This window comes from Paenibacillus aquistagni (assembly GCF_900177815.1).
Classification (GTDB): Bacteria; Bacillota; Bacilli; order Paenibacillales; family Paenibacillaceae; genus Paenibacillus_B; species Paenibacillus_B aquistagni.
The window spans coordinates 172,507-230,177 of sequence record NZ_FXAZ01000002.1 but is presented as its reverse complement, the minus strand read 5'-3'; the positions used below and the strand labels follow the sequence as shown (position 1 = coordinate 230,177).

Below are 57,671 nucleotides of genomic sequence, written 5' to 3'. Positions count from 1 at the left end.
AGAGGTTCCGCGCATTGTCTTGATTGAATGCCAAGGTCATGATCATTCCTTCTACCGCCAAGAGATTGAGCGAGTGACCGCATCGCAAGTGGAGACGTTGTTCCTAGAAGAGCTGCCGCAGGAAGGTGAGGCAGCACTTGACGTATTGGAGCAGGCCAATGTTATTATTACGACTCTGAATCATGCTGAAGAGGTTAGGCATCGCATGTCCCATTATGAGAAAAAGCTTTACGTCATTGGAGCGACCATTGAACTATCCTCTTTGCTGGACATGGCGAAGCTGAAGCCAGACAGCGAGGTGGGCTTCGTGTGCCTGGGCAAGACAGGCGGGCAATGGATGGCAAGCGGCGTGCAAGAAGCAGGGATTACGCAGATTCATGCACATGCCGTTGGAATGAAGGATCAGGAGCAGCTTCATGAATTGCTTGAACGGGCGGATAAGGTATATGCTTCTCCCGCCGTATACGAAGATCTTCAAGCGCTGAACCCCGATAAAGTAGCCCTATATCCGATGGTCTTGGAGAAGAGCAGCGAGAGTTTATTGCGTATGATCATCGAGAACGAGGTGGACTAGCGTCCACGCATGGTCTGTCTATCTGCGGTCGAGCTTGTAAAGGAGCCAAAGATGCAAGGGATATAAAGAAAACCCATTAGCGAGCACAATAGCTGCAGGCTAATGGGTTTAGTTCATAGTTTATGGATTGACTGCATATCTTCTGTAATTGCTGATACTGCTGCTCTAGGCATTAGCGCGCCGCTCAAGGCTTCAGTGTGATGCTGCAGCGTGCATGTTACTTTTCTGCTGCCTTCCGCTCCGCATTGATCGCATGTCCAATCCACTGTTCATAGATCTTAACGACAGAGCATAGGTCTTCTTCATCATACCCAGCCGTTTGTCCCATCTGGAACATGCTCTTCGCCAGCTCGAGCATTGGCGTAGGAGACTGCAATTGATCGGTCAGCACCGACGCCAGCTTAAGGTCTTTCAGCATAAGCGCAAGGGAGAATTGATTGTCGAAGTTGCTGTCGATGATCTTCTGCCCCTTAAGCTCCGCAGCCTTGCTGCCTGCACTGCCGTTCTGCACGACCTCAAGGAAGGCAGTGGGGTTCACGCCAGCCTTGGACACAATGGAGAAGCCTTCTGCCAATGCGACATTATTGATGCCCACAATCGTATTATGCGCAAGCTTTGTAATAGAGCCGCTGCCGGATGGCCCCATATATACAATTCGCGTACCCATTGCTTCAAGAACAGGCATTGCTTGTGTAAGAGCGGCTTCTTCGCCGCCTACCATAAAGAGCAGGGTACCTGCCTCTGCAGCAGGCTTGCTTCCGGTTACAGGAGCATCAAGAAATTGTGCTTCTTTCGCTTGGCATTCGCTGTAAAGTGCAGTAGACAGCGAAGGTGAAATCGTGCTGCTGTCGATCACAATGGAACCCGAGCGGATACCCGCTAATACGCCATTGTCTCCATAGTAGATTTCTTGGATGGAAGCGTCATTGCTTACCATCGTTATGATGACGTCTGCTTGAGCAGCTGCCTCGCGCGGATGCTGGGCGACGAGCGCGCCTGCCTCGCGAAGCGGCTCGACTTTGGAAGGGGTACGGTTGTACACGATGACCTCGAAGCCTTTTTGCAACAAATTCAGCGCCATAGGGGCGCCCATTGTACCTAATCCTAATACTGCTACTTTTGTCATGATGGCTGTCACCTCAACGAAAAATGGGATATGTTTATTCGGAATTACGGCTTGAACGAAAGCTTTGGTTAACTTGACTTCTATTCATTTTAGCATAATTTAAGATGGTTTCCGGGATGATAGCGCATTCATACATGAATTGTTGAAAATTGATAAATAACTTTTATGGTATAATAAAGTTCTAGGGATTTTGTTCCCTTGTGTTTCCATGCGAAATCCAGTATTCTAAGAAATAAGATTTTCATGGGTTAAAGTGGAAAAGCAAACATACTGAGGAGGGTGTACAATGTCGAAAAAAATACAATTTGACTACAGTAAAGCATTGGCATTCGTCGGACAACATGAAATTGATTATTTGGCAGAACCGATTCGTCTCGCCCACGAACAATTGCACAATAAGACTGGCGTAGGTTCAGACTTCTTAGGTTGGATCGATCTGCCTTTTAATTATGATAAAGAAGAATTTGCTCGCATTAAGAGTGCAGCGAAGCGCATTCAAGACAATTCTGAGGTCATGATCGTCATCGGTATCGGCGGCTCTTACCTTGGAGCGCGAGCAGCGATCGAAATGCTTGGACATTCCTTCTACAACATGCTGCCGAAGGACAAGCGCAATACGCCTGAGATCTACTTCGCAGGCAACAACATCAGCTCTACATATGTGGCTCACTTGCTTCAATTGATTGAAGGCAAGGACTTCTCGATCAACGTGATCTCGAAGTCAGGCACAACAACAGAGCCTGCGATCGCATTCCGTATCTTTAAGGATGCGCTTGAGAAGAAATACGGCAAGGAAGAAGCGAAGAACCGCATCTTCGCAACAACGGACCGTGAAAAAGGCGCATTGAAGAAGCTAGCGACAGAAGAGGGCTACGAGACTTTCGTCATTCCAGATGATGTTGGCGGCCGCTACTCTGTCTTGACAGCAGTAGGCTTGCTTCCGATCGCTGTTGCTGGCATCGACATCGACGAGATGATGAAGGGCGCGCAAGATGCAGCTGCAGAATACAACAATCCGAATGTGGCTGAGAACTTGAGCTATCAATACGCAGCTGTGCGCAATGCCTTGTATCGCAAAGGCAAAGCGATCGAGATTCTCGTGAACTATGAGCCATCTCTTCATTATGTATCGGAGTGGTGGAAGCAGCTGTACGGAGAGAGCGAAGGGAAGGATTACAAGGGCATCTACCCTGCATCTGTAGACTTCTCTACTGATCTTCACTCCATGGGACAATTCATTCAAGAAGGCTCCCGCAATCTGTTCGAAACGGTTATCCAAGTGGAAGAAGTAAAAGAACAGATCTCCATCGAAGAAGATCCTGCTGATCTAGACGGACTCAACTTCTTGGCAGGCAAGACGATGGACTTTGTCAACAAGAAGGCATTCCAAGGGACGATGCTTGCCCATACAGACGGGCAAGTGCCTAACTTGATCGTGACAATCCCAGACATGTCGCCATATTCCTTCGGGTACTTGGTAACATTCTTTGAGAGAGCATGCGGAATCAGCGGATATCTGTTAGGGGTTAATCCATTCGACCAACCTGGTGTAGAAGCCTATAAGAAGAACATGTTTGCCCTTCTTGGCAAACCAGGCTATGAGGAAGAGAAAGCGCAGCTTGAGAAGCGTCTTGCAGAATAAGATGAGCTTGTCGCTGCAGCTTAGCCGCCTATCGGCATCAGAATATACAGCATAGAATGATTGGCTGCCGGAGGAAGCAGTTCATCGTGGAACTCACGGGAACTGCTTTCTTGGCACTCATGGAAGGTGATACAAGTTGTTGGAGCGCTACAAGACTGTTCGCGCATTCGGATCAAAAAAAATCGTCATCAAGAAATCCCGCTTTATCGGCTATGCGAAGCCCGTTCATACGGAAGAGGAGGCCATTGCTTTTATTGAAGAGATCAAGAAGAAGCATTGGAATGCGACGCACAACTGCTCCGCCTATGTGATTGGAGAGCGAGATGAGGTCCAAAAGGCTTCAGATGACGGCGAGCCAAGCGGAACCGCGGGAAAGCCGATTCTTGAAGTCATCAAGCACCAAGGCCTTAAGGACACGGCAATCGTGGTAACACGCTACTTTGGCGGCATTATGCTGGGAGCAGGAGGACTGATACGAGCTTATTCGGATGGCGCTGTGGCGGCTATTGAAGGCGCTGAAGCAATCGAGAAGGTGCTGCATCAGGAAGTATTGGTCGAGGTTGATTATACATGGCTTGGTAAAGTTGAGAATGAGCTTAGAAACAGACAGATGAGAATGGGTGAGACCTATTATACGGATAAGGTAACCTTAACCTGCTTGCCAGTATATGGCGATAGCGACTCATTCATGGAGTGGATGGTCGATCTGACGCAAGGTCAGGCGAGCATTCAGAAGGGAGAACCTGCTTATTACATTGAAGGTGAATAAGGAGAGAGTGCCATGCCAAGAAAAGCTGTGGAGCAAGAATTGTCGCGTGAGCGAATATTAGAGGTTGCCAGGCATCTATTTGTGACGAAGGGCTATCGTTCAATATCGATGCGAAGCATCGGACAGCATTTAGGGTACAGTCATGGATCACTATACTATCACTTCAAAGACAAGGCCGAGCTCTTCTATGCGCTTGTGCAAGAAGACTTCAAGCGTCTCGGCCGCTTGTTTGAGCGAATCATCAACCATACATCAAGCGAGGGAATAGCGAAGCTTGAACTGGTTATGCTGGAATTTATAGCATTTGGACTCAATCATCCGCATCATTATGAGATTATGTTCATGACTAGAGATGAAGAGCTGCTCGCGTATGCGCGCTCGGAACAAAGCCGATGCTTGGAGATGTTCTCAAGCATTGTGAGACAATCCCTCGGGGTGAAGGCACTGTCCGATCAGGATCGTCAGAATATACCGCGCAGCATGTTCCTGTCCATGCATGGATTCATCTCCTATTACATTCAAGATCAAGTATCCTTCGAGGAAGTGAAGCCAGCGGCATCTTCTCATGTAAGATTCCTGTGCCGCAAAGCGATGGAGGATGCGATCCAGACGGCGTAGCCGTTACCTATAGTATCGAAAGCATCGAAGGAATGCGGAGGAATCCGCCCGATTCGATCTACTCCTGCACTCTCATATGCTGACAGACTCACCAGGAGCCGAAATGCCAGATATGCACGTCCTTATGACCTATCCTTTTTTTGATGAACATCAATCGTTACGGGTAGTCCTTGGTTTCTATAGCTTACATCACAGGTGAGCGAAGCCTGTTCACAACGATGAAAGGCATTCGTCCAGCCTTACATTTTAGCCAATTGATGCGTTGTATCGATAATGAATTGTCGTGATGAAGTAAAGGCATGACAATGATCCTGCTATGACAGTGATAAGCCCCTGCCATTCCTATCAAATAGAAGCTTTAATACGTTATACCAGAAGTATGCAGTATCCAAGTATCATGCAGAAGCTTAACCTTGAGTGATCCAAGTCCATCATCAACCTTATTCAAATGACCAGCCTTCCTTAAGAAGCATGTGTGTTCGTGCAGCTGATGTTGTACGTATGCAGATGCTTTTTTTCTATGCAGGACATACAAAAATCTCGGCATGTTTTTTCTCCGCGGATTAACCAATTATAAGCATTCCGAATACGTTGCATAAGGAATAATTAAGTATTGACGACAAGCGACAATTTTTGGTAAAGTAAGTTAAAACAAAGACCAAGTAAACAGCTAGGAATTATAAAACAAACCTCTCATGCTTGGAACCGTATGGAGATGGAGGAAGGTTATGAATACACTGCTTCAGCGAAGAGATGTCAAGTGGGGGTTCCGCTCAACCCTGATCTTATATACGTTGCTGCTGATTATTTTGCCCATAGCGGGCATTTATGTTCAATCCTTCTCCGGAGGAGTACCTGTATTTATTGAAAGCATCTTCGAACCTCTGGCATGGAAGTCTATCTGGCTCACCTTCCGTTTATCCTTGATCGCTACAGCCATTAACATCGTGATCGGCACGATGGCCGCATGGGTACTGCACCGTTATCGCTTTCCTGGACGCACCTTATTGAACAGTCTTGTTGATCTGCCCTTCGCCCTTCCTACAGCCGTAGGGGGCTTAATGATTCTTCTCCTCCTAGGTCCGAACAGCTGGATTGGAAGCCTTGCCCATGCAGCAGGGATTCGCATCGTATTTGCTGAGCCGGCAATCGTTATTGCGATGGTATTCGTAACTTTCCCCTTTGTCATCCGCGCGGTGCAGCCGCTGTTGGAGGAAGCGGATCGCACGCAGGAAGAAGCCGCTCATACGCTGGGCGCTTCGAAGCTTCGAACGTTCTTCAAGGTGCTGCTGCCTCAGATGGGACCTGGAATGATTAGTGGAGGCATGCTGGCCTTCTCCCGCGCACTGGCGGAGTTCGGTGCTGTGGTGCTCGTTGCGGGCAATATTCCAGGAAAGACGTTAATCGCTTCTGTGTTTATCTTCGGCGAGATTGAAAGTGACAATCCTCAAGGAGCTGCTGCTGTCTCAGTCATGCTGCTTACGTTATCCTTTCTGGTTCTGTGGATTGTGAATACCCTGCAGTCAAGGAGGGAAGAGCGATGAGCAAGAGATCAGGAACGGCTCGTGTCCTTATTGTGCTGACTTATGCGGTATTTTTACTTCTGCTGATCATTCCGCTTATGCAGGTGGTTCTAAGTGCAATGGAGCATGGGGTATCGTCAGTGCTTGCATCGTTAACAAGACCTGAAGCGCTGCATGCGATGAAGATGACGCTCTCCGTCGTCGTTGTCGTTACGCTGCTAAATACGATGTTTGGCATCTTTATGGCCATCACCATTGTTCGTGGCAACTGGATTGGGCGGAGCTTAAGACGGTGGCTGAACAGCATCATAGATCTTCCTTATGCGGTATCGCCTGTCATTGGCGGCTTTATGATCGTACTGATGCTGGGACCGAATACGGTGGTGGGGACGCTGCTAGCCGATGCGGGCATTCCTATTGTCTACGCCTTCCCGGGCATGGTGCTCGCCACGCTGTTCGTGACGTTTCCGCTTATGGTTCGCGAGGTTGTTCCGGTGCTTCAGGAGATCGGTACGCAGCAGGAGGAAGCTGCCTCGATGCTTGGCGCTTATCAGTGGACGACGTTCTGGCGCGTGACATGGCCATCTATTCGCTGGGGTGTGCTGTACGGCGTGGTGCTCACTGTGGCTAGATCATTGGGTGAATTCGGCGCGGTTCTCGTCGTATCGGGCAACATCATGAACAAGACGCAGACGATGACGACCTTGGTTTATCAGGATGTGGATAACTTTAATATTGCTTCAGCAAACAGCTTGGCGCTGGTGCTTGCTGCAGGCTCGATTGCCCTGTTGTTGTTTATGGAATGGGCCAAAAAACGCAAAGGAGTACACGGGGATGCACATTGAAGTTCGAGATCTCAATAAATGGTTTGGTGATTATCACGCGGTGCGTCAAATGAACTTCTCCATTGAAACAGGCCAGCTGATTGGCCTGCTTGGTCCAAGCGGCGGGGGCAAAACGTCGGTGCTGCGCATGCTGGCAGGTCTTGAACAGCCAGATGGCGGTGAGATAATATTCCATGGCCGAGTGATGAATCAAGTGCCTCCTCAGGAGCGAGGCATCGGCTTTGTGTTCCAGCATTATGCGCTGTTCAAGCATATGACGGTCTTCGATAATGTGGCGTTCGGGCTGACGATTAAAAAGTGGCCGAAGGACCGCATTCGCACACGCGTCATGGAACTGCTTGAGCTTACGGGCCTTGCTGGAACGGAGAAGCGCTATCCACATCAGCTCTCAGGCGGGCAGCGCCAGCGTGTTGCCTTTGCAAGAGCATTGGCTCCTGAACCGCAGCTGCTGCTCTTGGATGAACCATTCGCCGCAATCGATGCGAAGATTCGCAAGGAGCTCCGTACGTGGCTCAAATCGCTGATTGAGCGGGTGGGCATTACGTCGATCTTCGTCACCCATGATCAGGATGAAGCGATTGAAGTGGCGGATGAGATCATGATTATTCAGCAAGGCCAGCTGGAGCAGAAGGGCACCCCTTGGGATATTTACAAATCGCCAGAGACGCCGTTTGTTGCGGAATTTATTGGGGAATCCACGATTCTCGACCATGTGGCCTCGCTAAAAGGGTTCGAAACGGCAGCAGCTTGGACGGAAAGCAAAGCGCTCATACGTCCAGAGTATATCGAGGTCGGAAAGATTGGGGAGCTGCCGCTAAAGTCGGCTTGTGAGCGGGGAGTCGTAAAGGCGCTGCACTTCAGGGGAAGCGAATGGCTGGTAGAGGTCACGGTAGCAGACCTTCCACTAAAAACCTACCGTCCGCTGGAGCGTGAGGTGCTCAAGATTGGTGAAGAGGTGGATGTGCTCGTTCACCGTGTCTATATGTTTAGTGATGAGGATCATTGGGTGCAGGAGAATGCACTGAAGGAAGATCCCATGCCGATTCACATTTGAAGAGAGGAGGAGGAAGAGTGAATTCTAGAATGTACTCGGCGGGGCGGGGGCTTGTAAAGGTTAGCTGCGGCTTGCTCCTCCTAGCTTCACTTATACTTGGAGGATGCATGGAGGAGAAGGTTCAGCCAGCGCTGGGAGCAAAGGGTACAAAGGAAGCAAACGCATCAGTAACAGCAGCTCATGCCTCAAAAACCGCTCATGCAGCTTCAACTGCTGCGTCCAATACTCCAGATGACACCTCCTCCACGCTTGTCATCGGTGCTTATTCTGTTGCAAGGGATGCGCTTCAAGCGCTGATTCCGCGCTTCCAGCAGGAATGGGAGCAGAAGACCGGACAGAAGCTGCAAATACAGGAGTCCTATGAAGCGTCCGGCACACAGGCGAGATCAATCGTCGGCGGCATGGAGGCAGATGTTGCTTTGTTTGCGATGGAAGGCGATGTCGATAAGCTGGTTGATGCAGGGCTTGTTGCTTCTGATTGGCAGCAGAAGGACCGCTATTCAGGCATGGTGACAGAATCCATTGTGGTCATTGGGACAAGAGAAGGCAATCCCCTTCATATTGAGGATTGGACAGACTTGACACAGCAGGGGATCGATGTGCTGTACCCGAATCCGAAGACGTCTGGAGGCGCCCAATGGGACATTAATGCGATCTATGGTGCGGGCTTAATGGAAGCGGAAGCCAAGGGCATGGATGGACCAGCCTATGCGAAGCAGCTGCTTGCCGATATCCATGATCAAGTGATCTCGATGGATAAGAGCGGTCGAGCTTCGATGGCGGCCTTTGAGTACGGAGTAGGCGATGCCATCGTGACTTATGAGAATGAGCTGCTTGCTCGGATAAAGGAAGGCATTGCTTACGAGATTGTGGTGCCGAAGCATACGATTCAGATCGAGAACCCTGTTGTTGTGGTCGATCGCTACGTGGATAAGCATGGAACTAGAGCAGCCGCCGAAGCGTTCGTGTCATTCTTGAAATCAGAGGAAGCACAGCAAATCTGGGTAGAGGCAGGGTTCCGGCCGGTCAACGAACAAGTGAAAGCTGAGACGAAGAAAAGTCAGGACATTCCTGAAGGATTATTTACAGTAGAGGATATGGGCGGTTGGGAAGAGGTGCGCGAGAAGCTGTACAGCAAGCGAGGAATCTGGTATCAGGTGCTGGCAGGCTTGTAAGGCTCTAAGAAAGTCCTGAGACTAGCCTAAAGGTTTGCAAGCCTTAGTTCTAAGATTGGCAAGCTTTGATATTTGGTTTTGCTGGTAAGGACTGAGGTTTGAAGTACAGTTATTCAGGTCATCAGAATGAATGGAATGAAGTAATGCAATAAAAAATCCTCATGCGCGCTTGTTTCCCTTTTGCTTCATGAAAAGGAAGACGGTCTTGCAGGAGGATTTTATGTTTGTCCACGATGCTCTGTTGATAATGAATGTGGGCGTACTTGATACAAAGAATGGTTAACAAGCACATCGTCGAACAGCATGCGCATTATAGCGGCGATAAATCACTACGAAGCGGAATATCGCTGGTAAAGCGGCGAATGCCCAAGTCATACAGCTTCCTCGCTGTCTGCGCTTGACGAATGGTCCATACGGCTGCATCGAGCCCGAGGGCTTCCACTTCTTTGATGATCTTCGGATATTTAAGCGGAATATGGTAGTCCAAGCATACCGTCGCTCTCCCGAGCTCTGCGATCGGCTCCAGTGCAATGATATCGCTGGTGAGAAAGCCGAGCTCAATCTCAGGATGAAGCCTCCGCATCAGCTCCAGATTGGATTTGTAAAAGGAGATTATCATGGTGCGACCAAGCATGCCGTAAATGCCTAGCAAATGGAGAATGCCTTTGGCCTGCTGCTCATTGATGCCTTCTTTAAGCTCCAGTTGAAGCCCATAGCGTCCGCCAAGCAGATCCAAGGCTTCTTCTAGAATCGGCACACGGCAGCCTGCAAATCTCGGATGAAACTTTACGCCAGCATCCACGCTTCTAATCTCGGCAAGGCTCTTCTCCCGCACATATCCGCTTCCTGTCGTTGTACGGTTCAGCTTCTCATCGTGAATGACGACGGGAATCCCTTCCTTGGAGTGATGAATGTCGAGCTCGATGCTGTGAGCGCCAAGCTCTAGCGAGCGTTGAAAAGCCAGCATGGTATTCTCGGGGAAGATGGCGGCATAGCCGCGATGGGCCACAATTTCTGCAGCGCTTGAATGAAGAGATAAAGGCATGTTGAACCTCCTGAACCTTATTTTTATAAAAAGGCACTATTCTTCCGTCCTGCCTTCGATTGTTGTGGCCAGCGTGTATAGAATAACCAATAAATGGACGTTTCATCATGATGCTGTGAAGCGGAGCTTCGTTCATACAGCCAACGGGATTCGATACTATCCCTTCTTGAACGGAACTATTATACTAGAGAGAAGAGAAGAAAAGAAAGCAGCAAGGATGCGGATACTGCGATCCAAGAAGTCAGGTGAATGGATATGAATACGGACAGAGTGAGAATTGCATTAGATCGTGAGCATGATGGATACCAATGTGTGTTTTTAGGCAACAGTGATTCTCTTGGTGTGCCAAGAGTATATTGTGAGTGTGAGGTATGCGAGGAAGCGCGCACTACTGGCGCGAATCGGCGCATGCGTTCTTCTGTTCTGCTGATGAAGGGGAAGCGTGAGCTCCTTATCGATTGTGGACCGGATTGGCCGCAGCAGATGGAACTGGCCGGGATGAGATGGATCTCGGATATTCTGATCACGCACGCGCATCAGGATCATGTCGCGGGCTTGCCTGCCTATGCCGATATTTGCAGATGGATGAAGCAAAAGGGGCATGTGATCGCTCCTATGGAAGTGCTGGACATTATCCGAAGCATGTACCCATGGCTTGATGCTTATATTCAATGGACGGTATTGGAGGATTCCTGGCGCTGGGAGGAATGGACCATTTATCCGATCAGAGTGAATCATGGCAAGAACGGTTATTCCTACGCTTATCGCTTTGAGCGGCCGGTAGCAGCTGCTGAGCACAATCGCTGTCATGGAGCCTGGGCGTATGCCTCAGATGCCATCGGGCTTGGCGATAAAGAAAAGTCGGCATTCCGCGAGCTGGATCTATTCGTGCTAGGTACGAACTTCTATGAGGAGCCCTTTCCCTATGATACACGTTCAGTCTATGATATGGTTGAAGCAGCGGAACTTATTCAGGAATTAGCGCCGACGAAGGCGGTATATACACATATGTCACACGGCGTCGACATTCGAGCGGATTATCACCTGCCTGCCCAAGTGAGACTAGCAGCGACGGGAATGCACATTCCTGTATAATGATGTCTCGCTGCTGCTTAAGAATACTTTCATATCGGAGCGGACAAGCCCTCATACGAACGGATGATAAATGTATGGAATGGATGATGCAGGACAATTTAATAAATTACACCTGAAAGAATCAGGAGATTAATGCGGAGGGCATTGATCTCCTTTTTTATTGCAAGCAGGATCTACCTTCGTCAGAAAGATATATCGCATGACTCTCCTGTCACAAGCGGCTTGGCTGGCGATCAAGGCATATATTGGAGAGTCAGCGAGCAAGGGCTGGCTGTTCCCAGGTCAACAGGCAGGTAAGCCCCTTACGGAGCAAAGTGCTCAGAAGGTCTTCGAGCAAGCACTCGCAAGATCCGGAGTGAACAACACGGTAGGAATCCACTCGCTGCGGCATTTCTTTGCCACGCACTTGCTTGAGAGTGGCGCAGACTCAAGGTACATTCAAGAGCTGCTAGGCCATGCCAGCAGCCATACAACGGAGCGCTACACACATGTCAGCCTTCGCAATATTCAGCAGATTGAAAGTCTGTTGGATCGACTGATGCGACAGGAGATAGAAAAGAAAGTAGAGTTGGACGGAAAGGGGAGGATAGTTGAGTAAACATCTGCGGATGGTAAGTTGGACAAGGACTTGATGCCATGTTAATCTTCAAAAACGTTCTTTTGAGAAGGATATGCAATGGGGTAAAAAACTGAAAGAGGATATGGGGATAGCCAGAGGAGGGCTTGAATATATGGCATCTTATTGAAGATGTTGTAAGTGGGCGGGGGAGCAGGTATGGTAGAGATAGAAGAAGTAAGGGGCGTAAATATACGCTGGGTAAAGGAAGACCTGTTTGCATCTCTTAAAGATGAAGGATTAGGACACGAACCAGGAGATATACATGAGATGATACAGAATCTGATGAGCAGGGGGTTGTTAAGTGATGAAGCTCTAGCTCAGTATGAAACAGAGAATTTATTTTCGAGACAATTTGGATCGTATTCATGGCTGACTTATGCACCTAGTATGAAGATATCATTTGGAACAGTAAGGCAGTAGAGGGTATCTCGAAGGAGTGGGCTACATCAGCTAACACCGTGTTCACGCATCGGGGGACAAGCCCCTCGGTCTGGCGAGCGATCTTGGGGAAGTAGGAGCAGCCAGACTCATCCGCACCGACTAGCGCATCGCGCCCGGCGACTTCATCGCCTTAAGTCGATGGGACATCGTGAACACAACAACGTTAGATGAAACTCTCAAGAATTGAAAAATATAAAAACCATAATGGTGATAAGGAGACTGCAAAATGAAGGGAAGTCGATTAAGCTTTATATTATGGGAGAGAAATACAAGAGCTTAAAAACGGCCGAACTTAGTAATTGGACAGGTAAAGCATACATTGGTCAGAGAAAGCATGTGCAAATGCTTCAAAGCATTGAAAAACTGGTTTATCCAGGTATTTACATATTGATTTCTAAAATAGAAGATTCTTATCAAAAGAAAATTATATAGGAGAAGCGGATGATGTAAAGCTAAAGAAGCGAAGCTTTGATCGTAGAAGGAACATATAGATTACTAGCAGGTTCATACATTCGGAAAGATCATGTTAATCGTTTCGCTAGTCATAATTATGCAAAGTTAAGAAGACAACTTGAAGAAGAAAGTTTTTTCGAATCCTCAGAGAGTGAGAACTACTTTAAGTTAACTGAAATCGGAGCTATCTGTATTGAGCAAACAAAAAGAGACACAACTCAGTGTCTCTAAGATTTATAAACATCACCACGAGAACTAACTTTGATAATGACAATAATTAATTGATCATTAAATATGGAATAAACAATCCTAAAAGAGCCGACTCTGAGACGATAGTGCTTGTTGAATCCTTGCATTTTTTTGATATCTAATTCAGGATGTTTCGGATTTTCGGAAAGTATATTTATATGATCAAGAATTCGGTTTCGAGTGGGTTTATCAAGCTTTTGTATAAATTTGATGGCGTCTTTATGGAATTTAATTGCGTAATTCATGTTCGATATCCTCTAGATTGATGAGCTCACCGTTGTTCATTGCCTCGTGAGCGGCTTTAATAGCTTTTATATCAGCGTCCGTAGTAGGTTCATCATCGATAGGAACATCAGAGGGGGGATTATTTTGAACAAGCCTTTCCATTAAGTCTGTAACAAGTTCAAGATCTTTATGGTTGAGATGATTGATAAGATAGTCAATTCGCTCTTTACTAACTGCCATGGATATCAGCTCCTTTCAACCTAATTATAACCATTATAACATTTATAAAACCGTATCTAAAGAATAAAGAAGAAATTGCATTAATTAAGAATATTCAGGAAGCCACCGACATCAGTTAACACCGTATCTACGCTGCTGGTCGTTCGGCCATTGGTCTGCAAGAGGAAGCACGAAGAAGCAGATTCAGCAGACAACCCTGCAAGGCTAAGTCCGCTGGACCCGGTCGCTACGCTCCTTTAAGCCTCTCGGGTTCGTAGATACAAGAACAATATATGAAATAGCAGCAGATTATGATGAAGCAAAAAATCAAAAAATATAGGTGACCTATGATAACATTTGAAAGAGATAATAATAAATTCAATTTCAGAGTAGCAGGTATTGCTATTCATAATAATCGAATATTATTGCACACGACTGAAAAGGATGATTTTTGGAACCTTCCTGGAGGCCGAGTAGAATTTAATGAATCAACAGATCAAACAATTAAAAGGGAAATTAAAGAGGAACTCGATATCGAGGTACAAATGAGTAAATTACTATTTGTGAATGAGGATTTCTTTGAATATGAAGATAAGCATTATCATGAGATTGGATTTTATTATTTAATTGATTTCCCGGATGGACACGAAGTTTTCAAGAAAGTTGGAGAATTTAAGGGAATTGAAGACAATGGAAGGTTAGTATTTAAATGGTTCTTACTGGATGAATTGATAGATTTGAATGTATATCCGGAAATGTTAAAAACAGAATTAATTAAGTTGAAAGATCAAAATAAGATTCAACATTTTATATATTAATAGAAGGGAAATTGACAGGCATCCGATAACTAGTTCAACCGAGAAGCATTTAATTATCGAAAATAAAAACCATTTTTTTATAATCGGTTCTAAGCACCGATTTTATTTCCGTGGAACAATTCAAAAGAACGGCCGCTGATCGCATCGTTTGCGACAGGGCCGTTCTTTTGTAGGCTAGCCTCAAATTGCTATTCTTTCCAAACACTCATAGGGTCCCATGGCTTGATTTGATTACCATATTTTCCGGCCAAAAAAGCTTTCATGTCTTCCAGCTTAGCAGGCACCTCGTTCCAAATTGGAAGGGGTGGTAACCCTCGTTTACTTTTCAATAGGATGTCCACTGTAACATACAAGCGTTCTGGCTGAATCCAATGAAGGAAGCGGGAAATATCAATTTGCTTAGTCAGGGACAAGGCATCAATTTCGTCATTGTAATGCTTGTTGAACTCGCTGATCAGGTTCAGGAGGTAGTCTCTCTGCTCTTTCACGAAGTTCAGGCCACAGATGGCGCCATGTCCCGGAACAACGATTTCGGGTTTAATTTCATCAATAATGCGATCAAGCACTTTAACCCAATTGAGGGTTCCCTCTTCGCTGTATGCCGTACAGCCGTTAAACACGACATCGCCAGCGAACAGCACTTTTTCTTTTGGCATCCACAGCAGCAAGTCACTGTCAGAGTGGGCCGGAGCTACGTTGTAAATCATAACTTCCGTATCGCCAAGCCGGATGTTGATATCGTCCTTTATCTCAATATTCGGGAGCACCCATTCTACGCCTTCCAGGTCGAATCCTTCAAATTCCGCTGCAAAAAACCGCTCGCCCGAAGTCGATTCCGGAGAATCCTTTCCTCTTCTGATGACGTTGTCCATCCAGGCGATATTTTCTGTAAGACGCTCTCTGGACGCTTCCTTGTGCATAATAATGCAAGCATCTTCAAACACTTTGTTGCCCCAAGCATGGTCGCTGTTATAGTGCGAGTTCACCACATATGCGGGAGAGCCGCCGTTGCTTACTTCTATAAAAGCCTCCCGCATTTCCCGTGCATGGAACAAATCAAAGAACGTGTCATACACCAGCCCTTCACCCTTGTTGATGAACCCAGCATTGGCCCAACTGATGCCGCGATACGGCGAAATACCGGCAAAGACGCCATTAGCGACTTCAAAAAATTTAACGCGAGGTTTTTGGATAATACGTCCATACTTCATAAAAATTCTCCTTTGCGTATATGTTTTGGGGATAAGGCCTACTGACTATGTCTTATTATAGAGAATGGAAATTCGTAATACAAGCGTGTGCTTGCATGCATTTATTCTGTGCTATATGATAGTAACAGAACAACATCACACTAAATGGATCGAGGCGCTTAATCATGAAACTAGTAACCTTTCAAACCCATACATCCCAGGGGCCTTTGTTTGGGCTTGTAATTAACGAGAAATTTGTTGTGTCTTTTGCCGCAATCATGAAAGAGCAGGGAACATTTTGTGACAGTCTTGAAAGTATGGACAGCTATCTTCATAATTTGCCGGCAAGTTATGATGCCGCTAAGGAAATGATGCAATATGTGGTCGAACAGTTGCATCAATTCAATGAAAATGAAATCAGCCCGATTGCAGCGGTAAACCTGCTGCCGCCGGTTCCGAATCCGGCTGCGCTTATCGATTTCGGGCTGACGCCAAGACATCTGAGAAATGCTGGCGTAAATCTGCTGCAAAGAGAATATACAGGGCCGGAAAGAGAAGAGCTTATACGCAAAATTGCTGAAAAATTCCAGCAAGATCCGAATAAAGTAACTTTCAGTTATTATAAGTGTAACCATCATGCATTAATTGGCGATGGGGATACGATTCATTGGCCTTCGTACTCTTCCTATCTGGATATCGAGCCGGAGCTGGCCTTTGTTACAGGGAAGGGGAACTGCATTGCAGGTTATGTTATTTTTAACGACAGTACTGTCCGCGATGTGCAGTGGCCGGATTTCCAGGCGATGACCGGACCGACGCGCTGCAAAGATTTTGATCGCAGCAAAGGAATAGGACCATTTCTGGTTACGCCAGATGAAATCGACAACCCGCTGGCTTTGGATGTGGATGTACGCATCGGGGAGAGACTGCACTGGAAGGGAAGCACATCCGAGTATTCTGCACACCCTGCAAAAGTGATGGAGGAGGTTCTCAAAGTTTTTACGCCGCTCCCAGGCACGATTATAGGAATGGGGACGATACCGGATTGCTGTGCAATCGAGACCGAACAATGGCTGTTGCCCTCTGACCGAATCCAGATTACATTTGATAAATTAGGCACGCTCACGCAATTGGTGCCTGATCATGTCAAGATTACGGAAGCAAGCCGCTGGGAACAAAGAAGCGATTTGCAATAAATAAACGTTTATGAAAATGATGAACCCCGGTCCTGCTGTGCATATGCAAAACTTGTAGTAGAATAGGTTCAACATATGCAAAAGGAGAAAAACAATGCAAACTTCAGACAGAATCATCGAAGCCGCGACACGGCTCATCAAAAAGAAGGGCTATCGGGGGGTAAGCACCAAAGCCATTGCAACGGAAGCTAAAGTCAATGAATCTACGATTTTCCGGCAATTTGGAAGCAAGCAAGGCATATTGGAAGCCATCATTGAAAGACATTCGGATATCCCGCAATTTGAGAAGCTGTTAAAAGAGGACGCGACCGATAATCCGGAAGTCGATCTGCTGAATGTAAGTCAGCAGTACCGTTTGTTTTTCCATAAAAATGCGGACATCATTCTGATTGGCATCCGCGACAAAGGAATGTTTCCCGAATTGGACAGAGTGCTGGCCGATCCGCCCGAGAAGCTGCACTCCTTGCTGGTTGAATATTTTGAACGCTTGCAGAAGAAAAAAGTTATAGCCAGACAGGATGAGCGTCTTGCCGCCATGTCTTTTCTCTCGATGTGTTACGGATTTCAGATGAGCGAGCTGATTCACGGACAATATCAGTCCCAACTCGTCACCGAGGAAGAGTTCTACAAGCACAGTGTCTCATTGTTTGTAAAAGGAATCTTGACTCAGTCATAAGCTTTGTTGATTTCTTTAAGAAGGCAGCCGATTATCGATCGGTTGCTTTTTCGTTGTAGTAACGGGTAGTTTAGCTCAATAAAGTGGTATAATGCAGGAAATATAGTTATTTACCAATTGGTGAGCGTGATTACAACTCATGAAATAGCGATTATTGGGATGAAGAAACACAAGCAAGTGACCACTCCTTTGCAACACACTGGTTAATAGCTGCATATTGTTTTGATTATAACAGTTATAGAATTCTTACTTTTCCTTGCTCAAGTGATGGTAGCAGCCCGACCATTTCTCCAGTTCGCATAGCTGATTATGGTCGAATCCCTTCTAAAAAGGCTGTTTATGCTGGTTTTGACAAAGCAACCCAACAGATATTGAATGATAATTATTGGGTTTTTAGAGAAAAATTATTCAACTAACAGGAACGTTAGTTGAATAAAACGACGGCAGTCTAAGACTTTATCTTCGGTCCAAGTCTACCGCTTTTTCTATTTTCTAGCCAGTCTAATACCATATTTTCACCGGACAGAAGAAAAAAATTGATCCATGAGTAACTCAAGAGGTCAGAGACTTCATCTAACATCGCATTCACGCGTCGGGGCATTCGCCCCTTGATCCGCAAGATGTATTTTCGATGAAGCAGATTCAAGCGGACAACCCTGCGAGGCTAAGTCCGGATGGACCAATTGCACGCGCTCCTTAAGCCTCTCAGGTTAATAGATACTAAAACGTAATATGACAGGCCCACAAATGGAATTTCACATTCTCCTATATTATGACTTCTTATTGTTGTAAACAATTGTTACAAAGTATTATTGGTATAATAATCCTTTGATAGAACAATATTGAAGATGAACAGGTAGTCAATTTGTACACGAGGAGATAAAACTATGACCAAAAACAAATTACTAAGAATGGACAATGTTGGCATCGTTGTAGAATCCCTTGATAACGCGATCTCTTTCTTCGAGGAGGTTGGCTTGCGTCTCGAAGGGCGAGCCAATGTCGAAGGTGAATGGGCTGGACGTGTAACCGGACTAGGTTCTCAGTGCGTAGAGATTGCTATGATGGTTACCCCGGATGGCCACAGCCGACTTGAACTTTCGAGATTCCTCACCCCACCTCCTGTATCAGATCACCGAAATGCTCCTGTAAACTCCCTAGGTTATCTACGGGTCATGTTTACAGTTCAAGACATTGACGAAATGGTATCCAGACTCAGTAAGCATGGTGCTCAGCTTGTTGGCGAAGTGGTTCAGTATGAGGACTCATATCGGCTCTGCTACATTCGTGGAATCGAAGGACTTCTAATCGGTTTGGCGGAACAACTCGGTAACAAATAAGTAAGGGATGGTTTATAGAGAGAGAAGCCAGTAATGTTAAAGAAGCAACTGAAGAACTAGCAGATATATTAGAAGTCATACATGCATATTCAACTCTTCATGCTATTCGTATGGAGGATATAACACCGCTATGTTCGCTGTGGAGCTTACGCCTTTGGTCTGCAAGAAGGATCTACAGATAGCGTATTCAGCAGACAACCCTGCACTGAGTATGTGCGTTGGACTCGCGCATTCGCACTTAAACCAATGATGGTTTGTTAATACAAGGCGTTATATGAAAGGAGTGAAAAGTATGAATTCAATTTTAGTCGATTCAGATGAAATAGAATATTATACGTTCCTTGGCCCTATATTCGAAGCCATACAAAATAAGCAGTGTGATTATAATTGGTTAATTACAGAATTAAATACAAATTGGGTTCCTGATAATTTTCTCGATTATTTTGAACATTACAAGATTAATGAGGGATACTGGGATCGTGATAATAGGTATTGGATATCAGGAACCCAATTAACAGAATTAATTAATGATTATAATATTCAATTCATTTGGGGAGTGTTATCAGGCTTTAGTAAATCAGAACAGATTGATATTAATAATTTGGATGTCGTTCCCTTTGCTGATGGCAATACAGCCTTTTGGAAACCAGGAGTTACTGTTCAACATCCAAAATCAGAAATTGAAATTGTATGCTGGGATTCAACGTTAACTCTTTTGATAAGTAAAGATCAATCAGTAGTTAATGATTTCAGGGAATATTTTAAAGAAGCTAGAGATCTTGATGAGTACAATTCACAAGATTAACTTTCAAGCATTTCGAAAAAGTCGCCATCATCATATAACACCGTGTTCACGCATCGGGAAACAAGTTCCTTCGGTTCGGTATAACAATTCCAGGGTAGTAGCAGCCAGACACATCCGCACCGACTAACTGCGCAAGCGCAGCGGATTCCTATCGGAGCCTTACGTCGATGTGATGTCGTAAAGATGGGAATGTTATATGACAGAAATAAAGATCATTTATATTACATAAAGAGAGGTAGTTCCGTGAGAGAGGATCAGGCATTTATATATTATCGTTTCACAAAAGAGAATCTGATAAGTTTTTTAAACATACTAAAAAAAAATAATCACAATCATACCTTCGATGACCTTGCCGAGTGGTGTCACAGCTTCTGGACAAACTGGAGATCAGATCATGAGGGACTTTTCCATAGCACGGAGGAAACAACGATTGATATTGTGATGGAAATATTTGAATGTAAAATATCGAACATAGATGTATCAATAGAACAGATTGATGAATGGCTAATAAGATTGAGTTGATATGCCAACAAGATATCATCAGCTTTTGAAAATTAAGGTTTAGACTGATCCATTAAAAAAGCGGTGGCCCATGACTGGGAAAAAAAAGTCCATGTTTATTCGATTTATGACATCGGTTGGACAACTGATCTTGAGGGTAGCTTTTACCGGATCACTGCTTACCTTAAAAAAGACGGTGTATTTATCTTCAGTTGGTCTCACCCTATACATAGATGTGTGACTGAGGATAATGGTAGGTTTGTTATTAATAAGAGTTATTTCGATGAAGCTTGGTATCCGGTAGAAGTGAAATCAGGAACATTATCTGAAAGATACTCCAAACTTATAGGTGAGGGTGATTCGTGTGAAGCAAGGAATGATTGTGTTGTTGAACGGAACTTCAAGTTCAGGAAAGACCAGTATTTCTATTGAACTGGTAAATCAGAAAGAGATTCTTTTTCATCATTTATCAATAGATGATTTTTTTATAAATTACAATGAATTTATTGATAAGAAATTTCCGAATTTTAAACCTACTAGAGAAGTAGAGGATCATGTTATCGCACAAATCATTTTTGATCCCATTCTCTCCATGTACTATTCGACAATCAAATTGTTCTCCGAAATGGGTTTGAATGTAATCGCAGATACGGTAATCGACAATGATAAGAGGTTTAATGAGTGTCTTGATGCCTTTAGTGATCAGCCTACATTGTTTATAGGTGTAATATGCTCGAAAGAAGAACTTATAAGAAGAGAGCAAATAAGAGGAGATCGACAGATTGGACTAGCAAGTTCCCAGTTCGACAAAGTATATTGCTTTAATGAATATGACCTTGAAGTAAATACGGAAGAGCTGAATCCAATAGAATGTGCCGAAAAGATTTTAAGCTTTATCAAGTCCGATCAGGAATATTTGGTATTTAAGAAATTAAGTAAAAGAAATGTTAGTATTTTATAGAAGGCGTATCAAGTAATACCATATTCATGCATCGGGGAGCATCCGCTCCTCGGCTCAGTAGATGGATTTCTGTGAAACGGTAACAGTTGGACCAATCCTGCACTGGTTAAGTCTGTTGGGTCCGCGTCTGCGCGCTTAAGCTAGTAAGGGTTCGGCATACAAATGCATAATAAGAAATATCCGCAATGATGAACAAGACTAAAGGAAACAGAGATGAAGCACTATGAAAACTTCATTAACACTCTCGGCGTCGTAAACGCAATTACGTTATCAGCGACCATCGCTAAGTCAGGGAAAGTAGATCGAAATGATTATTTTAATAAGCGGAAATAGCTGCACAGGCAAGACGTATATGTCGCAGCAACTACTTGAAAAGTATAAGATCCCGTATCTCTTAGTGGATCACTTGAAGATGGGTTTGTACAGAGGAGTAAATAATATTGGGTTTACACCACTTGATAGCAACGAAGTAATTGGTGAGAAGTTATGGCCAATCCTAAAAGGAATTATAATGACGAATATCGAGAACGATCAAAATATAATCATAGAAGGCTGCTACATATTGCCCCATCATACTAAGGACATTGAAAAACCGTATTCAGATCATGTTTTTCAGTATTTCTCGGATTTTCGACAAATTATATTAGGGATAATTTTCAATCAAAGATTAAAGCCCATAGAAATGCAATAGAAAAACGTAATTACAATGAGAGCAGGACAGCTAACAGGATAGCAGGATATTGAAGGGATGAAATGATCTGATGTCTAAAGTGGTCTCAGCTTTCTATGAATTATTGAGAATACTTATTTTACTTGTGTTGATAATGCTCGTGTTAGGTGGAGGTGAACGATATCTTTATTCATTGCTTTATGGAGAACCTCGTTATAATTGGTTTATGGCTCTAGGTAATATCATGCTATTTTTTATATTATATCGCAATTATTTTCAGTTTAAGGGATGGTATAAATCCAAAGATAATAGAAAATTAAATAAACATACAACACGAATTTCAATAATTATTGCTGTAGGACTAATAGTAATACCAACCATTCTAAATAATTAGATGGAAATAAGAATTGCAATCTCAAGCTATAATTCAAAGGAGTGCATGTAATGAAAAGAAAATTAATGCTAATGGTCCTTCTAATCTGTGTTATTAGCACTGGATGTATGAACAAAAATGATGTGCAGCTTTTCGAGACAAAAGAAGAAGCAATAAGCAATTTTATTGAAGAAGAAGAAGCTATACATAAAGGATCCATTATTGAGATCGATTTAAATGATCATGAAGCAGTATTGCTTTTCAAACAAATGAATACCGCTTACTACTTGGGGGTGACAACTGAAGTCAATAATCAGTACACAACAAATAGATTATCTCCAGGAGTAGATATAGGGAATACTACAGGAGCAATGTGGGAGTTTAAAACGGATAATGAAAATGAATATACAATAAAGATAACCAAACAAAAAGAAGATGTTGATTCTATATTTAATAAGGATCTGGGGGTCTTTATAACCATAGTAAAAGGAAAACGGCGATATGAAGATCAAAATGTAAAGAATTTTATAACGTCGAAGGGAATTAGAAGTATTCAGTGACACTTCGAGTGTCAACCAACTGGGGTTGAAGCCGATCTTGACTGGCAGGAAGCTTGGGCCGATATTTCTTAAGCAGAGTTTAGAATTTCTCAAGAACGAATTCGGCACATCTAAATTCCGCTTAGTGGTTGCTGCGTTTAATAGGAGAGCTATAAAAGCGAGCGGTCTGGATTAAAAAAACAGATAGAGTTTAATCGTATTATCAATGATACTAACGTGTCCTTTATAAATATGAGAGCTCATTATTAAACACGAAAGGATTGATTCTACTGATGACAAACATAGAACACAGAGAAAAAGTGATATATGAAGGACAGGCTAGTTATATCATTATAAATTAAAGATCACATTGAAAAATGGTGAAAAGTATACATTCATGACATGGGATCAAGAAAAAATGTATATGCTGCTGATGGATAGCCGTTAATGAAGCAGTAATGAATAGATAAAGGACAAAAGTTGAAGGCGAATAGAAATCGTTCATATCGAAAAGTATCGAAAGAGGTAACCGTAAATAATGAAATTAAAAAAATCCCTGATTCTAGTGGGGACTCCTCTAATTATATTCGTTTTGATTCTGGTATGTTTCCAGTTACAAAGTAAAAGTACAACTTTAAATGACATAAATAAAAACCTAGATGTCGGAGAGATCAAGCTTGGAATGCCGGAAGGAGCAGTTACACAGTATTGGGGTCAAGGAGAGATTATTAATGGGTTTGGAGGCCATAGAAGAGAGTATATAGATAAGAAGATTAAGGTGGAATTTTCAGACGACAGGGATAACGATCTATATCAGAAAGTGGGTTCATTGGAGTTTACGAATACCAATTATTCAATATTTTTAATCAAAGTGGGAGATGAGAAGAATATCGCAATGAAGAAGATTTTATCCAACGGCTTTAAGCCAATGGATAACGCTCAAGATAGATTTGTTAAGGGAGAATTTTATATTACTTTCACTTTTACGGATCAAAGGATTATAGAATCCATACAAATCGCATTTGCTGATAAAGATCTGAGAAGTAGAAGTTATTAGCCTGCAGGTTATATACCTAGAAGGAGACACCTACATTGAAACCATTCTTTGAATATGACACAGAAGAAGGAAAGAAAAGCTTGCTTGCTCGTGCGCGGAAAGTCGTATTAACAGCACTTCAGCAATAACTAAAAATGAACATGAGGTTGATCGTCTACCAAAAAATAATCACAACTACGGTCTGATTCATGCTGATCTACATTCTGGCAATGTTGTTTTTCTAGAGGAGACACCTTGCCCCATTGATTTCGGGAGAGTGTAATTCGAGGGGTGAAGAGAATGCCAATGACAAAATTAATCCTATTTGAGGGGATTCCGGGATCAGGAAAAACAACCACATCCCAATTGGTACATTCCCATCTGAGAGAGATGGGCCTAACCACAAAAGTTTATATTGAAGGGAGCGATCATCCGATAGATTTGCCTTTTTATGCATATCTTACGAGATTTGAATATGATGACGTACGAACAAAATTCCCTGAACAAGCAGAGTGGATACGACTACATGCTGTTATAGAAGATGACTACGTCTTAACACCCTATAAAGTGCCTAAACCAATACCACGCAATGATGAATTAATAGATTATTTATCTTCCAAAGAATTTTGTTATGCCAATAAAGCTGTTGTTCCCTTTCACATGTATAAGAAGGTGTTCTACAAACGATTTGAACAGTATGTATGCAAACTGAGTAATAAGAACACGGTAACTATTTTTGAGAGTGTCTTATTTCAGCACCAAATTCATGACATCCATAGATTGTACCCTCAAATCACCGATGATGAGATCATCGAATACATAATAGAGCTCGCTGTTATCCTTAACCCACTACACCCGATCCTATTCTACCTATCGCAAGATAGTGTCGAAGAATCGTTGCAGCACACGGCGATGATTCGTTCCAAGCCCAAATGGTCAAGTCCTGACACCATAGAATACTACATAGCACGCAAAAGTCTAGAACTTCGAGCGGTTCATTGCCTGCCTTTTCGTTCGTATATTTTGAACAATACGGATAGAGACTGGCATAAGATGTTGGATGATATTAAGGGAATTCTCGATAGCAGCTCAGATCATTTTTATGCTAATCAGCACAGTGGTGTGCAGACATAACAATTTCTAATATATGGAGGAGTTAGTTATGAAAAATAATAGTGCATTACCTTCATTTATGATCACTCTGAATGTCATCATGTTCCTTGTTCTTTTTAATGCGACCTACAGCTTTGTTAATCAAATTGCGAGTGATCTTACACTGATTCAATATAAGAGTTCTATTATTCATAAGGTAGAAATGAACGCTTTCTACTTTGAAATATATACTGACTCCGAGGTGTTCAGTCAATTTTGTCACCCTATGCTGCTAATCCTTATTGGAATAATGCAGAATATCATTTATTTCATTGTGAAAAGAATAATGGATGATAAAAAACGAGTTTTAAATGATTGAAAAATCTAACACTTTAATAAGATGGTTGGCGAGTTGTTGGATTTTACCTAGTGGTGATGTGATTGTTTTTTGATGTAGACTCCGACAAAACGACATGAGCAAGGAGGATCAAATGGAATTGCGGCTAATGTCAACTGCTTTACTTTTTCATGATGACAATGTATTACTTATGAAGAAAGAAACCAGCAGGTTAACGGACCAGCCCTTTTGGAGTGGATTGGGCGGGCATATTGAAGCTCATGAATGGAACTGGCCGATGAAGGGATGCTACAGAGAAATTTATGAAGAATCCGGAATAACGGCAGCTGATATCACGGACCTTAGACTAAGATATATCTTAATTCGAATGAAGCAGGATGAAATCAGACAGCAATTCGTTTATTTTGGACAAACCAATAGCACACAGTATGTTAATTCCGATGAAGGTGAGCTGTACTGGAAACATCTAAATGATCTTGAGGAGCTGCACATGTCAAGGAACATAAAAGGCATGCTAGAGCACTATCAACAGCATCAAGATCAATCTGAGATTATGATAGGAACGATGACCATTGATGAAGCTGCAACTCCTATCATACAATGGTCGGAGCTCAAAGACCCTATAATCTTTTAGGACTAATTTGCATTTGCGCCATAAACCCAGCATGTGGGCAACGGTAAAAGGAGGACGATAGATGCAAGTATTGACTAAAGGTAAAGTAGAAAATGTAAAAGTAAAGAAAAAGATACTTATCCTCTTTTTGATTCCGCTACTTCTCCTTCTCATTGTATTAATCGCCTTAAGCAATTATCAAGCATTAAGGATTTCGGGAATAACGCAAAGCGTGGATAAGCAAATGGTTGTCTTAGAATTAGAACAAACAAAATCGACAACACCTTAATGAAGTGCGCTTCCCGTAACCTCTCATCATGGTTCTATCCATGGAGTGCAGACAGCGCTTTCTTGATTAACTTTTCGATCGTGCCTTCATAGAAACATAAACCGCAAAAACGGTACAACATTACTCATTTATCTACGTTACAATCTTATCAGATCACGGTATAGGGAGCTGAATACGATATGATGAATGAGATTCGGGGTTACTTCGCACAGTTGACAGGGACGAGTGAACAAGTCGGGAGATTGCAAGGGCGTACGATCAAGGAACATGAAGCTTTACTGGACTTTATGGTGCTGCCAGAGACCTTGCTTGCTGAGCGGCTGCGGGAAACAATAAAGATGCTGGATGAATACTGCCCCGGTATAAATGAAGAAGTTCACGGGCTGGCAGAAGAGATTGGGGTATCCCCCGGACGAATTCGTTATTATGCAGAGACGGATTTGATTCCTGGATGCAGTCATTTTGCCATTGCGCCAAGGAAAATGATGGACGGTAAGATGTACATGATGCGCAACTACGATATGAGTGTCGAAATGGACGACATGCGGCTTTGTTCAACGAACATCGAAGGAAGCTACAGCCATACTGGCTTTTCTGTAGCGATGCTAGGGAGAACAGAAGGCATGAACGAGCACGGATTATGTGTGACGTTCTCTGCATGTGGTCTTCCTGTGGGAGACGCGCCCGGGTTGCGCCCAGCTAAAGTGCGAGGATTGCAATTTTGGGCAGTTGTGCGAACGGTGCTCGAACGATGCCGTAATACAGCAGAGGCAGTCGCAGCCATACAAGACATGCCGATTGCCTCCAATATGAATGTCATCGTTGGAGATGCAAGTGGTGAAGCTGCGCTTATAAGCTTGGTCGACGGGCAGCTTGGAATTCGGCATGCGGAGCTTGAGGCAGGAGATGGATATATTACGGCAACGAACCATCCTTTGTTTGAAGAAATGAAGCAGCTAGGCATCCACAGAATGAACCATTCAGTTGTTAGACACGATCTTATGGAGAAGCGATTACGTAATGAGCAGCAATTCAATAAAGAAGACTTGCTGCGATTAGTCCAAGCAGAGTATCCGCAAGGCTTGACGGTCCACAATTACGCGCAGTCATTTGGAACCTTGCGTTCAATCTTGTTCAATCTGACAGACCAAACCATGGATGTATGCTTCGGGTCGCCATTAACGAATCCGTGGTACTGTGTGCGGGTGGGAGAATCATTGCCGTTTGCAACGATTCCGGTTAAAGTTGAGCAGGGTCTGTATGACGGATCTTTTTGGCAGTCCGTTTAGACATGTGGTTAATCGCGGTGTTTCATCGTAATCATGTAATGAACATGACGGAGTGGTGCAAATGAGAATGTCGCTCATAGAAGAAGCCATTCAATATATTGAATATAGATTGAAACAACCACTTCATGCTTCAGAGGTCGCGAAGTCGGTTCACTTATCCTATTATCATTTTCATCGCGTATTTCAAGTGATGACAGGAGAGACACCTGGGAATTATATCCGCAAACGCCGATTAACAGAGGCGGCGCTTGAGCTGTTGTCTTCTCGTCGCCCTATCCTCGATATTGCTGTAGAATACCAATTTGAATCGCAAGAAGCATTTGGGCGAGCCTTCAAAAAATTATTTGGCATTTCTCCAAGTAAATTTCGCAGTCGAAGCATAAGGCCTATTTCGACTGGCAAGGCGGCACTGGTGGACGATCGGCTTGGTCATCGCTGCAACAATATTAGTCTAGAGCCAGATATCGTGACGCTTAACGAGGATATAAGTGTTATGGGAATTTACGGAAATACCAATATTTCGGGGATCGCTGACCTATGGAAGGAATGCATGCAACAATTTAGTGATTGGAATGAAAGGCAAAAAGGAGCCAGAGCCTATGGCATCTGCGTTTATGTTAACGATGTCGCAATTGGAGAGGTGTCTGAGCACACCGAATTGACAGAGTTCGTTGGGTTTGAAGAGAGCGCATTAAAGGGCATTCCGGATGGAGTGAACAGGTATAGGATACGGGCAGGGACATATGCTGTATTTCGGCATCAAGGTCCTGTCTCGATGCTTCGTTACACGTATGAATATATTTGGGGGACTTGGCTTGCAAACACCTCATGGAGCTTAGATGAACGTGATGATTTCGAGGAATATGGACCAGAATTTCAGGGACCAGACCATGAGGAGAGTATCATCTATATCTATATGCCAATCACAACTCTACAAGGGCAAGTCTAAACTTATTATCCGATCGCAGTAGTTAAGCCTCTTTTGAGGCTTTTTTTTGTTATTGCTTTTCGCAATTTATACATCCGTATATCCTCGTAATCCATGATGGTCTTCTATCAAAAAAGCATTGCTGCTTGTGAGCTTGTGTGTTGACGAGAGGAACAGGTAAAATATTACTATGAAACGAATAACGATGAGGAGGAAGCCCATTATGGAAAAGACGCTCAGATCATATGAGGATTTATTCGTATTGCTGGATCAGAAGTTTCGTGTGCCTGAACAATTCTGGAACCCTTTTTATACCGATAGGGAGAGACCTGTCCCATTTTTCAAAAATGCTCCAGATGAGAACTTGGTATCTTATTATGAAAGAAATCTTATTCATCCGGGCAAGGCGCTCGATCTAGGCTGTGGGCCAGGCAGAAACGCCATCTATTTGGCACAACAAGGATTTGAAGTAACCGGCTACGATATATCGAGTGTCGCTATTCAATGGGCAAAAGAGCGCGCGGAACAGAGGAAGTTGCAGGTCCAATTTGAGTGTCGGTCAGCACTTGAGATGGAGGTTGTGGAGCACTATGATTTTATCTACGATTCAGGATGTCTGCATCACCTCTTGCCTCATCGTAGAATTCAATATCTTGATAAGATTTATGATGCATTAAAGCCCGAGGGGTATTTTGGAATCAATTGCTTTAGGCCGAGCTTTGGAGAACAAGGCGGACCTGCCCGCGAGATGACAGATTGGGAAGTATATGAAGAAGGAACGATGAATGGCGGCATGGCTTTTTCTGAAGAGAAGATCAGATATATTTTAGAGCCCTATTTTGAATGTATCGAATTCAGAGCAGTCAAAGAAACGGACAGCGATGAAGTATTTGGAGTACCCTTTTTATGGGGGTCTTTGTGGAGAAAGAAGTAGTGTGAACGACTAAGCAGCATCGCTGCGAATGTACCTTATGATTAAATCTTAAAATGATATATGAGCAGTGCATGATCGTATAGTGAGATGATAATTTGCTTATGAACGATAGTTTCTAATCATTCCTCAATACGCCAACTGGAAGTTGAGAGCCTGATTCCATTCTTGGATAGGAGACGACAAAATGATCGCTTTAATGGCGTTTGTGAAAGGTATCATGCTCGGCATAGCTATAGCAGCTCCAGTTGGGCCTATCGGAATATTGTGCATTCGCAAGACGCTGACGATGGGGAGGCGCGCTGGTTTTATATCTGGCTTAGGAGCGGCGACGGCAGATGCGATATATGGATTCATGGCTATGTTCGGGCTTGCGGTTATTACTCAATTTCTAATCAAACAATCTGCATGGATCAGCTTGCTGGGGTCTTTATTCTTATTTTATCTTGCCTGCAACACAATGATGCAGCCCGTAACCTATACGTTAGAGCGAGATAATCGTTCAACCGTGAACGATATGCGCACATTTGCAACAACTTTACTACTCACCCTCACGAATCCCATGACCATTTTATTATTCCTAGGAATTTTTGCAGGAGTTAGCATGGGGACAGATCCAATAGCATCTCTCTGCTTCATTGTAGGTGTTTTTTTAGGCTCGGCATTATGGTGGTTTGCGTTAACTTCGGCGGTTGGGCTGTTTAGAAAAGCTTTAGGAACAACAGCGATGAGAATGATCAACGGGTTATCAAGTCTCATTCTAATCGGATTTGGATGTTATAATCTTTATCAATCTTTGCAAGCACTACTATAAATCCATGAGGTACAACAAGATGAAAACATGTAGCTTAGAGCAAGCGGACAAGCATGAGTTTGCCGTTCACCAAGTGATCTATTCGAACGCGGATATTGAGATGTGGTATGACTGGCATACACGCTTAAACGATACGAAGTTTACCGATCAATGCTACTGGGTCCAGTGCGGCGAGGATCGAATCGGAGGTGTGATAAAGCTCGATGATACGATCATGCACCTTTTTGTCATTCCTCCATTTACAGATCGACAGCAGTTGTGGGAGATGCTGCTGGCCTGCTGCCAAGATATACGGTACATGAATGGTGTCTTACAGGAAGATGTGCCTATTCTGCTCGCTTTGGGCTTCGAGGTTGTAGTGACTCGACAGGTGATGTGTTGTCCTGCAAGTAACAGCAGGAAGCTTGAACTGCCGCCAGGCTTTTCATTGCACCCAATAGATGATTCGATACAATTATCAGCATTCATCCAACCCATGAGGGATGGATATCAGGGAGGCGTTGACCAGAAGGCTTTTGGCGCACGCCATGACGGGAAGATCATGGAGGATCTGGCGTATCTGATGAAGGTGTACCAACATCGCAATCTTTCTATTTATATGATGAATGAACAGAATCGTGAGATCGTTGGCTTATGCTTGGCTGGCATTTATGAAAATATGCCGTTGGGATTTGCAGAGATCGCAGAGATATGTGTCGTTCCTTCATATAGAAGCAAAGGATTAGCAGCGTTCATGCTTCATCATGTCAAGCAATCTGCCAGCGCTGATACAGATGTGGTAAAGCTCTGTGTAACAATGGGAAATGATGCGGAACGACTGTATAAGAAAGCGGGCTTTCAAGCAGGACCGCCATTTGCAAGGATGAAAAAAAGCAGTAACCATATTGGTTAAGGAAGCGAGGAGCACTACATGGGTGCATGGGGATACGGGAACTTGGAAAATGATTCGGTGTTGGACTGGGTAGAGGAGTTGCTAGAATCGAACGACCTCAGCCTCATATCAGAAGCGATAGATGAGGTGCTTGAGGATGATGAGTTGGATGCAGACACAGCGTCTATTGCGATTGGTGCTGCAGAGGTATTAGCGGCACTGCAAGGACGGCACGGAGAAGAAGCGTATGATGAAGAGCTTGCAGCGTGGATGAAGCAGCGTCTAGGACAAGGAGCTGACCTCTTACCTAAGGCACAAGCAGCACTCACCAAGATTCTAGACGAATCCGAGCTTAAGACACTATGGGAAGAAAGCGAGAGCTACGAGGAGTGGGTAAGGACAATCAAGGAACTAGAGCAGAGATTGGTGAATAAGAGGTGACTCATGAAAAAAATTCTGGTGTGCTTCGTGGCAGCGCTCATGTTATTTAGCGGCATCGTGTGGGCTTCAAAATCAACATCGTCGAGTAAAGTCGCTGTTTTAAAAGAAATCGGCATTGGCGAGATTGTCATTCAAGATGAGAGCGGAGCCATAACAGCAATGAAAGCTCCTCAAATCATAGAAAAGTTGATAGAAGAAGAAAAAAGCTATGTTGTGGTGTATGAGCAGCGAAGATGGGGCAGGCCCGTTGTACAGAGCATCGAACCGGTTAACCTTGAAGAAGGCAGCCAGAATGCGAACAGTTCGTTGCTTCACAGTCCTACCGGGGAACCAACTGAAGCGATGTTCAACGTCGATATGCAAATTCCCGATAGGATCGAAGCAGGGCAGCCGTTTGAGGTGGAAGGATCTCTCGTTAATCTGAGCGATAGGGATTGGGAGATCTCACATGGTGCAGCTATGTTTACTTATTCCGTCTTTAATGACAATGGGGAACCTGTGCCAAGGGAGGATCGTATAATTGCTGTTAATGACATCGGCCTTGGAACGACGCTTCAACCCAACAAGAAATACCGTTATGATGGAGAGGGACATGTGAGTGTGAAGCTGTACGAGCTGACGATCAAGAACCCCGGCAGTTATCGCATTGTGGGCCAAGCTGAATTCAGAATAGTCGACGACAATAAGAGCTATGAACTTGTCATCAAGTCTGATCCTCAAGATATAGTTGTAGAATAGAAGCGAGCTAGGTTAGTTGATAGCGTCATTGAGAATATGGATAAAAGGATGGGTGCAGTATGAGACGATTCGAGGTTGTCAGCCTGGATATGTTTCAAACCTTGGTAGACGTCAATTCAAGAGTGGAGCAGATATGGAGACCCATACTATCTGATACATATACTGCTCATAAGGCGGAAGAATGTGCGCGCCTGCTGCTTCACTATTTTTTCAAGCATTGGCCCGAACAGAAGAGTAACCCCCCTTTTTTCTAATCAAAGAAGTATACGAGCGGAGCTTTGAGAGTGTGTTTCGAGACATGAATATGATTTATGAAGCGCATGAAGCCAATAAAATATTGTTCGAAGAACATATGCACTCAGCATGTTATGAAGATACAGAACCGTTTCTCAATCGAATATCGCCTCTCTATCAGGTTTGTATTGTTAGCGATGCTGATGAAGCGATGATTCCTAGATTTCACGAGGCATATGGGATTCCGATTTTTATTTCTGAGCATTATCAGTCCTATAAAAATGATGCAGACAACGCGATGTTTAAGCAGCTGCTCGACCGATATCAGGTAGACCCAAGTAAAGTCATTCATATTGGTGATTCTGTCACAGATGTGGTAGGCGCCAAGCGAGAAGGGATTACAGCGTGTTGGCTGAATCGCAATAAAAGAAGCTGGGATCATAAGGTGGCTCCAGATTTGGTCATACAATCTCTTGAGGAGTTAGAAGGGATATTGTAAGGGACATCAAGACGAATCTGGTTCGTAAAATCAAAAATGTGATGCAGTCGTGCAAGTGAAAAGGAGAAGCATAATGTCTTATAAGCTCGACAACAAATTTGTTATAGCCGTTGCCTCAAGCGCTTTGTTTGATCTAAGCGATTCGGATAAGGTCTTTAGAGAGCATGGAGAAGAAGCGTACCGTCAGTACCAGCGAGATCATGAGCATGAAGTACTGTCAATAGGTGTAGCTTATCCATTGATAAAGCGGCTGCTAAGTATCAATACGGCAGAAGAACAGATCGTGGAGGTCATCTTGCTGTCGCGCAATGACCCTGATACGGGGCTTCGTGTGTTCAAATCCATAGAGCACTATGAGTTAGGGATTAGCCGTGCTGTATTCGTAGCGGGCAATCAGCCGTTTCCTTATATGAATTCGTTCAATGCCTGTTTATTTCTATCAGGGAATCCGGACGATGTGAGAGAGGCGGTCGAGCGGGGCTTTCCTGCAGGTTGTATTTACCCTTCCGATTATATTGATAATGAAGCGGATAATGAATTGCGGTTAGCCTTTGACTTTGACGGTGTCATCGCTGACGATTCGGCAGAGAGTATATTTCAGACAGGGCAGCTGGCAGGCTTTCATTCTCACGAAAAGCAGATGGCGGATGAGCCGCTGCCAGGGGGACCGCTCATTCGATTTTTCACGGAAATCTCGAAGCTTCAGAAGAGGGAGATTCAGAAGAATCAAGATGACCCCGCCTACAAGCCGAAGATCAGACTCGCTATCGTGACGGCCCGCAATGCTCCAGCCCATGAGAGAGTGATTACAACCTTGCGCAAGCTGGATATTCGAGTTGACGAGGCCTTTTTCCTTGGGGGAGTAGAGAAGAGCAGCGTGCTGAATGTGTTTAAGCCGCATATCTTCTTCGATGACCAAGTTGGGCACATCAAGGGGGTAGCAAGCATGTTTCCGTCGGTTCATGTCCCTTTTGGTGTGAAAAATAAGTAGGGGTGCTCTAGATACATTCATGATCAATCTCATAAAGAGGAGGTCATTGTGAAGAATAAGATTCCTATTAAAATGGCACTATGCATCATTGTATTGGCTGTGGCGACTGTAGTGATCATCAACCAAATGAATGAGAACAATCGGCTAAGAGAGAAGCTCGATTCAGTAAAGCATGTGCTGCCTTTTTCACAAATCCAATATGATCTGGTTCAGCTTGAAGGGGCAATTGCCTATCAGATGCAAGCACAATGGAAGGAGCCTGCTCATGTATTGGAAAAGGTTGGCGATGTCATGCAGGATATCGTGGTGCTGATGGAAGTGAATGCAGCAATAGATATGATGTCCCAGCAAGAGAAGCAGGACATTCAATACTTTTACAATCGGATATTGGATTATCCCCGTGATAATTTGGTTGAACCCAGTAATGAATTAAGTGCTGCTGAGCAAGAGGAGCTGATTCACTTGCGAGAAGCATTAAAGGATGCGGGTTGGGGAATTGGTCTTGGCAATCAAGCACATTGGGATTCTTTTATAGAGAAGCTAAGAGTACTGCTTCCGCAGCTATAATGATGATGCCATGAAGCTATTGCCCAAGGATGAATATTCCAGCTTTCAAAGATGAGTCAGGCGATAACGAATAAAGAAAATTCGAGGTGACAGCATGGAGGCAGCTCTTGTACCTGTGACACAAGCCAATAAAGACGTGCTTGCGAATGTATATCAATTCTATGATTATGACTTCAGCCCATTCACGAATCAGGATGTAAATAGCAATGGACAATTTGAAGTGAACATTGATTACTATTGGGAGGGGGACGGCCGCTGGAACCCTTTCTTCATTATGGTGAATGGTTCGATTGCGGGCTTCTTGGTCGTTCTATTTGAAAATATGGATGTAGACCCTGACCCGAGACATGTCATATATGACTTTATGATCCTGCAAAAATACAGAAGGGCTGGCATAGGGAGACAAGCAGCTCTTCAGGCATTTGGCATGTACAACGCTCATTGGGCTGTCGCGCAAATGGACAATAACACACCAGCGATTTACTTTTGGAGAAACGTGATTCAGCATTTTACTGGCGGTAGATATACTGAAACCTATAAAGCCGAATGGGGAAAGTACATTCAAACCTTCAGTACGAAAAATAATGTGAAGAAAGAGGAGTCATGCCGGTCATGAAGAACGTGACGAACATCAGAAAATACAAGCTCCTGTCTCCATTGTATGATGCCCTAATGGGGAATCGCATGTTTCGCAATGCTAGAATGAAGGCGTTTTCCCTATTGGATATCAAGCCCAATGATAGAGTATTATTAGTAGGAGTAGGAACAGGGGAGGATATACCTCTGCTTCCGAGCCATAGTGAAATTGTAGGAATTGATCTTTCTCCGGAAATGTTAAACAAGGCGCGCAAAAAAGCGAGTCGTGCCGTGCTCATGAACATGGATGCTGAAGCATTAACATTTGAGAACGAGCAGTTTGATGTTGTTATTTTGAACCTGATATTAAGCGTGGTTGAGAATCCTGAAAAGGCTTTGTCTGAGGCAGCAAGGGTGCTTGCTCCTGACGGCTCCATCTTGGTCTTCGATAAGTTCCTCGATGAGCGTCAAGAGCCAACGGCTCCCCGCAAGTTGTTGAATGCGGTCACCTCACTAATTGGAACCGATATTAATCGAAGATTCGATGACATCATGAAAGAATCTTCACTGAAGGTGGAACACCAAGAGAGCTCTGTGTTTAATGGAAGCTACAAGATTTATGTATTGAAAAAATAGTGGTAGACAAGGAGAATGTATTAAAATGAAGGCATTTTTATTTGATATGGATGGCGTCATTATTGATAGTGAGCCTTTGCATTTTGAAGTTGAGATGATGACCATGGATTACTTAGGGCTTACGGCAACGAAGGAGTATCTTGAACAATTTGTCGGCATGACCAATCCCGAGATGTGGAAGCGTGTGAAGGAGGAGCATCAGGTGCCTCACACCGTTGAAGAGATTATAGATTATCAGATTGCGAAGAAGCTGAATCATCTGGACAAAGCGGATCTGGAGCCTATTGACGGGATTCTTAAGTTGATTCAGGATCTGCAGACGAATGGAATTGTGATTGGCCTTGCCTCATCATCTCCGCGAAGTTTTATTGAGCGTGTCTTAACGAAATTCCAAATCAATCAGCATTTCAACTCCATCGTGAGCGGTGAGGAAGTCGCGAATGGCAAGCCTGCTCCAGATGTATATTTAGAAGCAGCAAAGGTGTTGGGGGTAAGTCCAAAGGATTGTTATGTGCTTGAGGATTCAAGGAATGGTGTGCTGGCAGCGAAGAAAGCCGGCATGCGCTGCATCGGATATCGCAATCCTAACTCAGGCAATCAAGATCTATCAGCAGCAGATGTTGTCGTAGATTCGATCCGGGATATTCGAGTTGGTGAACTTGTATAGGTCACGACACTGTAATGCCGCTAGCCGCTATCAGACAATGACAACTAGATAGGATGGGTAGAATATGACAATCAAAGCGATTTTGTTTGACTCTGGACGTGTGTTGAATCAGCCCCGAACGGGACATTGGTTCATGCCGCCGAAGTTTTTTTCCTATGTGGATAAGAATAGCTTTGAGCAGTTGGAGACGAGCAGCCTTCAGCGCGCCTTTCAATACAGTCTAACGCGCTTGCACGAGCAGAAGTACGTGCGGACAGAAGAAGAGGAATATGCACTGTTTGTTCAATTTTACAGTGATGTTGCAGAGCAGATGCCTGCGCTTCAATTATCCCAACAATCGATTGAGGGCTTGGCGCAGGATGTCGTGTATGACTATGATAAATTTTTGTTCCCAGATGATGTATTTGAGGTCGTTCCAAGATTGAGCGCAGCTTATTCACTTGGCGTAGTATCCGATACGTGGCCTTCATTGGAGCGGGTATTTCATCAAGTTGGACTTAGAGAGTATTTCTCGACGTTTATCATGTCATCTATGCTCGGAGTGAGCAAACCTCATGAACGAATGTATACAACAGCCCTGGAAGCTTTGAATGTTCAGCCTCACGAGGCGATTTTTATCGATGACAATCTTGTGAATCTAGAAGGAGCAAAGGCTTTAGGCCTGCAAACCGTATGGATGCTGCGAGACCATGAGCAGACGGTAGAGGGTGCTTATACAAGCATGAGAGATTTAAGGGAGCTTGAAGCTATGCTGAAGGAGATAGACCAGTAGATTGAAGAATGCGAAAGCTTACCTAGATGAGGGTTAACGGTCGCGAATACTTACGCAGAAGGCCAATTTACTTTTGAATCGTATTTAAAAGATTTTATTTGGCATGATCAGCATCATATGAAGCAGATTCAAACCAGAATAAATCAGGGAGTATGATTGGACTTTGGATCAATGGACTCTCCTCAGCATTAGGAGGTGAACGCGAGCAATGGCAGCCTCAGACAAGAATAAACGCACTTGCAGTCAAGGTCATACCTATTATAAGATAAGCGATTGCCCAACTTGTCCAATCTGCGAGCAGGAACGAAAACCAGACAGCGGCTTTCTATCCCGTCTATCTGCACCAGCCAGAAGGGCTTTAGAGGCTCAGGGAATCACAACCCTGCAGATGCTGGCTACCTACAGTGAAAAGGATATCCTGAAGCTTCATGGAATGGGGCCTGCCTCTCTTCCGAAGCTTAGGGAGGCCTTGCAGGAACAAGGATTAGCCTTCAAGGATTAAGTCACGCAAGCTTGATTTTAAGCAGATGCGTCAAGCTGTTGTCGGATTGTATAACTTTTGTTGCAAGCAAGCCATGAGCAAGACTACAGGAGGAACAACAACATGTCGAATACTTATGAGATGATGCGAGGTACAGCGGCGGATGCGAATGAAGTACGTAAGAATCTGATTGCGTTCAACCTTCAAAATGTGCCCAATGATGTGTACGAGGAAGTCAATCTATGCTTGAAGGATTCCGCTGGTCGCTTGATTGCAGGGCTTAATAGCGTAATCTGCTGGAATTGGATGGAGATTGATATCTTATGGGTGGATGAAGCATGCAGGGGACAAGGACTTGGCCAACGATTGCTAGAAGAGGCCGAGAGCATTGCACGCTCGAACGATTGTACGTTCATCAAGCTGAATACATTCAGCTTCCAAGCCCCGGAGTTCTATAAAAAATATGGATTCGAAATCATTGCAACGTTTGAAAATGCGCCTACGGGCTATACACATTACTATCTGAAGAAGGATCTTCATTGAGAGTTTGAATATAATAGAACAACCAACATCAATACCAAGTAAGTAATAAAAAGGGTAGAACATAAATGGATTCTGTTGTCGCAGCCTTAATTCTAATTGCATAATGAACATCTTAGATTAAAGACCATGTGTATGTGCACTTGGTCTTTATTATTTTCAAAGAAAGGATACAGAGGATAAAAGAGTAGTGGAAAAAAGGAGCGGCTATGAAAGCATTAAAAGCCTTTTCTTTGGGACTATGTTTGGCATTGTTGGTGTGAAGATATGGAGGCAATTAAAGGCTTGGAGAGCGATAAGCTAGTCAGTATGCAAAGGAGGACTTCGAGATGAAAGTGAAACGAATTGTCGCGAATATAGCGACCTCACAACTGGCGGATGCCTACAGCTTCTACCATGATGTATTAGGACTTGATGTTGTCATGGATCACGGCTGGATCATGACATACGGTTCAAGCGAGTCGATGAATGTTCAGCTTAACATTGCTTCTCAGGGGGGATCACAGACGGCTACGCCTCATTTGTCTATTGAAGTGGATGATGTTGAAGAGGCCTATCGACGAATGCAGGAAGCGGGATATCGTATTGAATATGGGCCTGTCAACGAACCGTGGGGTGTACGAAGATTCTATGTTCGTGATCCGTTCGATAAACTCATCAATATTGTAGCTCACATCGAAAGTGAAGAATAAATGAAAATGAACGAGCGAAAATAACATAACATTGCGAGTGAGGCCAATAATAGGTAAAGGAAGTGGGGGTTTGAAGCGTTACAAATCAAGACATGGGCAAAATCTGATCTGGGATTCCTATGATCGATTGGTCTCTAGCTTTGGGGTAGCTGTCGAGCAAAAAGATGTCCCTACCTCCTTTGGATCCACTCACGTCATCATGGCCGGATCTACAAGCAGCCCTGCGTTGCTGCTGCTTCACGGGACTGGCGATAATTCAGCGATGATGTGGATCTATAATATAAGAACGCTGGCAGAAAAGTTCCACGTGATAGCAGTGGATGCGATTGGGGGTTCAGGCAAGAGTGAGCCGAATGCGAATTACAGTCGGCAGTTTGAACAAGCGACATGGCTGGATGAAGTACTACATGAGCTGAAGCTTGAGAAGGTGAACGTTGCAGGTGTATCGTATGGTGCTTACCTCGCCTATTATTACGGGATAATGCGGCCTGAGAAAGTGAATCGAATCGTGTGCATGGCTGGGTGCATTACAGGCAGCTCATCGGAGCTCATGCTGCGCATGATTAGAGCTTTTTTGCCAGAAGCCTTGTTTCCTACTAGAGGGAATACGGTCAGATTGTTAAAAAAGTTGAGCGGCCCAAACGCTGCAGTATTCTTGGATCATGCGGAGTTAATGGATCATTGGCATAGCTTGCTGAAGTATTTCAACAATCGCTCGATGATGAAGCATAAGATCAAGATCCTGCAGGATGAACAATTTGACATCATCCGGGATCGCTGCCTGTTCTTAATTGGAGATTCTGATATGCTGAGCAATTATCCCGCAGCTATAGACAGGCTTAAGCGTCTGCGAATGTCATATAAGATCATTGCACAAGCAGGCCATGGCATTAATCATGAGCAAGCGGAGCAGATCAATGACGAGATCATTTCCTTTTGCCGGCCTGAAGGTACGGCGAGTGACAATACACTGAACTAAATTGAATTGAATCAGACTTGCCCAACGAGCAATCCATCACTGAAGGATTGTTCTTTTTTATGCATCAAAGAGATCCATATGGCTGTTCAAGGAGAGTAGTCAGATCGAGTGCAAAAGGGATAGAAAAAAATGTGCAATCATATAACACAAAGCTAAAAAATGGTGTATAATAAATCGTAAGTAGTAAGTAGTAAGTAGTAAGTAGTAAGTAGTAAGTAGTAAGTAGTAAGAGATGAGTTTTGCTATTAGATTATTGTGGATATAAGTAAATTACGAATTTACTGAAGGAGTGGTCAAGCATGATGGACCTTACGCTAACGCAAAGCTTCTCCCTGATCGCCTTAAATGGACAAAGAAGCCTAGAGATGACAGTTCCCAAGAAGGTGGCGCTTCGCTGCATGGCGGCTGCGGTTATTGTTGAGTTATATATGGAAAATGGTTTTACCCATTCTCAGACACAATTGACTCTATCGCAAGAGGTGCTGGATCAGTCTCGCAGTCTCCCTTATCGTGATGTGATCGTGAAGTCGCTAGCAAGAAAGAATGAATCCATTGGCGACCTGCGCAATTGGCTGCGCAGAGCCTCCTCGCTGCCGGCAAGTACGTTGAAGAAGCTCGAGTCGGCTGTAGCCCAATCGTTGAGGAATGAAGGCATTCTAGAGGAGATCCCGCACATACTGGGGAGTGACTTATACTTTCACACAGCGGGTGTATCCATCAAGGAATATCGTACCCATCCGAAGTATTACACAAGCATTACAGAATTTCTACGCGCTGATATTCTGGAGGATGGCGAAGCGGCAGATGAGACGGTGGCGATGCTGTGGCTGCTGCGGGAAAGCGGCTGTCTGCTTGATTTCTTTTCTCGCAATGAGATGGAGCAGGTAAGCGCTAAGATGATTGCTTTATATAAAGGAAATGCTTTGGCTCAAGTCTTGTATGCCACACAAATCCGTCGTGGTATGGAGCTTGGGATCAAGCAGTATTTTAGAATGAAGAAAAAAGCGATTAAGACGCCCGTCGGCTCCGGGTTGAACTTTGTGTTTCCTGTGCTTGAGCGATCGCAAGCCATCTTTATCGACACGGAGAAGATGTTTCCTAATCCGACAGCAAGGCTGCATGATGTTAGGACGCGATTAGAATCCAAGGGTCACATCGTAAACGTATTAAAGGACGGTGATGTTCCGATCATCAAAGTCGATAATGTCATTTATGATGCGGTTCCGCATGCCGTGTATGGAAGAGTGCCGATTCATGGTGTGCGTCTTATCCCGAAGTGTCCATTTTAAAGGAGTCGGGTGGTTATTATGTCTAGACAACGATCAATGGAGGCGATATTAGCCTCTGACTATGTCTCAATCGGAGAGTTGGTACGGCTGACGGAATCGCGATATAGCACATTAAAGCATTATACGGAGGAAGGCATGCTGCCCTACGAGCAGGAGGAACAGAATCTGACTCGCAGATATAAGCGGGAAGAGACGGTTGCACGGATTCAGCAAATAAAGGAATGGAAGGCTCAAGGCCTGTCGATCCCTCAGATCAAAGAAGAGCTGCGTGCAAACTAAGCAGCCTATAGAAGTATTGTCATAGCTTAAGCTGACGAGCCCACCAAGATTGCAAATCTATGGTGGGCTTTTGGTATGTAACGGCATAGGCTTGTATTCAAATAGTAGGAGGGAGGGGTGAACGGAAAAGAATGAAGATTGTGCAGCCTGACGTTGATTCGTTCTTTAGCCTTGAGGTGAACGACTGTCCCTTCTGCCGGAATCAAGTAAAAAAACATACGCATCCATTTTTTTCAATCCAATCATCTGCATCCGACTTTGTATTAGCGATTTATCGAATGCCTAGGGAAGCGGACTCCTATTAAGAATCGTATTTGTCGAAAAATGAGACAAATTTGAGAATTGCCATAAGTGTCTCATGATATAATAATGAAGGATTAATTGTGGTAAATTATTCCTGTGTAAAATCAAGATGAAAGGAAAAGGAGAGTGGGAGAATGAAGCGTAAAATCTGGACAGTAGCAGCAATAGCTGCTACAGTCACGGCTATGTCTGCGGGGGCAGTATCCGCAGCAGGGCAATATGATTCGGAAGTAAAGCAGCTATTCTGAAAATTATTGAATATCCAACAGTAATAGCAGTTGATGTTGATGTTAGTCCGCGCACAACGCTTTTCCGTGGATGAGATAGTCTCCACTACACAACGTTGAGTGATGATGTGCATGTGCCAAGCTGGCTATAGGGTTATGCAGCAGCTGCTGCAGAGAAGAACTTGGTTGAACCTCGTGAAGGCAATCGTTTGGCTTCTTACAACAGCGCAAATGTTGCTGACGCAGCGATTGCCCTATTGAGTGCAATGAAGCTGAAATAACCCAATGATGTATTTGCTAGACACCTGATCGTAATAGCAAATTCTATCTTAGAGCGACCTTTTAAGACAAGGTCGCTTTTTTATATAGATTTTAGAACACTATTCATTTAGCTATATCTGGATGAGAGCACAACTAATTTGTCCATATCACGGAACAGCTAGTCCCTGTAAGAGCACGGTGACATTCGATAATGCCTTTTGCAAATGGCGGTAATAGGTAGCTCGACTCATGTTACAGTCAGTAGCAGCAGCTACGGCATTGCCTGGATGAACACAATAGGTGCATTTAAGAATGAGCCTATCCTGTTCAGATAGACCTAGGGCATCATGCTGTAACAAGGAAAGAAGATATTTCTGGAGCTCAGATGGTTCCTTCATGGCGGAAAAGAAAGGTAAGAAACGGATTAATTCTGCTGGTCTATACAAAGAGGTGAATAGCTTGCGAACCTCGCTGATGCTTAGAGGATGCGGCACAACTGCATTTACAGCCTGCTGCTTCATAATCTCAGGGAAAAAGGACGTGATCCATTCTCCGAATCCATCATTGCGAAGGTCAAGCTCAAGCACATCGGCTCTAGCGTAGGAAGTATCGCACTTTCTAGTACGTGTTGGACGAAGCTTGAAGCCCAGCTGCTGGAGAAGGCGCTTTAGATCGGGATTTGTAGCGACCAGCACAGCTCTTGCTCCATCTCCGAGCAAGGACAAGCGATCCAAGGTGAGCAGTCCTACGAGCTCTTCACGACTAAGCATCGAATAATCCTTCACGGCAGCGCCTAATACGGCGTAGTAGGTGTCTGCCTGATCGGGATTGCAGGAAAGTTCTTCTGTGCTGCAGCATTCCGCAAGCTCGTCCGCAAAATACTTTTTCAACAGCAGGCTGGTTTGATCGTACAATAAGACATTAATAAACATCGCGATGGCTTGGCCAGTAGAATCTCGAATGACGACGATGCTTTCAGGTGAGTGGATAGCCAAATCGTCTAGAAATTGATGATACAGCTTGGATTGCCATGCATCGATGCTGTACTCGCACCATTGCTCTAAGATGCGGTGCAGGACAGGCAGGTCCGCCGTATCCATCGCTTCTGCAGAGCTTAACAGCGGCTCGAATGTGAGATCAGCATACATGCGATCGAATTGCAGCGCATCCTTGCACAGAATGAGTATTCTGGCTGCAAGCTCTCTTCGCTTCGATCGCTCAGCTTTGGTGAACGCCTGATGCAGTATCGAGACGGCTCTTCCACGCAGTGTTTGGAGCCGCTGTGGCTCTCTCAGCTTAAAATCCTGGATCAGATGCATGCGAGCAAGATCGTGAAGTGCCAGTCCCTCGGGTCCGTTTTTGATGAAGGACATGTCTTGCAGGGTACGATATTGCTCTTTGCTGACCTCTTGTTCAAGAAATAAGGACAGCAGCTCTTGATTGGCATGCAGCAGCACAAGCAAGGCATCAATCAAGGGCTCAAGCTCAGAGGTAGTGAGTTCTCTAAGCAAATGGGCACTGATGGACTGAGATACGATCATTTTGTCAGAAGGCGATAATGCATTATGCTTGATCATCTCTTCCACAGCCAATGCCAAGGCTAAAGGATGGCCATTGGAGGCCCGCGTAAGTTCTCTTATCCATTCCTCATGAATGGCACCGACACGAGAGATGATATAATCGCAGGTTTCCTCTGTCGTGAAATGAGCGAGCTCCAGTTCTACAAGATGCGAAGCCCATATTCGATCTGTCTTCCATATGGATGAGAGTCCTCCTCTTGATGCGAGAACAATAGCAACTCCAACTGAAGGCAGTTTAGGAAAAAAGACATGAATAAGCCATCCTTCGAGCAAGGAAAGATGCTCATAATTATCAATGCAAAGTAGAAACCTTTGTTCGTTATGGGCGGAAAAGAGCGGCTCTAGAGGATGGGACGGTTCTTGATTCCATAGCTCCAGACGAAGTGTAGAACCAATATAGTCAAGGAATCCGACTGGAGTCTGCATACAAGAGCGCCCATCTAGCCAGATAGGAATGGTTCGATGCTGCTTGGCAATCGAGATCATCTCATTCATTAACGTGCTCTTTCCGATGCCGCCCATGCCGGACAGATGAAAGATTCTCAAGGGTGCTTCCGGGTGATGGAGCCATTCCTCGAATATGTTCAATTCCATTGTGCGCCCGATAAAGGGTTTTGTTTGATTCGGCCGTGTAAGACGGTGGGTAGATGTCATCGATTAACTCCTATATGAGTGAGTTGGAGTGTTCAGGATTCGTTGATGCAGCTAGAAAGGATAATGAGCAGGAAATCATTTCATCTTATAGCTATATTACAAGTGTAATTAGGTGCTTGCAACGAATAATCGATCATTTTAGGGATGGAATGACAGCCATAATATGGTATGTTTAAGGAAAGGAGGGATCAACGATTAAAGGCATACGGTTCATCTTAATTGTGATTATTAGTGTACTTATTCTTGTCGGCGTGATCTCTTTCATCATGGCTTCATCCTCTGATGCTCCTGGCAGCTCGACTGAACATACAAGCCCGAATTGGCTGCTCGTACAAGACGAGATTATCGAGACGAGAATGAGTAAAAGCGTTCAGACGCGCATCGGAGATATGGTGAAAGTCCACTTTGAAGATGCTGAGCTTACAGATGCAGATCTGTCTTCCATTGTTGAATGGATCAACACAGTGCCAGATTCGCAAATAATGGAGATTCAGCAGGGGTTTAACCATATTAAGGCAGGCATTCTTATAAAGCTGGATAATAAGAGGGAGCTCCTCCTTCAATACAATGGGCAGCACATTATAATGACGCGTAAGGGCTTCGATGAGCAGCATGCCATGGTGAAGTACGTCATTGAGCAAGAGAACTTGAAGCATTTTTTTGATCAAAAACTTGAATCGTTATAATCTGCAGTTCATAAAAGGGAGCAGGCCAATCAATATTTGCTGCTTGTCTCATGGGAGAGCTTGGAGGACCATACGGTCGGATTCAGAGAGTCCGAGCAATATAAAGAGTGGAAGGCACTGCTCCACCATTTTTATGATCCTTTTCCCATTGTAGAGCATTATGAGGATGTGAGCTTGCAGCACGAGCAATAACCGAGACATGGAACACTAGCAAGATAGATGTATCTAGATCTAGGATAAGCCGAAGCCGTGTCGGCGGTCATCGTTAGATTGTATGTATGAGTGTAAGAGTGTAATCGTATACCAACCAGGGGGCTATGAATGATGAACATGGAAACCCAAGCGGCTGCAAGCCAATCATTGCACTTCAAGACCTCAGTTAAAGCTGGAAAGTATCATGCTGCATATGAGAAAAGTCTCGATCAATGGAAGATTCCGTACGCCTCATCTTATGTGCCAACACGTTTTGGGGCGACACATGTGATCTCTTGTGGTCCAATAGAAGGAAAGCCGCTTGTTGTGCTTCATGCGATGGGCTTCAGCTCGACCATCTGGCAGCCCAATATTGAAGTGCTTGCGCATTCTCACCGTGTATATGCAGTCGATTACATCGGGGATCTCAATAAAAGCGTACCCGAGACTCTTCCTGCATCAAGAGAAGATTGCAGAATCTGGCTCGACGAGGTTTTGGATCGTCTTCAGGTAGAAAAATGCTGCTTGGGCGGAATCTCCTATGGCGGCTTCTTAGCGATGAATTACGGCATGCATGCTCCTGAAAAGATAGAGAAGCTGTTTCTCGTGAGTCCGGCCGCTTCCTTTGTCCCTCTTCATCAAGCTTTTATTACGCGAATCATCTCTATGGCTGCTGTTCCGATGAAATGGAATGTGATGCGCTTTATTCGCTGGCTGTCACAGCATGATTTAAACAAGGCCTTGGTCGATCAATTCCATGCCGCCTTTCGTTATGGCTCGATGTCGCTTAAGGTTCCTCCAAGCGTCTATACAGACGAAGAACTCAAGCAGCTTACGATGCCTATCCTACTGCTGCTTGGCGATCAAGAGGTGATTAGTGATGGGCAGCAGGCTTTTAAGCGAGCAGGAACGCTGGGGGCTGAATGGGATGTGGAGATGATCGCAGGCGTCGGACATCTTCTTAATCTGGAGAATCCTGAATATGTAAATAAGCGCATCGGGCAGTTCTTGGCTCGAACATGAACAATAGAATCAAGAGGTGATATCGTATGGATGATCAACATAACATGAATATCCCTCCACTAGCGAGGGAGGTTAAGGCAAAAGCGGAAGCCAGAGGATTTACGATGTCCTGTGATAATCTGACGGGCCAACTACTGCGAGGGCTGATTGCGTCTAAGCCGCATGCTCGAATCTTGGAGCTCGGTACAGGAGCAGGCTATTCCACAGCTTGGATTCTAGAAGGCATGGATCAAGCCTCCACATTGACAACCGTTGAGTACGATGAAGAGCTTGTGGCGATTGCAAGATCGACCATTCAGGACGAGCGGGTAGCGTTTCATGTGTGTGATGGAGCCGTGTTTATTGAGCAGCAGCTTGCACAACGCTACGATGTTATTTTTGCCGATACGTGGCCAGGGAAGTTCAATTTGCTGGAGGAAACACTATCCATGCTGAAGCCGAATGGGTTGTATATCATCGATGACCTGAATCCTCAGCCGAATTGGCCAGAAGGGCATGGGGACAAGGTACATGCCTTAATTGAGTATTTAGATCAGCGAGATGGCTTTCATCGAATCAAGCTGGATTGGTCGACAGGCTTGATGATACTGACAAGAATATAATCGGAGGTTGGATGGTGAACAAAGACTCTAAGCAGACGTTGATCATACTCATTCATGAAATCTACGGGGTCAATGACCATATCCAGCATATAGGCGACCTGCTGAGGGCTAGAGGGGTGGAAGTCATCATTCCTAATCTGCTTAATCGGGCAGCCTTTTCTTATATGGAAGAAGATCAGGCGTACCATTACTTTATGAAACATATCGGTTTTTTGCGAGCTGTGGATGATATCCAATCTGTAATACGAGCGAATCGGGAGAAGTATGAGCATATTGTCCTCATTGGCTTTAGCGTTGGCGCTACAACAGCGTGGCTGTGCAGCACATTTGAAGTAGACGCGATCATTGGGTTCTATGGATCAAGGATCAGAGACGCAGTAGAGATTAACCCAAGCTGTCCCACGCTTCTATTTTTCTCTCAAGGGGAGAAGTCATTTCAAGTCTCCGCTCTAGAGCCAGCTCTTCGAGGCAAGCCGAATACGCATCTTGAATGGATTGATTCGAATCATGGTTATATGAATCCTTACGGCCGTCATTTTGATCAAGCGCAATATGATTACGGCTTAGCACGCAGCTTTGCCTTTTTAGAAGAAGTTATTGAGTCTAGCAAGATCGAATCCAGTGTCAATATCACGCCTATCCAACAGCACAACAAGATGAGAGTAAAAAGGTCTGATGAGGCATGTAAGTCATGAGTGCTGTGAGTTCGTTGCTGATTATTCTTTTACTAAGCTTCTCTTATATGCTGATTTATCGATGTTTTAACAATAAATGGCTGAGAGACTACGCCGGTTACAGCCTATATGTATGGGGAGTTATCCTTCTTGCAGTATCACTTGTGGTCAAGGACAATATGATTTATGCGCTCCCTCATAAGCTTGAAGCAATCCTGCTCCCCTTTGTTGTGATCCTTGTGCTCAATATAATCGCAGCTCGCTATTCAGGCTATCGTCCTGTAGGAAGATTCCATATTTTCAACTTTGTGTTTATATATCCTCTGCTTGAGGAAATGCTCTTTAGAGGAATAATTCTTCCGATCTTCACTAAGCTCCTTTCTCCAACGGAATGGATTGAACTTCTGTGGCTTCCTATAACAATGCCAGTCTTGTTAACGGCATTGTTATTTGCCATCAGTCATTTGCAGTACTACAAGCTGAGCAGACAGAGCGTGATCTATATGCTCTTTGCTTTCATAGGGGGAACGATCTTTGGAGCAATGACAGCAGCGACCGGATCGATATGGCCATCATTGCTGCTGCATATCCAATTTAATGCAATGTGCGTCTTGCATAGTCGACGGTTCGGTGCGGCAGCTGAGCAATTTAAGGAATAGGCTGGCTAAAAAGCGGCTTTTTCCAAAGTCGCTTAGACACTATTAATGCAGGGAGGGCGTTGTATGATACGAGATATGATTATCCGATTAGCAGCTCCTGAGGATGCAGCTGAATTGGCTCGACTCAATGATGAGTTTAATGGGGTAGGGCGCTCACCTGCTGAGATCGAAGAAAGCCTTCGGCAATCCAAAGAGATCGTGCTGATCGCTTTTCTTAGGAAGAGGGCTGTTGGATTCATTTGCGGCCAATATTTTCGGTCCTTCTGCTACAGCGAGCTTCAAGGCGAAATTACCGAGATGTACGTGATGAGAGAAGCAAGAGGGCAGCGCATTGGGACCTCTCTCATTAAGAAGCTGGAGGAGGAATTGGAAAAGCAAGGGGTCCAATCGATAAAAGTGCTGACAGGAAACGATAATTACAATGCCAGAAGAGTGTATGAACAATCTTTCTATGAATTGGAAAATGAAGTGATACTGCACAAAGAGCTGAAATTGTGGTAGACGATAGTCTTATCCCGCATGCGATAAGGTGAGTGAGATGCACTGGAGATTCAGTGAACATACCCCATTATGGTTATTTATTATAATGATCTTGCTAAGAGTGGTGATGACTGTATTCCTAATCGGAAGTACTGATCAGTAGGAGGTCAAGTCATGAGGTTGTTTCATTTCAGCGAAGAAAGCGAGATTCGTATCTTTCATCCGAGAGTAAAGGAGAATCGAAGGGATATGCCGCCTGTCGTATGGGCTATTGATGAAGAGCATGCCTTTACATTTTACTTTCCGCGTAATTGTCCACGGTTGGTCTATACGAAGCATGAGGGGATCACAGAAGAAGATCAGCTTCGCTTCTTCGGGCAGACGGATGCCGATATCGTGGTGACAGTAGAGACCAACTGGTTCCACAGAATGCGTGATACGGCGATCTATCGATATGAGCTCCCAGCGGATACATTTGAATTGTTCGATGCCTATGCGGGGTACTACATATCACAAGACACGGTTGAGCCTATAGAAACCGTGAAGATCACCAATGCTATGGAGCAGCTGATGGACATGAATGTCGAGCTGCGCTTTACACCGAATCTGCATCAGCTTCGTGATGCGATTCTACAATCCTCCATTCAGGACTTTGGCATCCATCGTTTCGAGCATGCCAGGCCTCGGGAGGAGGTTTGACATTGCTGACCCATGTCTATATGATCAGGCATGCAGAATCATTCTTTGTGTTCGGAGAAGAACGCACCCGGGGATTGTCCGAGGAAGGCATTAGGATGGCTCAACATGCTGCGGAGCTGTTGAAGGAGGTTGAACTTGCTGCGGTTGTCTCAAGCTCTTATACAAGAGCCATCCAGACGGTGCAAGCGATAGCGGATCAACGGGGCATGCCTGTGAAGGCTTATGAAGAGCTTAGAGAGAGGCCCATCAAAGGTCTTGATTATAAAGCGCCATGGGAGGAGCTTGAGCAGGCCATTGAACGATCTTTCTCAGATTGGGATTACGCGATGGCGGGCGGGGAAACAACCAGACAAGCTCAGCAGCGCTCCATCCCTATTCTTGAAGAGCTGCTGGCGCAGTATCAAGGACAAGCTTTCGCCATAGGTACGCATGGCAATATCATGGCGATCATGCTGAGCTATTACGACCAGCAATATGGATATGCATTTTGGAAAAGCACCTCCATGCCTGATATCTACAGGCTGGATTATGAAGACAAGCAATTGATTCATGTCGAACGGATCTGGGCTTCACCTGCTGCTTTGATCTGAATAGGAATGAGCGGCTTGTAAGCTGATAACGAATTGTTCTGTTATCAGCTTTCTTTATTTTCCAGCATGAGGATAGAATGGTTGACGAAGGAATTCCTCGAATCCTGTCGAATCCATCATGTATGATGAAGAAACGAAAAATAATGATGCTTGCTGGATTGTTTTTGTTCATACTGACAAGTATTCGTTTTGTATGGATAGCGTATCACAAGACTCCTGATCATCCTCATGCTGTTCAAGGAATTCTGGACTTGAGCAAGTGGGACTTTGCGTTAAACCGTTCCATTACTCTTGACGGGGAATGGGAGTTTTATCCTAATAGCTTGCTTGTGGATCATCCACTCACTATAGACGAAGCATATAGAAAACAAAGAAGTGAAAGAAGTTATATCCAAGTGCCAAGTGACTGGTCATCACTACTATCGCCACAAGACCATCGTACAAATGGATATGCTTCCTATCGTTTGCGAATCCGGATCGACGCTGAACGTCAGCAGTCCTATGCGCTTCGGATGGCGGGAATTGTGTCTGCGTCGGCAGTATATGTGGACGGAAGAAGGATTGGACATTCAGGCCAGCCCGCAATAGCTGAAGAGCATTACATTTCCAGAAATGTTCCATATACGGTCTCCTTTACGACAGAGAATGATGAGATCGATCTCGTTGTTCACGTCGCCAACTATGACGATACATTAAAGGGAGGAATACTTGAATCTATCAAGTTTGGAAGCGAGGCAGCCGTCAACTCGGAGCAGACGATATCGACAAATATGCAATGGCTGATGTGCTTTTTTCTATTGATTCACATTATTTACGGCATTGTCTTATATGTTGTCGGGTTGCGTGAGAAGTCATTAGTCTATCTATGGCTAGCTGCATGCTTCGCCATCATGATTACATTGGTTGACGATCATCGATTGCTGTTTCATTTCCTTCCATTCCACTATGAATGGTTCATTCGATTGTTTCAATGGTCGTATTTAGGGGTTGCTTTGTTCCTAATGCTTGGCCTTCGGGAGATTCTCCCGAAATATGCCACAGGCAGATTTGTGAGATACTTTATTTGGGTGATTACCTTCTATGCGATCTTTGTCTTAATCGTTCCAGCCAAGTACTCCGTATGGGCAATACCTGCCTTCTATGTTGTTTATACCTTGTTATTTCTGTATATTCCAGTCGTTACGTTCCGTACCGTGATGAACAATTATGAGGATGCGCTGAGCTTGGCTTTTGTGGCTACTGCTTTTTCGACCAACGTGATTTGGGGATTAATGAAAAATGCAGGATTGATTGAGAATGTGTACTATCCAATCGATTTTTTTGCGGCATTCATCGCATTTGCCGTGTTTTGGTTTAGACAATATTTGCGAACGGTGCAGCAAACAAAAAACGATGCGATCAAGCTGCAACAAGCGGATAAGATGAAGGATGAGTTTTTGGCCAATACGTCTCATGAGCTTCGTACACCTCTTCATGGTGTAATCAATATTGCTCAAAATGTCCTTGAGGAAGAACGCGGTTCACTGCGAAGCGAGAATGTTCAAAATTTAGAAATGCTCATCTCGGTTGGCAAGCGGATGTCCTTTATCATTAATGATCTGCTCGACTTTACGCAGCTTCGGGAAGGGAGGGTGCTGCTGAAGCTGGAGCAGGTGCGTGTACAATCCTTGGCATCAGGTGTGCTGGATATGCTTCGCTTTATGATTAAGGGCAGGCCCATTCAACTTATCATGGCTATTCCCGATTCATTTCCTCCCGTACAAGCAGATGAAAAAAGACTTGTTCAGATTCTGTTTAATCTCGTTCACAATGCGATTAAGTTTACCGATGAGGGAACGGTTGCTGTCCGCGCAGAAATTCATCAAGAGATGGCCTATATCTATGTCGAAGATACTGGGGTGGGCATGGATGAAGAATTACAGCGGAGGGTGTTTCGAGCTTATGAGCAAGGGGATGTTAACAGAATTGCCTCTGTGGGTGGAATAGGTCTTGGACTCAATATTTGTAAGCACATGGTTGAATTGCATGGTGGTTCGTTGTTTGTGCAATCTACTGTGGGTGAAGGTTCTGTATTCTCAATTACGTTACCGCTGTCCAGAGCTATGGATGTGCAGGAGGATAACAGGCTTGTTTCCCCTCACGTTGCTGCCTCCATGCCGAACGAGCAGATGGACGACAGCTCTGGCAGTATCTCTCTCCGGCATCAAATGCATCATAAGCTTAAGCGTCAAATCTTAATTGTCGATGATGATAATGTAAATCTTAAGGTGCTTGCTGATATGCTGCCTGCAGCTCAGTATGTTGTCGACACAGCCTGGAGTGGATCGGAAGCAATTGCGATGTTAGATAAGAAACAATGGGATCTAATCATTGCAGATGTCATGATGCCCATGATGTCCGGCTACGAGATGACAACTTTGGTCAGGAAGCGCTACTCTCTGTCAGAACTGCCGATTCTTTTATTAACGGCACGCAGCAATCCCGAAGATATTCATTCTGGCTTCATGGCCGGTGCCAACGATTATGTAACGAAGCCCGTCGATGCCTTGGAATTGCGATCAAGAGTGCAGGCGCTGACGGATTTGAAGCAGTCTGTGCACGATCGTTTGCGCATGGAGGCTGCTTATTTGCAGGCACAGATAAAGCCTCATTTTCTATTCAATGCGCTTAATTCCATTACAGCGCTCAGTACGATTGACCTGGATAAGATGAATGGGATGATTGATGCTTTTAGTTTATATTTGAGATACAGCTTTGATTTATTGAATGCTGAGAAGTTTGTTTCAATTGAGCATGAGTTGGAACTTGTTCGATCCTATTTGTACATAGAGCAGGTACGCTTCCCTGATCGACTGGAGGTTGTCTGGGACGTTGAGTTCTCAACCGAAGTGCTGCTGCCGCCGCTTACCATCCAGCCATTAGTAGAGAATGCTGTTCGTCATGGACTTATGAAAAGGGCGCAAGGCGGAGTAATACGAATTGTGATTAGAGAAGATGCGCAGGCACTTCACATTAACATCTTAGATAATGGTGTTGGAATGGATAAAGAGCTGGCGGCTCAATTGCTTGACGGAGATGGTGATGCACAGAAAGGAATTGGCTTGAGTAATACGGATCGCCGCTTGAAGCAATTGTATGGCAAAGGGCTGCGGATTGACAGTGCACTTCATCAGGGGACTACCGTATCGTTTAGCATTATAACGGAATAGAATGAGAGAGGGGCTTGCTTCTTTTAAGCAAGCCTCGTTTGTCTTGAATTTGGCTGCATGCTCGAACAGAATTTATCTCTCCTGCTTCAACTGGAGCATCCATTCACGATACCAGGCGGTAATGTCCTCGCTTGGCAGGTCTTCGAATTCATTTTGACACATACGCTCAAGCTGGTTGTAGTACTTTTTCACTTCCTGGGGCTGATGAAGCAGGGCATGAATCTGCATATGTCGGAAGTAACCTTCCTCGCTTATCGGGAATCTCTCGATTATTTTTCGGTTGAGAATGAGGGCTTCGGTATAATGTTCCTGCCCCATATAGTGTTCGGCAATGTCTTCCGCAAGCTTCAGCCACAGGAGCCGCAGCCGCTCCCACTCTGATTCTGCCCAAGGGTAATGATGCTCTTCGAGGAAATTCCCCGTGTAGGCTTGCAGCGTATCAAGATGCTGCTCCAAGCTCTTTTCATCAATCTGAGGCAAGCTTCGCACCTGACGCTCCCACTCCTCAAAATCAAACGTCAACTCACCTACAACTACCCGATAACCCTCGTCTTTATATTCAAGCTTAAGATCGAGTCCAGCTCTTTCAATGGTCTTGCGAATATGATAGATGGCGGTATGAAGCTGTGCGGTTGCACGCTTCGTATCGTAGCTTGGCCACAACAGGTCCATGAGGCTTTGCTTGTGTATGGTTCTATTTTTGTTGTACAGGAGATAAGCGAACAGCTCTTGCGCCTTCTGGGTTTTCCATGAAAATTGCTGAATAGCTCCCTTTGCATCGTGATAATTCAAACGCTGCAGGCAGCACAGCATGACACTTGCCGGCTCCGTGTCCTTGTTTGACGGCTTATTTTGCATATAGCTGTGAAGCCGATCAAGGGATACCGCTAATCGCTCAGGATGCACAGGCTTAAGCAAATAATCAAGCGCGTGGATGTCGAAGGCCTTCACCGCATATTCCTGATAGGCGGTTAGAAAAATAATAGGCAGCCCAGGCTGGAGCTGCAGGAGCTGCCAAGCCAGCTCTAAGCCGTTGATTTCAGGCATTTCAATATCTAAAAAAGCGGCATCGAACCGAATATGCTGTGCAAGTTCTAAGGCGTTTGACGGATGTATGCATGCTTCCACCTGCTCAAAGCATAGGTTCGGATTCTGCTGATCTGCAAGCAGCATTTTCATTTTCTCCAAAGCTAGCCACTCATCGTCTACAATCAAAGTATGTAACCGCATCACTTCGGGTAAGCCTCCAATTCTTATCTTCAGACAGGATAACGATCTGAACATGCACAACTCCCGCAGTGCTTCAGCGTTCACATGTTCCAGTCGGAAGTTGAATAGGCATGATCTATGTTTCTATTCTAACTCTCTTTCTTTATCTTGACAGCTAAAACAAAGGAAAAAGTAGGACATTCTAACTATTTAATCATCATTCTCTCAATCATTTCTCAATTTAAGATCGATAAAATTGCCATGACAGAATTCAAGGGACATGATACGATAGATATAACTAACTACGAGAATTGGATAATGGCAAACCCTAGCGAAAGCAGGGGACGCAAAGCCACGGGTCTAAGGCATCTCAGGATGCGATGACAGCCGGGTTGCCCTAATCGCGATCATCTTGCGTTATTTGCGCTGCCGCTAGGGCGGCGCTTATTTTTTATCAGCATGGGCTTCCGGACGTTCATCTCATTCGACAATTTCGTAATAGAAGGGGAGAAGGTTGATGAGGAACACAAGACGCAGTATACGTTCACTGTCTGTTGTGATAAGCGCTTCGCTTGCCATTATAGTACTGCTTCCTAACCTGCAAGCGTGTGCGCTGCCAGCGAAGCTTGATCATCGGACAAGCGTAGCATCGCAAGTCAAGTCTGCTGCACAAGCGGCATCCCAATTTCAAGGGATATCGATTGGAATGAACAAGCAGCAGCTTATCGATACACTCGGCAAGCCTGCGAGGGTGGATGCTAGTGAGTATGGGTTTGATTGGTATATCTACAATAAGGATTACAAGCACTACCTTCAAGTCGGTGTGCGCAAAGATAAGGTCGTTGCGCTGTATACGAATGCAGCGGATTGGCAAGCAGCGAGTGGAATCGGCTTCGGCTCATCCAAAAAAGAGGTGGAGGCAGCGTACGGCGCTTCTTTGACCGAGATTAAGAAAGGCCGGACCATCTATCACTATAATACCGCTAAAGATCACTACAGTATGCATCTTGTGGACGGGGCATACGCGACCATATTCTATGATGTCCATCAACAGCAGAAGGCCACCTCGATACAACTGATTGAGAAGAATACAGAGCTCTCGTTCATGGGTTATTACGGAGAGCCAAGCGAGGAGCTGCAGGGCAGCTTTGAGAAGCAAGTGTGGGATCTGACGAATGCTGTTCGTGTTCGCAGCGGAAAGAAGCCGCTGCAATGGAATGACAAGATTGCTGGAACAGCAAGAAAACATAGTGTGGACATGTCCAAAAGGAACTTCTTTGCCCACGCGAACCCAGATGGCAAATCCCCGTTTGACCGCATGAAAGCAGACCAAATTAAATATATGAAAGCGGGGGAAAACATTGCAGCCGGGCAGCCTAGCGCTATCTATGCCCATGAAGGCTGGATGAATTCCAAAGGGCACCGAGAGAATATCTTGGGTGACTACACACAATTAGGGGTTGGGGTAACGTTTGGTGGGAAGATGGAAACCTACTTTACACAAAATTTCTTTACGCCAAGAGGATAAGAATAGAATGGTTAAATAGGAATTCATATTCTTCAGCATCAGCTTTCTTTTCCTAAATAGGCTTCCTACATCTCATGACAGCAAGGCAGCGGTCTTGTCGATAATCGATATCGACAGGACCGCTGCCTTTTTTCATGATTATTTAGCTTGGCTGCTACGATGTTAGAGAGGATTTAATTCGTTTTTTTCTCCATTTTGGCTTTTACGATAAGTCGATGGGTAGCCGTATCGATCGGTTCGCATGTTATCAAGGTCAACTCTGAATCTTCTTCATTCTGCTCCAATACCGACATGTCATCAGGGGTGACGATGAACTTGGATTCAACGGTATAGGTATGGATCTGATCTGATGTCTCTAGATCAATGGAATCTCCAACTTCGAGCTCATCCAAGCGGTTGTAGTGTCTGCCAAAGGTCAGGCTGCGATGGCTTGCCAGCACAAAGTTCCCGACTTCCCCAGGCATTCGGTCTGGTACGACAATGCCGCTACCGAGCTTTAGCGATTCTTGCGTTGCCCCTTCTACCATAGGCTCTCGAAGATCAATCTTGGGAATGTTAACCGTGCCGTATACAGCGTGTCCATCAATTATTTTTGGCGAAAAGGTATTGGTTGGACGAGATGATGGCTCTGAAGAAGTAGTAAGGGGATGGCTTGATACAGTCGCTGCAGGAAAGTCACCCCATTCTGTTAATAGCCGCAATTCTCTTTGATATTCGTTATATTGAGACCACTTGGGATAAATAACGAGCACGAGGCCTATAACCAAGAACAAGATGGCGGCCGTTCCAAGCAGCTTTGAACGTATGTTGTGAATTGAGATATGTATACCTCCTAACTCCAAGGTTGTCCCTTTATTGTAGCGTGTGGAGAGTTTATTTGCCATCTTATATATGTGTACGAATGCTCATTTGATCGCATGATAAGCATGGCTTAGGGGAATAATTCCTGTTACAGGTCAAGGAGGGAGAACACATGACGACATTAGCAGCAAAGATCAGAACAGAGTTGTCAACTATGCTTAATAACAGCGCGGATTGTGTGACGCGTGAATTAGGTCCTCGATTGGCGGTAAGCTATATCTCTGGGGTTATCGATACGTCCAAGCTGCAAGAGTCCATCTTGGAGCCTCTCGCTTATGGCATGGAAGAGCTCACGATAACAGCCATTCAAGATCATCTGCCAATTGGAGAGATTGAAGCTGCGCATGATATGGATGATATTGTCGTCAGGCTGCTCCGAGGCTGGGTGTGGATAGCGCTATCAGACGAGACGGGAACGATGATTGAAGGCCTCTTGTGCAATGCAAGCAATCCGCCATCGCGTAAGCCAGGCGTATCTTTAGTAGAGACTCACGTCCTTGGGCCGAGCATTAGTTTTACGGAGTCCATATCTGTCAACACGGGACTGCTGCGTTCTTATATTACGAATCCGAATTTGACCAATGAGGAACTGGAGATTGGGGAGAAGACACGAACAAGATTAAGCTTGTTTTACCTTAAAGACACGGTTGATGGTGAGCATTTGGACAGAATTCGTGAGCGATTATCGCATATTCATGTTGATGGTCTCTATAGCAGCGCGATTCTGCTGTCGATGCTTCAGGATAATCGCTACACCTTGTTCCCGCTTATGACGTTGTCCGAGAAGCCCGATCGTGCTGTTCAAGCGCTGTTGGAAGGGAAAACGATCATTTTTGTCGATGGCGATTCCCAAGTGCTGATCTGTCCAAGCACCTTTGCTGATATGTTTTT

At 44.6% G+C, this 57,671-nt stretch carries 62 protein-coding genes, 2 pseudogenes and 1 riboswitch (2 of these 65 only partly in view); of the genes and pseudogenes, 56 read left to right on the top strand and 8 right to left on the bottom strand.

Going from position 1 to position 57,671, the window contains the following annotated elements:
• Window positions 1-574 carry the 3' portion of a GntR family transcriptional regulator gene (locus B9Y93_RS09815; protein WP_176228884.1) on the top strand. Its footprint begins 398 nt before the window's first position, so the window shows 574 of its 972 coding nt (coding positions 399-972); its start codon lies off the left edge, out of view; the stop codon is at window positions 572-574.
• Window positions 575-791: 217 nt separating this feature from the next.
• On the opposite strand, the gene B9Y93_RS09810 is transcribed toward B9Y93_RS09815, so the two are convergent.
• Window positions 792-1,700: an NAD(P)-dependent oxidoreductase gene (locus tag B9Y93_RS09810; RefSeq protein ID WP_085494239.1), complete on the bottom strand. Its 909-nt coding sequence runs from the start codon at window positions 1,698-1,700 to the stop codon at window positions 792-794.
• A 286-nt stretch (window positions 1,701-1,986) separates the two neighbouring features.
• On the opposite strand from B9Y93_RS09810, the gene B9Y93_RS09805 reads away from it, so the two are divergent.
• The 7 genes from B9Y93_RS09805 (at window position 1,987) to B9Y93_RS09775 (ending at window position 9,326) form a co-directional block, all read left to right on the top strand.
• Entirely contained in the window at window positions 1,987-3,342 is a 1,356-nt protein-coding gene (locus B9Y93_RS09805; RefSeq protein WP_085494238.1) for a glucose-6-phosphate isomerase, read from the top strand.
• Between the two features lie 136 nt (window positions 3,343-3,478).
• Entirely contained in the window at window positions 3,479-4,111 is a 633-nt protein-coding gene (locus B9Y93_RS09800; protein ID WP_085494237.1) for a YigZ family protein, read from the top strand.
• A 12-nt stretch (window positions 4,112-4,123) separates the two neighbouring features.
• Entirely contained in the window at window positions 4,124-4,729 is a 606-nt protein-coding gene (locus tag B9Y93_RS09795) for a TetR/AcrR family transcriptional regulator (RefSeq protein WP_085494236.1), read from the top strand.
• A gap of 728 nt (window positions 4,730-5,457) precedes the next feature.
• Window positions 5,458-6,273 carry a sulfate ABC transporter permease subunit CysT gene (gene cysT, locus B9Y93_RS09790; RefSeq protein WP_085494235.1) on the top strand — a complete coding sequence of 272 codons (816 nt, stop codon included), beginning with the start codon at window positions 5,458-5,460 and terminating at the stop codon, window positions 6,271-6,273.
• Window positions 6,270-7,097 carry a sulfate ABC transporter permease gene (locus tag B9Y93_RS09785; protein ID WP_085494234.1) on the top strand — a complete coding sequence of 276 codons (828 nt, stop codon included), beginning with the start codon at window positions 6,270-6,272 and terminating at the stop codon, window positions 7,095-7,097. Before cysT ends, B9Y93_RS09785 begins: the two co-directional genes overlap by 4 nt.
• Window positions 7,087-8,151 (top strand): sulfate/molybdate ABC transporter ATP-binding protein, encoded by a 1,065-nt coding sequence (locus B9Y93_RS09780; RefSeq protein ID WP_085494233.1) that lies wholly within the window; start codon window positions 7,087-7,089, stop codon window positions 8,149-8,151. The genes B9Y93_RS09785 and B9Y93_RS09780 overlap by 11 nt, the downstream gene beginning before the upstream one ends.
• Window positions 8,152-8,180: 29 nt before the next feature.
• Window positions 8,181-9,326, top strand: a complete 1,146-nt coding sequence (locus B9Y93_RS09775) for a sulfate ABC transporter substrate-binding protein (RefSeq protein ID WP_425320339.1) — start codon at window positions 8,181-8,183, stop codon at window positions 9,324-9,326.
• Window positions 9,327-9,636: 310 nt separating this feature from the next.
• Here the strand turns inward: B9Y93_RS09775 and B9Y93_RS09770 are convergent, their stop codons facing one another.
• Window positions 9,637-10,371, bottom strand: coding sequence for a glycerophosphodiester phosphodiesterase (locus tag B9Y93_RS09770; protein WP_085494231.1), 735 nt, complete (start codon window positions 10,369-10,371; stop codon window positions 9,637-9,639).
• 255 nt (window positions 10,372-10,626) lie between these two features.
• Here B9Y93_RS09770 and B9Y93_RS09760 point away from each other — a divergent pair, with 255 nt between their 5' ends.
• From B9Y93_RS09760 to B9Y93_RS09750, 3 genes are all read left to right on the top strand, one after another.
• The gene (locus tag B9Y93_RS09760) at window positions 10,627-11,466 is read left to right on the top strand and encodes an MBL fold metallo-hydrolase (RefSeq protein ID WP_085494548.1); all 840 of its coding nucleotides are present in this window, start codon (window positions 10,627-10,629) and stop codon (window positions 11,464-11,466) included.
• A gap of 199 nt (window positions 11,467-11,665) precedes the next feature.
• On the top strand, window positions 11,666-12,064 hold the full coding sequence (locus B9Y93_RS09755; protein ID WP_085494547.1) for a tyrosine-type recombinase/integrase: 399 nt from the start codon (window positions 11,666-11,668) through the stop codon (window positions 12,062-12,064).
• Window positions 12,065-12,241: 177 nt separating this feature from the next.
• Window positions 12,242-12,505, top strand: a complete 264-nt coding sequence (locus tag B9Y93_RS09750) for a hypothetical protein (protein ID WP_085494229.1) — start codon at window positions 12,242-12,244, stop codon at window positions 12,503-12,505.
• 701 nt (window positions 12,506-13,206) lie between these two features.
• Here B9Y93_RS09750 and B9Y93_RS09740 read toward each other — a convergent pair.
• Entirely contained in the window at window positions 13,207-13,473 is a 267-nt protein-coding gene (locus tag B9Y93_RS09740; RefSeq protein WP_085494227.1) for a type II toxin-antitoxin system RelE family toxin, read from the bottom strand.
• Window positions 13,457-13,693 (bottom strand): hypothetical protein, encoded by a 237-nt coding sequence (locus tag B9Y93_RS09735; RefSeq protein WP_085494226.1) that lies wholly within the window; start codon window positions 13,691-13,693, stop codon window positions 13,457-13,459. Before B9Y93_RS09735 ends, B9Y93_RS09740 begins: the two co-directional genes overlap by 17 nt.
• Window positions 13,694-14,019: 326 nt before the next feature.
• Between B9Y93_RS09735 and B9Y93_RS09730 the strand changes: the two genes are divergently transcribed.
• The gene (locus B9Y93_RS09730) at window positions 14,020-14,490 is read left to right on the top strand and encodes an NUDIX hydrolase (RefSeq protein ID WP_085494225.1); all 471 of its coding nucleotides are present in this window, start codon (window positions 14,020-14,022) and stop codon (window positions 14,488-14,490) included.
• A gap of 188 nt (window positions 14,491-14,678) precedes the next feature.
• Here B9Y93_RS09730 and B9Y93_RS09725 read toward each other — a convergent pair whose 3' ends face one another.
• Window positions 14,679-15,701: an MBL fold metallo-hydrolase gene (locus B9Y93_RS09725; RefSeq protein ID WP_085494224.1), complete on the bottom strand. Its 1,023-nt coding sequence runs from the start codon at window positions 15,699-15,701 to the stop codon at window positions 14,679-14,681.
• Between the two features lie 164 nt (window positions 15,702-15,865).
• On the opposite strand from B9Y93_RS09725, the gene B9Y93_RS09720 reads away from it, so the two are divergent.
• The 32 genes and pseudogenes from B9Y93_RS09720 (at window position 15,866) to B9Y93_RS09545 (ending at window position 41,343) form a co-directional block, all read left to right on the top strand.
• On the top strand, window positions 15,866-16,876 hold the full coding sequence (locus B9Y93_RS09720; protein WP_085494223.1) for a fumarylacetoacetate hydrolase family protein: 1,011 nt from the start codon (window positions 15,866-15,868) through the stop codon (window positions 16,874-16,876).
• A 94-nt stretch (window positions 16,877-16,970) separates the two neighbouring features.
• The gene (locus tag B9Y93_RS09715; protein WP_085494222.1) at window positions 16,971-17,552 is read left to right on the top strand and encodes a TetR/AcrR family transcriptional regulator; all 582 of its coding nucleotides are present in this window, start codon (window positions 16,971-16,973) and stop codon (window positions 17,550-17,552) included.
• An 887-nt stretch (window positions 17,553-18,439) separates the two neighbouring features.
• Window positions 18,440-18,892: a VOC family protein gene (locus B9Y93_RS09710; RefSeq protein ID WP_085494221.1), complete on the top strand. Its 453-nt coding sequence runs from the start codon at window positions 18,440-18,442 to the stop codon at window positions 18,890-18,892.
• A gap of 292 nt (window positions 18,893-19,184) precedes the next feature.
• A complete protein-coding gene (locus B9Y93_RS09705) occupies window positions 19,185-19,697 on the top strand; it encodes a hypothetical protein (protein WP_085494220.1) in 513 nt (170 codons plus the stop codon).
• Window positions 19,698-20,312: 615 nt separating this feature from the next.
• Window positions 20,313-20,522, top strand: a pseudogene (locus tag B9Y93_RS24855) (class I SAM-dependent methyltransferase); the annotation flags it as partial.
• Window positions 20,523-20,562: 40 nt separating this feature from the next.
• Window positions 20,563-21,159 (top strand): chloramphenicol phosphotransferase CPT family protein, encoded by a 597-nt coding sequence (locus tag B9Y93_RS09690; protein ID WP_085494218.1) that lies wholly within the window; start codon window positions 20,563-20,565, stop codon window positions 21,157-21,159.
• Window positions 21,160-22,273: 1,114 nt separating this feature from the next.
• Entirely contained in the window at window positions 22,274-22,762 is a 489-nt protein-coding gene (locus B9Y93_RS09675) for a hypothetical protein (protein ID WP_085494216.1), read from the top strand.
• Between the two features lie 517 nt (window positions 22,763-23,279).
• On the top strand, window positions 23,280-23,798 hold the full coding sequence (locus B9Y93_RS09670) for a hypothetical protein (RefSeq protein WP_085494215.1): 519 nt from the start codon (window positions 23,280-23,282) through the stop codon (window positions 23,796-23,798).
• Window positions 23,799-23,904: 106 nt separating this feature from the next.
• Window positions 23,905-24,060 carry a phosphotransferase gene (locus B9Y93_RS25125; RefSeq protein WP_342351856.1) on the top strand — a complete coding sequence of 52 codons (156 nt, stop codon included), beginning with the start codon at window positions 23,905-23,907 and terminating at the stop codon, window positions 24,058-24,060.
• 17 nt (window positions 24,061-24,077) lie between these two features.
• Entirely contained in the window at window positions 24,078-24,911 is an 834-nt protein-coding gene (locus B9Y93_RS09665) for a P-loop NTPase family protein (RefSeq protein ID WP_085494214.1), read from the top strand.
• Window positions 24,912-25,360: 449 nt separating this feature from the next.
• Window positions 25,361-25,861, top strand: a complete 501-nt coding sequence (locus tag B9Y93_RS09655; protein ID WP_176228883.1) for an NUDIX domain-containing protein — start codon at window positions 25,361-25,363, stop codon at window positions 25,859-25,861.
• Window positions 25,862-25,922: 61 nt separating this feature from the next.
• A complete protein-coding gene (locus tag B9Y93_RS09650) occupies window positions 25,923-26,129 on the top strand; it encodes a hypothetical protein (RefSeq protein WP_085494211.1) in 207 nt (68 codons plus the stop codon).
• Window positions 26,130-26,308: 179 nt separating this feature from the next.
• On the top strand, window positions 26,309-27,418 hold the full coding sequence (locus B9Y93_RS09645) for a C45 family autoproteolytic acyltransferase/hydrolase (protein WP_244903354.1): 1,110 nt from the start codon (window positions 26,309-26,311) through the stop codon (window positions 27,416-27,418).
• 61 nt (window positions 27,419-27,479) lie between these two features.
• Complete coding sequence (locus B9Y93_RS09640; RefSeq protein WP_085494210.1) at window positions 27,480-28,367, top strand: AraC family transcriptional regulator; 888 nt, start codon at window positions 27,480-27,482, stop codon at window positions 28,365-28,367.
• Between the two features lie 199 nt (window positions 28,368-28,566).
• Complete coding sequence (locus tag B9Y93_RS09635) at window positions 28,567-29,280, top strand: class I SAM-dependent methyltransferase (RefSeq protein ID WP_097676034.1); 714 nt, start codon at window positions 28,567-28,569, stop codon at window positions 29,278-29,280.
• A 184-nt stretch (window positions 29,281-29,464) separates the two neighbouring features.
• Window positions 29,465-30,091, top strand: a complete 627-nt coding sequence (locus tag B9Y93_RS09630; RefSeq protein ID WP_097676008.1) for a LysE/ArgO family amino acid transporter — start codon at window positions 29,465-29,467, stop codon at window positions 30,089-30,091.
• Between the two features lie 19 nt (window positions 30,092-30,110).
• On the top strand, window positions 30,111-30,983 hold the full coding sequence (locus tag B9Y93_RS09625; RefSeq protein WP_176228882.1) for a GNAT family N-acetyltransferase: 873 nt from the start codon (window positions 30,111-30,113) through the stop codon (window positions 30,981-30,983).
• Between the two features lie 18 nt (window positions 30,984-31,001).
• Window positions 31,002-31,403: a DUF4259 domain-containing protein gene (locus B9Y93_RS09620; RefSeq protein ID WP_085494207.1), complete on the top strand. Its 402-nt coding sequence runs from the start codon at window positions 31,002-31,004 to the stop codon at window positions 31,401-31,403.
• Window positions 31,404-31,406: 3 nt separating this feature from the next.
• Entirely contained in the window at window positions 31,407-32,141 is a 735-nt protein-coding gene (locus tag B9Y93_RS09615; protein ID WP_085494206.1) for a hypothetical protein, read from the top strand.
• Window positions 32,142-32,394: 253 nt separating this feature from the next.
• Window positions 32,395-32,874 carry an HAD family hydrolase gene (locus tag B9Y93_RS09605; protein WP_280522891.1) on the top strand — a complete coding sequence of 160 codons (480 nt, stop codon included), beginning with the start codon at window positions 32,395-32,397 and terminating at the stop codon, window positions 32,872-32,874.
• Window positions 32,875-32,947: 73 nt separating this feature from the next.
• Window positions 32,948-33,865, top strand: a complete 918-nt coding sequence (locus B9Y93_RS09600; RefSeq protein WP_085494203.1) for a 5'-nucleotidase — start codon at window positions 32,948-32,950, stop codon at window positions 33,863-33,865.
• A 48-nt stretch (window positions 33,866-33,913) separates the two neighbouring features.
• On the top strand, window positions 33,914-34,432 hold the full coding sequence (locus tag B9Y93_RS09595; RefSeq protein WP_085494202.1) for a hypothetical protein: 519 nt from the start codon (window positions 33,914-33,916) through the stop codon (window positions 34,430-34,432).
• A 94-nt stretch (window positions 34,433-34,526) separates the two neighbouring features.
• A complete protein-coding gene (locus B9Y93_RS09590; RefSeq protein ID WP_085494201.1) occupies window positions 34,527-35,048 on the top strand; it encodes a GNAT family N-acetyltransferase in 522 nt (173 codons plus the stop codon).
• Window positions 35,045-35,644, top strand: coding sequence for a class I SAM-dependent methyltransferase (locus B9Y93_RS09585; RefSeq protein ID WP_085494200.1), 600 nt, complete (start codon window positions 35,045-35,047; stop codon window positions 35,642-35,644). Before B9Y93_RS09590 ends, B9Y93_RS09585 begins: the two co-directional genes overlap by 4 nt.
• A gap of 25 nt (window positions 35,645-35,669) precedes the next feature.
• Window positions 35,670-36,311, top strand: coding sequence for an HAD family hydrolase (locus B9Y93_RS09580; RefSeq protein ID WP_085494199.1), 642 nt, complete (start codon window positions 35,670-35,672; stop codon window positions 36,309-36,311).
• A gap of 64 nt (window positions 36,312-36,375) precedes the next feature.
• Window positions 36,376-37,083 (top strand): HAD family hydrolase, encoded by a 708-nt coding sequence (locus B9Y93_RS09575; RefSeq protein WP_085494198.1) that lies wholly within the window; start codon window positions 36,376-36,378, stop codon window positions 37,081-37,083.
• A 208-nt stretch (window positions 37,084-37,291) separates the two neighbouring features.
• A complete protein-coding gene (locus B9Y93_RS09570; protein ID WP_085494197.1) occupies window positions 37,292-37,585 on the top strand; it encodes an RNA polymerase alpha subunit C-terminal domain-containing protein in 294 nt (97 codons plus the stop codon).
• Window positions 37,586-37,687: 102 nt separating this feature from the next.
• Window positions 37,688-38,107, top strand: coding sequence for a GNAT family N-acetyltransferase (locus B9Y93_RS09565; RefSeq protein ID WP_085494196.1), 420 nt, complete (start codon window positions 37,688-37,690; stop codon window positions 38,105-38,107).
• Between the two features lie 326 nt (window positions 38,108-38,433).
• The gene (locus B9Y93_RS09560; RefSeq protein WP_085494195.1) at window positions 38,434-38,796 is read left to right on the top strand and encodes a VOC family protein; all 363 of its coding nucleotides are present in this window, start codon (window positions 38,434-38,436) and stop codon (window positions 38,794-38,796) included.
• 70 nt (window positions 38,797-38,866) lie between these two features.
• Entirely contained in the window at window positions 38,867-39,775 is a 909-nt protein-coding gene (locus B9Y93_RS09555) for an alpha/beta fold hydrolase (protein ID WP_085494194.1), read from the top strand.
• 299 nt (window positions 39,776-40,074) lie between these two features.
• Window positions 40,075-41,064 (top strand): GPP34 family phosphoprotein, encoded by a 990-nt coding sequence (locus tag B9Y93_RS09550; protein ID WP_085494193.1) that lies wholly within the window; start codon window positions 40,075-40,077, stop codon window positions 41,062-41,064.
• Window positions 41,065-41,082: 18 nt separating this feature from the next.
• Window positions 41,083-41,343: a helix-turn-helix domain-containing protein gene (locus B9Y93_RS09545; RefSeq protein ID WP_085494192.1), complete on the top strand. Its 261-nt coding sequence runs from the start codon at window positions 41,083-41,085 to the stop codon at window positions 41,341-41,343.
• A gap of 958 nt (window positions 41,344-42,301) precedes the next feature.
• On the opposite strand, the gene B9Y93_RS09540 is transcribed toward B9Y93_RS09545, so the two are convergent.
• Entirely contained in the window at window positions 42,302-44,368 is a 2,067-nt protein-coding gene (locus tag B9Y93_RS09540) for a hypothetical protein (RefSeq protein WP_085494191.1), read from the bottom strand.
• 266 nt (window positions 44,369-44,634) lie between these two features.
• On the opposite strand from B9Y93_RS09540, the gene B9Y93_RS24205 reads away from it, so the two are divergent.
• The 10 genes and pseudogenes from B9Y93_RS24205 (at window position 44,635) to B9Y93_RS09495 (ending at window position 53,182) form a co-directional block, all read left to right on the top strand.
• Window positions 44,635-45,054, top strand: a complete 420-nt coding sequence (locus tag B9Y93_RS24205; protein WP_139829153.1) for a hypothetical protein — start codon at window positions 44,635-44,637, stop codon at window positions 45,052-45,054.
• An 18-nt stretch (window positions 45,055-45,072) separates the two neighbouring features.
• Window positions 45,073-45,246 (top strand): annotated as a pseudogene (locus tag B9Y93_RS09535) (antibiotic biosynthesis monooxygenase family protein); the annotation flags it as partial.
• 129 nt (window positions 45,247-45,375) lie between these two features.
• Window positions 45,376-46,269 carry an alpha/beta fold hydrolase gene (locus B9Y93_RS09530; RefSeq protein ID WP_085494190.1) on the top strand — a complete coding sequence of 298 codons (894 nt, stop codon included), beginning with the start codon at window positions 45,376-45,378 and terminating at the stop codon, window positions 46,267-46,269.
• A gap of 26 nt (window positions 46,270-46,295) precedes the next feature.
• Complete coding sequence (locus B9Y93_RS09525; RefSeq protein ID WP_085494189.1) at window positions 46,296-46,871, top strand: O-methyltransferase; 576 nt, start codon at window positions 46,296-46,298, stop codon at window positions 46,869-46,871.
• Window positions 46,872-46,882: 11 nt separating this feature from the next.
• Entirely contained in the window at window positions 46,883-47,566 is a 684-nt protein-coding gene (locus B9Y93_RS09520; RefSeq protein ID WP_085494188.1) for a dienelactone hydrolase family protein, read from the top strand.
• Window positions 47,563-48,204 (top strand): CPBP family intramembrane glutamic endopeptidase, encoded by a 642-nt coding sequence (locus B9Y93_RS09515; RefSeq protein WP_240968158.1) that lies wholly within the window; start codon window positions 47,563-47,565, stop codon window positions 48,202-48,204. The genes B9Y93_RS09520 and B9Y93_RS09515 overlap by 4 nt, the downstream gene beginning before the upstream one ends.
• A gap of 63 nt (window positions 48,205-48,267) precedes the next feature.
• Complete coding sequence (locus B9Y93_RS09510) at window positions 48,268-48,705, top strand: GNAT family N-acetyltransferase (RefSeq protein WP_085494187.1); 438 nt, start codon at window positions 48,268-48,270, stop codon at window positions 48,703-48,705.
• Window positions 48,706-48,858: 153 nt separating this feature from the next.
• Window positions 48,859-49,383 carry a DUF6886 family protein gene (locus B9Y93_RS09505; protein WP_085494186.1) on the top strand — a complete coding sequence of 175 codons (525 nt, stop codon included), beginning with the start codon at window positions 48,859-48,861 and terminating at the stop codon, window positions 49,381-49,383.
• Window positions 49,384-49,385: 2 nt separating this feature from the next.
• On the top strand, window positions 49,386-49,973 hold the full coding sequence (locus B9Y93_RS09500; protein WP_085494185.1) for a histidine phosphatase family protein: 588 nt from the start codon (window positions 49,386-49,388) through the stop codon (window positions 49,971-49,973).
• Between the two features lie 251 nt (window positions 49,974-50,224).
• Window positions 50,225-53,182 carry an ATP-binding protein gene (locus tag B9Y93_RS09495; RefSeq protein ID WP_244903353.1) on the top strand — a complete coding sequence of 986 codons (2,958 nt, stop codon included), beginning with the start codon at window positions 50,225-50,227 and terminating at the stop codon, window positions 53,180-53,182.
• Window positions 53,183-53,254: 72 nt separating this feature from the next.
• On the opposite strand, the gene B9Y93_RS09490 is transcribed toward B9Y93_RS09495, so the two are convergent.
• Window positions 53,255-54,412, bottom strand: a complete 1,158-nt coding sequence (locus B9Y93_RS09490; protein WP_085494184.1) for a response regulator — start codon at window positions 54,410-54,412, stop codon at window positions 53,255-53,257.
• Window positions 54,413-54,701: 289 nt separating this feature from the next.
• Window positions 54,702-54,791: riboswitch (cyclic di-GMP riboswitch) on the top strand.
• A 117-nt stretch (window positions 54,792-54,908) separates the two neighbouring features.
• Here B9Y93_RS09490 and B9Y93_RS09485 point away from each other — a divergent pair.
• Window positions 54,909-55,919: a CAP-associated domain-containing protein gene (locus tag B9Y93_RS09485; protein WP_085494183.1), complete on the top strand. Its 1,011-nt coding sequence runs from the start codon at window positions 54,909-54,911 to the stop codon at window positions 55,917-55,919.
• A gap of 173 nt (window positions 55,920-56,092) precedes the next feature.
• On the opposite strand, the gene B9Y93_RS09480 is transcribed toward B9Y93_RS09485, so the two are convergent.
• On the bottom strand, window positions 56,093-56,761 hold the full coding sequence (locus tag B9Y93_RS09480; RefSeq protein ID WP_244903352.1) for a class D sortase: 669 nt from the start codon (window positions 56,759-56,761) through the stop codon (window positions 56,093-56,095).
• 131 nt (window positions 56,762-56,892) lie between these two features.
• On the opposite strand from B9Y93_RS09480, the gene B9Y93_RS09475 reads away from it, so the two are divergent.
• Window positions 56,893-57,671, top strand: partial view of a spore germination protein gene (locus tag B9Y93_RS09475; RefSeq protein WP_085494181.1) — the 5' portion only. Its footprint extends 691 nt past the window's final position; 779 of the gene's 1,470 nt are visible here — the first part of the coding sequence; it begins with the start codon at window positions 56,893-56,895; the stop codon falls past the right edge of the window.

Coding starts and splice junctions, on each gene's coding strand:
- B9Y93_RS09810 (WP_085494239.1), bottom strand. CDS start 1,700: ATGACAAAAGTAGCAGTATTAGGATTAGGTACAATGGGCGCCCCTATG.
- B9Y93_RS09805 (WP_085494238.1), top strand. CDS start 1,987: ATGTCGAAAAAAATACAATTTGACTACAGTAAAGCATTGGCATTCGTC.
- B9Y93_RS09795 (WP_085494236.1), top strand. CDS start 4,124: ATGCCAAGAAAAGCTGTGGAGCAAGAATTGTCGCGTGAGCGAATATTA.
- cysT (WP_085494235.1), top strand. CDS start 5,458: ATGAATACACTGCTTCAGCGAAGAGATGTCAAGTGGGGGTTCCGCTCA.
- B9Y93_RS09785 (WP_085494234.1), top strand. CDS start 6,270: ATGAGCAAGAGATCAGGAACGGCTCGTGTCCTTATTGTGCTGACTTAT.
- B9Y93_RS09780 (WP_085494233.1), top strand. CDS start 7,087: ATGCACATTGAAGTTCGAGATCTCAATAAATGGTTTGGTGATTATCAC.
- B9Y93_RS09775 (WP_425320339.1), top strand. CDS start 8,181: ATGTACTCGGCGGGGCGGGGGCTTGTAAAGGTTAGCTGCGGCTTGCTC.
- B9Y93_RS09770 (WP_085494231.1), bottom strand. CDS start 10,371: ATGCCTTTATCTCTTCATTCAAGCGCTGCAGAAATTGTGGCCCATCGC.
- B9Y93_RS09760 (WP_085494548.1), top strand. CDS start 10,627: ATGAATACGGACAGAGTGAGAATTGCATTAGATCGTGAGCATGATGGA.
- B9Y93_RS09755 (WP_085494547.1), top strand. CDS start 11,666: ATGACTCTCCTGTCACAAGCGGCTTGGCTGGCGATCAAGGCATATATT.
- B9Y93_RS09750 (WP_085494229.1), top strand. CDS start 12,242: ATGGTAGAGATAGAAGAAGTAAGGGGCGTAAATATACGCTGGGTAAAG.
- B9Y93_RS09740 (WP_085494227.1), bottom strand. CDS start 13,473: ATGAATTACGCAATTAAATTCCATAAAGACGCCATCAAATTTATACAA.
- B9Y93_RS09735 (WP_085494226.1), bottom strand. CDS start 13,693: ATGGCAGTTAGTAAAGAGCGAATTGACTATCTTATCAATCATCTCAAC.
- B9Y93_RS09730 (WP_085494225.1), top strand. CDS start 14,020: ATGATAACATTTGAAAGAGATAATAATAAATTCAATTTCAGAGTAGCA.
- B9Y93_RS09725 (WP_085494224.1), bottom strand. CDS start 15,701: ATGAAGTATGGACGTATTATCCAAAAACCTCGCGTTAAATTTTTTGAA.
- B9Y93_RS09720 (WP_085494223.1), top strand. CDS start 15,866: ATGAAACTAGTAACCTTTCAAACCCATACATCCCAGGGGCCTTTGTTT.
- B9Y93_RS09715 (WP_085494222.1), top strand. CDS start 16,971: ATGCAAACTTCAGACAGAATCATCGAAGCCGCGACACGGCTCATCAAA.
- B9Y93_RS09710 (WP_085494221.1), top strand. CDS start 18,440: ATGACCAAAAACAAATTACTAAGAATGGACAATGTTGGCATCGTTGTA.
- B9Y93_RS09705 (WP_085494220.1), top strand. CDS start 19,185: ATGAATTCAATTTTAGTCGATTCAGATGAAATAGAATATTATACGTTC.
- B9Y93_RS09675 (WP_085494216.1), top strand. CDS start 22,274: ATGAAAAGAAAATTAATGCTAATGGTCCTTCTAATCTGTGTTATTAGC.
- B9Y93_RS09670 (WP_085494215.1), top strand. CDS start 23,280: ATGAAATTAAAAAAATCCCTGATTCTAGTGGGGACTCCTCTAATTATA.
- B9Y93_RS09665 (WP_085494214.1), top strand. CDS start 24,078: ATGCCAATGACAAAATTAATCCTATTTGAGGGGATTCCGGGATCAGGA.
- B9Y93_RS09655 (WP_176228883.1), top strand. CDS start 25,361: ATGGAATTGCGGCTAATGTCAACTGCTTTACTTTTTCATGATGACAAT.
- B9Y93_RS09650 (WP_085494211.1), top strand. CDS start 25,923: ATGCAAGTATTGACTAAAGGTAAAGTAGAAAATGTAAAAGTAAAGAAA.
- B9Y93_RS09645 (WP_244903354.1), top strand. CDS start 26,309: ATGATGAATGAGATTCGGGGTTACTTCGCACAGTTGACAGGGACGAGT.
- B9Y93_RS09640 (WP_085494210.1), top strand. CDS start 27,480: ATGAGAATGTCGCTCATAGAAGAAGCCATTCAATATATTGAATATAGA.
- B9Y93_RS09630 (WP_097676008.1), top strand. CDS start 29,465: ATGATCGCTTTAATGGCGTTTGTGAAAGGTATCATGCTCGGCATAGCT.
- B9Y93_RS09625 (WP_176228882.1), top strand. CDS start 30,111: ATGAAAACATGTAGCTTAGAGCAAGCGGACAAGCATGAGTTTGCCGTT.
- B9Y93_RS09620 (WP_085494207.1), top strand. CDS start 31,002: ATGGGTGCATGGGGATACGGGAACTTGGAAAATGATTCGGTGTTGGAC.
- B9Y93_RS09615 (WP_085494206.1), top strand. CDS start 31,407: ATGAAAAAAATTCTGGTGTGCTTCGTGGCAGCGCTCATGTTATTTAGC.
- B9Y93_RS09600 (WP_085494203.1), top strand. CDS start 32,948: ATGTCTTATAAGCTCGACAACAAATTTGTTATAGCCGTTGCCTCAAGC.
- B9Y93_RS09590 (WP_085494201.1), top strand. CDS start 34,527: ATGGAGGCAGCTCTTGTACCTGTGACACAAGCCAATAAAGACGTGCTT.
- B9Y93_RS09585 (WP_085494200.1), top strand. CDS start 35,045: ATGAAGAACGTGACGAACATCAGAAAATACAAGCTCCTGTCTCCATTG.
- B9Y93_RS09580 (WP_085494199.1), top strand. CDS start 35,670: ATGAAGGCATTTTTATTTGATATGGATGGCGTCATTATTGATAGTGAG.
- B9Y93_RS09575 (WP_085494198.1), top strand. CDS start 36,376: ATGACAATCAAAGCGATTTTGTTTGACTCTGGACGTGTGTTGAATCAG.
- B9Y93_RS09570 (WP_085494197.1), top strand. CDS start 37,292: ATGGCAGCCTCAGACAAGAATAAACGCACTTGCAGTCAAGGTCATACC.
- B9Y93_RS09565 (WP_085494196.1), top strand. CDS start 37,688: ATGTCGAATACTTATGAGATGATGCGAGGTACAGCGGCGGATGCGAAT.
- B9Y93_RS09560 (WP_085494195.1), top strand. CDS start 38,434: ATGAAAGTGAAACGAATTGTCGCGAATATAGCGACCTCACAACTGGCG.
- B9Y93_RS09550 (WP_085494193.1), top strand. CDS start 40,075: ATGATGGACCTTACGCTAACGCAAAGCTTCTCCCTGATCGCCTTAAAT.
- B9Y93_RS09545 (WP_085494192.1), top strand. CDS start 41,083: ATGTCTAGACAACGATCAATGGAGGCGATATTAGCCTCTGACTATGTC.
- B9Y93_RS09540 (WP_085494191.1), bottom strand. CDS start 44,368: ATGACATCTACCCACCGTCTTACACGGCCGAATCAAACAAAACCCTTT.
- B9Y93_RS24205 (WP_139829153.1), top strand. CDS start 44,635: ATGGCTTCATCCTCTGATGCTCCTGGCAGCTCGACTGAACATACAAGC.
- B9Y93_RS09530 (WP_085494190.1), top strand. CDS start 45,376: ATGATGAACATGGAAACCCAAGCGGCTGCAAGCCAATCATTGCACTTC.
- B9Y93_RS09525 (WP_085494189.1), top strand. CDS start 46,296: ATGGATGATCAACATAACATGAATATCCCTCCACTAGCGAGGGAGGTT.
- B9Y93_RS09520 (WP_085494188.1), top strand. CDS start 46,883: ATGGTGAACAAAGACTCTAAGCAGACGTTGATCATACTCATTCATGAA.
- B9Y93_RS09515 (WP_240968158.1), top strand. CDS start 47,563: ATGAGTGCTGTGAGTTCGTTGCTGATTATTCTTTTACTAAGCTTCTCT.
- B9Y93_RS09510 (WP_085494187.1), top strand. CDS start 48,268: ATGATACGAGATATGATTATCCGATTAGCAGCTCCTGAGGATGCAGCT.
- B9Y93_RS09505 (WP_085494186.1), top strand. CDS start 48,859: ATGAGGTTGTTTCATTTCAGCGAAGAAAGCGAGATTCGTATCTTTCAT.
- B9Y93_RS09490 (WP_085494184.1), bottom strand. CDS start 54,412: ATGCGGTTACATACTTTGATTGTAGACGATGAGTGGCTAGCTTTGGAG.
- B9Y93_RS09485 (WP_085494183.1), top strand. CDS start 54,909: ATGAGGAACACAAGACGCAGTATACGTTCACTGTCTGTTGTGATAAGC.